General features: G+C 53.8%; 54 protein-coding genes and 1 pseudogene (1 of these 55 cut by a window edge). 26 read left to right on the plus strand and 29 right to left on the minus strand.

Annotated features, from left to right (window positions below; translation table 11 throughout):
* On the minus strand, window positions 1–225 hold the 5' portion of the coding sequence (locus ACR0BT_RS17270) for an ABC transporter substrate-binding protein (RefSeq protein ID WP_170663073.1). Its footprint begins 945 nt before the window's first position; only the first 225 of its 1,170 coding nucleotides appear in the window; its start codon is at window positions 223–225; the stop codon falls past the left edge of the window.
* Window positions 222–806 carry an ANTAR domain-containing protein gene (locus ACR0BT_RS17275; protein ID WP_170663637.1) on the minus strand — a complete coding sequence of 195 codons (585 nt, stop codon included), beginning with the start codon at window positions 804–806 and terminating at the stop codon, window positions 222–224. The genes ACR0BT_RS17270 and ACR0BT_RS17275 overlap by 4 nt, the downstream gene beginning before the upstream one ends.
* Before the next feature lie 539 nt (window positions 807–1,345).
* Between ACR0BT_RS17275 and ACR0BT_RS17280 the strand changes: the two genes are divergently transcribed.
* Entirely contained in the window at window positions 1,346–1,603 is a 258-nt protein-coding gene (locus ACR0BT_RS17280) for a hypothetical protein (protein ID WP_170802138.1), read from the plus strand.
* 112 nt (window positions 1,604–1,715) lie between these two features.
* Here ACR0BT_RS17280 and ACR0BT_RS17285 read toward each other — a convergent pair whose 3' ends face one another.
* On the minus strand, window positions 1,716–2,636 hold the full coding sequence (locus ACR0BT_RS17285) for a LysR family transcriptional regulator (protein WP_480763679.1): 921 nt from the start codon (window positions 2,634–2,636) through the stop codon (window positions 1,716–1,718).
* Window positions 2,637–2,747: 111 nt separating this feature from the next.
* On the opposite strand from ACR0BT_RS17285, the gene ACR0BT_RS17290 reads away from it, so the two are divergent.
* From ACR0BT_RS17290 to ACR0BT_RS17305, 4 genes are all read left to right on the plus strand, one after another.
* Window positions 2,748–3,671, plus strand: coding sequence for an SDR family NAD(P)-dependent oxidoreductase (locus ACR0BT_RS17290; RefSeq protein WP_480763680.1), 924 nt, complete (start codon window positions 2,748–2,750; stop codon window positions 3,669–3,671).
* A gap of 17 nt (window positions 3,672–3,688) precedes the next feature.
* Window positions 3,689–4,063, plus strand: coding sequence for a DUF4345 family protein (locus ACR0BT_RS17295; protein WP_480763681.1), 375 nt, complete (start codon window positions 3,689–3,691; stop codon window positions 4,061–4,063).
* A 272-nt stretch (window positions 4,064–4,335) separates the two neighbouring features.
* Window positions 4,336–4,650 carry an ArsR/SmtB family transcription factor gene (locus tag ACR0BT_RS17300; RefSeq protein ID WP_480763682.1) on the plus strand — a complete coding sequence of 105 codons (315 nt, stop codon included), beginning with the start codon at window positions 4,336–4,338 and terminating at the stop codon, window positions 4,648–4,650.
* Window positions 4,647–5,036 (plus strand): VOC family protein, encoded by a 390-nt coding sequence (locus ACR0BT_RS17305; protein WP_223117027.1) that lies wholly within the window; start codon window positions 4,647–4,649, stop codon window positions 5,034–5,036. Before ACR0BT_RS17300 ends, ACR0BT_RS17305 begins: the two co-directional genes overlap by 4 nt.
* Window positions 5,037–5,139: 103 nt before the next feature.
* Here the strand turns inward: ACR0BT_RS17305 and ACR0BT_RS17310 are convergent, their stop codons facing one another.
* Complete coding sequence (locus tag ACR0BT_RS17310) at window positions 5,140–6,093, minus strand: SDR family oxidoreductase (protein ID WP_480763683.1); 954 nt, start codon at window positions 6,091–6,093, stop codon at window positions 5,140–5,142.
* A 168-nt stretch (window positions 6,094–6,261) separates the two neighbouring features.
* On the opposite strand from ACR0BT_RS17310, the gene ACR0BT_RS17315 reads away from it, so the two are divergent.
* Complete coding sequence (locus ACR0BT_RS17315) at window positions 6,262–7,161, plus strand: AraC family transcriptional regulator (RefSeq protein ID WP_480763684.1); 900 nt, start codon at window positions 6,262–6,264, stop codon at window positions 7,159–7,161.
* Between the two features lie 240 nt (window positions 7,162–7,401).
* Here the strand turns inward: ACR0BT_RS17315 and ACR0BT_RS17320 are convergent, their stop codons facing one another.
* The 4 genes from ACR0BT_RS17320 to ACR0BT_RS17335 all read right to left on the minus strand — a co-directional run bounded on the left by ACR0BT_RS17320 (window position 7,402) and on the right by ACR0BT_RS17335 (window position 10,992).
* The gene (locus tag ACR0BT_RS17320; RefSeq protein ID WP_480763685.1) at window positions 7,402–8,412 is read right to left on the minus strand and encodes a DUF2955 domain-containing protein; all 1,011 of its coding nucleotides are present in this window, start codon (window positions 8,410–8,412) and stop codon (window positions 7,402–7,404) included.
* On the minus strand, window positions 8,402–9,466 hold the full coding sequence (locus ACR0BT_RS17325) for an HlyD family secretion protein (protein ID WP_170597638.1): 1,065 nt from the start codon (window positions 9,464–9,466) through the stop codon (window positions 8,402–8,404). Before ACR0BT_RS17325 ends, ACR0BT_RS17320 begins: the two co-directional genes overlap by 11 nt.
* Entirely contained in the window at window positions 9,463–10,542 is a 1,080-nt protein-coding gene (locus ACR0BT_RS17330) for an AI-2E family transporter (RefSeq protein WP_170511664.1), read from the minus strand. Before ACR0BT_RS17330 ends, ACR0BT_RS17325 begins: the two co-directional genes overlap by 4 nt.
* A 180-nt stretch (window positions 10,543–10,722) precedes the next feature.
* On the minus strand, window positions 10,723–10,992 hold the full coding sequence (locus ACR0BT_RS17335) for a potassium channel family protein (protein WP_480439390.1): 270 nt from the start codon (window positions 10,990–10,992) through the stop codon (window positions 10,723–10,725).
* A gap of 423 nt (window positions 10,993–11,415) precedes the next feature.
* Here ACR0BT_RS17335 and ACR0BT_RS17340 point away from each other — a divergent pair, with 423 nt between their 5' ends.
* Window positions 11,416–14,064, plus strand: a complete 2,649-nt coding sequence (locus ACR0BT_RS17340) for an AsmA family protein (RefSeq protein ID WP_480763686.1) — start codon at window positions 11,416–11,418, stop codon at window positions 14,062–14,064.
* 529 nt (window positions 14,065–14,593) lie between these two features.
* Here the strand turns inward: ACR0BT_RS17340 and ACR0BT_RS17345 are convergent.
* The 3 genes and pseudogenes from ACR0BT_RS17345 to ACR0BT_RS17355 form a co-directional block, all read right to left on the minus strand.
* Window positions 14,594–14,935 (minus strand): annotated as a pseudogene (locus ACR0BT_RS17345) (dienelactone hydrolase family protein).
* Between the two features lie 337 nt (window positions 14,936–15,272).
* Window positions 15,273–15,929, minus strand: a complete 657-nt coding sequence (locus ACR0BT_RS17350; protein WP_480763687.1) for a GntR family transcriptional regulator — start codon at window positions 15,927–15,929, stop codon at window positions 15,273–15,275.
* 51 nt (window positions 15,930–15,980) lie between these two features.
* Window positions 15,981–16,367 carry a YciI family protein gene (locus ACR0BT_RS17355; protein WP_480763688.1) on the minus strand — a complete coding sequence of 129 codons (387 nt, stop codon included), beginning with the start codon at window positions 16,365–16,367 and terminating at the stop codon, window positions 15,981–15,983.
* A gap of 84 nt (window positions 16,368–16,451) precedes the next feature.
* Between ACR0BT_RS17355 and ACR0BT_RS17360 the strand changes: the two genes are divergently transcribed.
* The 10 genes from ACR0BT_RS17360 to ACR0BT_RS17405 all read left to right on the plus strand — a co-directional run bounded on the left by ACR0BT_RS17360 (window position 16,452) and on the right by ACR0BT_RS17405 (window position 24,664).
* Window positions 16,452–17,336, plus strand: coding sequence for a fumarylacetoacetate hydrolase family protein (locus ACR0BT_RS17360; RefSeq protein ID WP_480763689.1), 885 nt, complete (start codon window positions 16,452–16,454; stop codon window positions 17,334–17,336).
* A complete protein-coding gene (locus tag ACR0BT_RS17365; RefSeq protein ID WP_480763690.1) occupies window positions 17,333–17,998 on the plus strand; it encodes a malonic semialdehyde reductase in 666 nt (221 codons plus the stop codon). Before ACR0BT_RS17360 ends, ACR0BT_RS17365 begins: the two co-directional genes overlap by 4 nt.
* 18 nt (window positions 17,999–18,016) lie before the next feature.
* Entirely contained in the window at window positions 18,017–18,472 is a 456-nt protein-coding gene (locus tag ACR0BT_RS17370) for an OsmC family protein (protein WP_170513201.1), read from the plus strand.
* A gap of 35 nt (window positions 18,473–18,507) precedes the next feature.
* On the plus strand, window positions 18,508–19,581 hold the full coding sequence (locus ACR0BT_RS17375; protein WP_170392798.1) for a C4-dicarboxylate TRAP transporter substrate-binding protein: 1,074 nt from the start codon (window positions 18,508–18,510) through the stop codon (window positions 19,579–19,581).
* A 30-nt stretch (window positions 19,582–19,611) separates the two neighbouring features.
* Window positions 19,612–20,163, plus strand: coding sequence for a TRAP transporter small permease subunit (locus ACR0BT_RS17380; RefSeq protein WP_480763691.1), 552 nt, complete (start codon window positions 19,612–19,614; stop codon window positions 20,161–20,163).
* A complete protein-coding gene (locus tag ACR0BT_RS17385) occupies window positions 20,160–21,464 on the plus strand; it encodes a TRAP transporter large permease subunit (protein WP_170392796.1) in 1,305 nt (434 codons plus the stop codon). Before ACR0BT_RS17380 ends, ACR0BT_RS17385 begins: the two co-directional genes overlap by 4 nt.
* Window positions 21,465–21,474: 10 nt before the next feature.
* Window positions 21,475–22,341: a dioxygenase family protein gene (locus ACR0BT_RS17390; RefSeq protein WP_170648633.1), complete on the plus strand. Its 867-nt coding sequence runs from the start codon at window positions 21,475–21,477 to the stop codon at window positions 22,339–22,341.
* A 21-nt stretch (window positions 22,342–22,362) separates the two neighbouring features.
* Window positions 22,363–23,169: an amidohydrolase family protein gene (locus ACR0BT_RS17395; protein WP_170513215.1), complete on the plus strand. Its 807-nt coding sequence runs from the start codon at window positions 22,363–22,365 to the stop codon at window positions 23,167–23,169.
* A 68-nt stretch (window positions 23,170–23,237) separates the two neighbouring features.
* Window positions 23,238–23,543, plus strand: a complete 306-nt coding sequence (locus tag ACR0BT_RS17400) for a hypothetical protein (protein WP_170392793.1) — start codon at window positions 23,238–23,240, stop codon at window positions 23,541–23,543.
* An 8-nt stretch (window positions 23,544–23,551) separates the two neighbouring features.
* Window positions 23,552–24,664 carry a cytochrome-c peroxidase gene (locus ACR0BT_RS17405; RefSeq protein WP_480763692.1) on the plus strand — a complete coding sequence of 371 codons (1,113 nt, stop codon included), beginning with the start codon at window positions 23,552–23,554 and terminating at the stop codon, window positions 24,662–24,664.
* A 70-nt stretch (window positions 24,665–24,734) separates the two neighbouring features.
* Here the strand turns inward: ACR0BT_RS17405 and ureG are convergent, their stop codons facing one another.
* The 9 genes from ureG to ACR0BT_RS17450 all read right to left on the minus strand — a co-directional run bounded on the left by ureG (window position 24,735) and on the right by ACR0BT_RS17450 (window position 30,082).
* Complete coding sequence (ureG, locus tag ACR0BT_RS17410) at window positions 24,735–25,364, minus strand: urease accessory protein UreG (protein ID WP_170392791.1); 630 nt, start codon at window positions 25,362–25,364, stop codon at window positions 24,735–24,737.
* Window positions 25,361–26,014 carry an urease accessory protein UreF gene (locus tag ACR0BT_RS17415; RefSeq protein ID WP_480763693.1) on the minus strand — a complete coding sequence of 218 codons (654 nt, stop codon included), beginning with the start codon at window positions 26,012–26,014 and terminating at the stop codon, window positions 25,361–25,363. Before ACR0BT_RS17415 ends, ureG begins: the two co-directional genes overlap by 4 nt.
* Complete coding sequence (gene ureE / locus ACR0BT_RS17420) at window positions 25,998–26,450, minus strand: urease accessory protein UreE (protein ID WP_170565436.1); 453 nt, start codon at window positions 26,448–26,450, stop codon at window positions 25,998–26,000. The genes ACR0BT_RS17415 and ureE overlap by 17 nt, the downstream gene beginning before the upstream one ends.
* Before the next feature lie 28 nt (window positions 26,451–26,478).
* Window positions 26,479–26,703, minus strand: coding sequence for a DUF1127 domain-containing protein (locus tag ACR0BT_RS17425; RefSeq protein WP_170392788.1), 225 nt, complete (start codon window positions 26,701–26,703; stop codon window positions 26,479–26,481).
* Window positions 26,704–26,824: 121 nt separating this feature from the next.
* A complete protein-coding gene (ureC, locus tag ACR0BT_RS17430) occupies window positions 26,825–28,534 on the minus strand; it encodes an urease subunit alpha (RefSeq protein WP_480763694.1) in 1,710 nt (569 codons plus the stop codon).
* The gene (locus ACR0BT_RS17435; RefSeq protein WP_170636296.1) at window positions 28,534–28,839 is read right to left on the minus strand and encodes an urease subunit beta; all 306 of its coding nucleotides are present in this window, start codon (window positions 28,837–28,839) and stop codon (window positions 28,534–28,536) included. The genes ureC and ACR0BT_RS17435 overlap by 1 nt, the downstream gene beginning before the upstream one ends.
* A complete protein-coding gene (locus tag ACR0BT_RS17440) occupies window positions 28,836–28,997 on the minus strand; it encodes a peptidase M23 (protein ID WP_170392785.1) in 162 nt (53 codons plus the stop codon). Before ACR0BT_RS17440 ends, ACR0BT_RS17435 begins: the two co-directional genes overlap by 4 nt.
* Window positions 28,998–29,010: 13 nt before the next feature.
* The gene (locus tag ACR0BT_RS17445; RefSeq protein WP_170392784.1) at window positions 29,011–29,313 is read right to left on the minus strand and encodes an urease subunit gamma; all 303 of its coding nucleotides are present in this window, start codon (window positions 29,311–29,313) and stop codon (window positions 29,011–29,013) included.
* A 1-nt stretch (window position 29,314) separates the two neighbouring features.
* Entirely contained in the window at window positions 29,315–30,082 is a 768-nt protein-coding gene (locus tag ACR0BT_RS17450) for an urease accessory protein UreD (RefSeq protein ID WP_480567539.1), read from the minus strand.
* 442 nt (window positions 30,083–30,524) lie between these two features.
* Between ACR0BT_RS17450 and urtA the strand changes: the two genes are divergently transcribed.
* The 5 genes from urtA (at window position 30,525) to urtE (ending at window position 36,489) form a co-directional block, all read left to right on the plus strand.
* Window positions 30,525–31,805, plus strand: coding sequence for an urea ABC transporter substrate-binding protein (urtA, locus tag ACR0BT_RS17455; RefSeq protein WP_170392782.1), 1,281 nt, complete (start codon window positions 30,525–30,527; stop codon window positions 31,803–31,805).
* Between the two features lie 62 nt (window positions 31,806–31,867).
* Window positions 31,868–33,820, plus strand: coding sequence for an urea ABC transporter permease subunit UrtB (gene urtB / locus ACR0BT_RS17460; protein ID WP_480763695.1), 1,953 nt, complete (start codon window positions 31,868–31,870; stop codon window positions 33,818–33,820).
* 3 nt (window positions 33,821–33,823) lie between these two features.
* Window positions 33,824–35,053: an urea ABC transporter permease subunit UrtC gene (urtC, locus tag ACR0BT_RS17465; protein ID WP_480763696.1), complete on the plus strand. Its 1,230-nt coding sequence runs from the start codon at window positions 33,824–33,826 to the stop codon at window positions 35,051–35,053.
* The gene (gene urtD, locus ACR0BT_RS17470; RefSeq protein WP_170424910.1) at window positions 35,050–35,790 is read left to right on the plus strand and encodes an urea ABC transporter ATP-binding protein UrtD; all 741 of its coding nucleotides are present in this window, start codon (window positions 35,050–35,052) and stop codon (window positions 35,788–35,790) included. The genes urtC and urtD overlap by 4 nt, the downstream gene beginning before the upstream one ends.
* A gap of 3 nt (window positions 35,791–35,793) precedes the next feature.
* A complete protein-coding gene (gene urtE, locus ACR0BT_RS17475; RefSeq protein ID WP_480763697.1) occupies window positions 35,794–36,489 on the plus strand; it encodes an urea ABC transporter ATP-binding subunit UrtE in 696 nt (231 codons plus the stop codon).
* Window positions 36,490–37,323: 834 nt separating this feature from the next.
* On the opposite strand, the gene ACR0BT_RS17480 is transcribed toward urtE, so the two are convergent.
* Window positions 37,324–38,277: a prephenate dehydrogenase/arogenate dehydrogenase family protein gene (locus tag ACR0BT_RS17480; protein WP_480537050.1), complete on the minus strand. Its 954-nt coding sequence runs from the start codon at window positions 38,275–38,277 to the stop codon at window positions 37,324–37,326.
* Window positions 38,278–38,442: 165 nt separating this feature from the next.
* Window positions 38,443–40,089, minus strand: coding sequence for a hypothetical protein (locus tag ACR0BT_RS17485; protein WP_480763699.1), 1,647 nt, complete (start codon window positions 40,087–40,089; stop codon window positions 38,443–38,445).
* Window positions 40,090–40,539: 450 nt separating this feature from the next.
* On the opposite strand from ACR0BT_RS17485, the gene ACR0BT_RS17490 reads away from it, so the two are divergent.
* Window positions 40,540–41,934 carry an alpha/beta fold hydrolase gene (locus ACR0BT_RS17490; protein ID WP_480763700.1) on the plus strand — a complete coding sequence of 465 codons (1,395 nt, stop codon included), beginning with the start codon at window positions 40,540–40,542 and terminating at the stop codon, window positions 41,932–41,934.
* 483 nt (window positions 41,935–42,417) lie between these two features.
* On the opposite strand, the gene ACR0BT_RS17495 is transcribed toward ACR0BT_RS17490, so the two are convergent.
* From ACR0BT_RS17495 to ACR0BT_RS17505, 3 genes are all read right to left on the minus strand, one after another.
* Complete coding sequence (locus tag ACR0BT_RS17495) at window positions 42,418–43,248, minus strand: HupE/UreJ family protein (RefSeq protein WP_480763701.1); 831 nt, start codon at window positions 43,246–43,248, stop codon at window positions 42,418–42,420.
* A 155-nt stretch (window positions 43,249–43,403) separates the two neighbouring features.
* The gene (locus ACR0BT_RS17500; protein WP_480763702.1) at window positions 43,404–44,234 is read right to left on the minus strand and encodes a peptidyl-prolyl cis-trans isomerase; all 831 of its coding nucleotides are present in this window, start codon (window positions 44,232–44,234) and stop codon (window positions 43,404–43,406) included.
* Between the two features lie 158 nt (window positions 44,235–44,392).
* Entirely contained in the window at window positions 44,393–46,315 is a 1,923-nt protein-coding gene (locus ACR0BT_RS17505; RefSeq protein ID WP_480763703.1) for a DUF3604 domain-containing protein, read from the minus strand.
* Window positions 46,316–47,027: 712 nt separating this feature from the next.
* Here ACR0BT_RS17505 and ACR0BT_RS17510 point away from each other — a divergent pair.
* Complete coding sequence (locus ACR0BT_RS17510; protein ID WP_480763704.1) at window positions 47,028–48,803, plus strand: amidohydrolase; 1,776 nt, start codon at window positions 47,028–47,030, stop codon at window positions 48,801–48,803.
* Window positions 48,804–49,241: 438 nt separating this feature from the next.
* A complete protein-coding gene (locus ACR0BT_RS17515; RefSeq protein WP_480615677.1) occupies window positions 49,242–49,943 on the plus strand; it encodes a hypothetical protein in 702 nt (233 codons plus the stop codon).
* A gap of 171 nt (window positions 49,944–50,114) precedes the next feature.
* Here ACR0BT_RS17515 and ACR0BT_RS17520 read toward each other — a convergent pair whose 3' ends face one another.
* The 4 genes from ACR0BT_RS17520 to ACR0BT_RS17535 are packed head-to-tail and all read right to left on the minus strand — an operon-like array spanning window position 50,115 to window position 56,076.
* Entirely contained in the window at window positions 50,115–51,632 is a 1,518-nt protein-coding gene (locus tag ACR0BT_RS17520) for an ABC transporter permease (protein ID WP_170392769.1), read from the minus strand.
* Window positions 51,633–51,642: 10 nt separating this feature from the next.
* Complete coding sequence (locus ACR0BT_RS17525; protein ID WP_170565386.1) at window positions 51,643–52,692, minus strand: quaternary amine ABC transporter ATP-binding protein; 1,050 nt, start codon at window positions 52,690–52,692, stop codon at window positions 51,643–51,645.
* A gap of 58 nt (window positions 52,693–52,750) precedes the next feature.
* A complete protein-coding gene (locus ACR0BT_RS17530; protein WP_170392767.1) occupies window positions 52,751–53,719 on the minus strand; it encodes an ABC transporter substrate-binding protein in 969 nt (322 codons plus the stop codon).
* A 35-nt stretch (window positions 53,720–53,754) separates the two neighbouring features.
* Window positions 53,755–56,076, minus strand: a complete 2,322-nt coding sequence (locus tag ACR0BT_RS17535) for a DUF1989 domain-containing protein (protein WP_223117008.1) — start codon at window positions 56,074–56,076, stop codon at window positions 53,755–53,757.
* A 107-nt stretch (window positions 56,077–56,183) separates the two neighbouring features.
* Here ACR0BT_RS17535 and ACR0BT_RS17540 point away from each other — a divergent pair, with 107 nt between their 5' ends.
* Complete coding sequence (locus tag ACR0BT_RS17540) at window positions 56,184–57,194, plus strand: LacI family DNA-binding transcriptional regulator (protein ID WP_170625029.1); 1,011 nt, start codon at window positions 56,184–56,186, stop codon at window positions 57,192–57,194.
* Window positions 57,195–57,209: the final 15 nt, after the last annotated feature.

Here is a 57,209-nt window from a genome sequence, read left to right on the forward strand (position 1 = left end):
GATACCACCGAGGCCCAAGGCCATCGCAACGGGGACAGGCGATAGTAGATGCGCCGCGTCCACATGCCCAAAGGCCAGCATATCGCGCAGAGAGGACCACGATGGCGCCGGACGCAGGTCCAGCGAGATGCCTTCAGCATGGTCGAACCCCATCTCGCGCGCGACGATCAACGGGGCCGCGTCGACAAGCGGCATATACGCGACGGGCAGTGTTACGGTTCTCATGACAACAACCCCGAAGCAGTGACCAAGGCTTCGGCCACCTCGGCGACGCGGCGGTTTTGGTTCATCGCGGTTTTTCGGAGTAGCGCATAGGCTTCATCTTCCGAAATGCCCTTGGCTTTCATCAGCAAACCTTTTGCGCGGTCGATCACTTTACGCTCTTCAAGCGCACGGCGGGTTTCTGCAAGTTCAGTCCGCATCTGGCGCAGCACCTGAAACCGAGCGATGGCGGTATCGATAACAGGTTTAATTCGCTCAGCTTGCAATCCATCGACAACATAGGCCGATACACCGGCCTCAACAGCAGCTTTTGCCAATCCGCCTGCGGCGCCTGAGACGAACATAGCCACGGGTCGTTCCAATGGGCCCGAAGCAACGGTAAGTTCTTCCAACATATCTCGAGAGGGGTTGCCGATATCAATCAGGACAATATCTGGGCTATGAGTAGCAATTTTCCTTGCCAGCCCGGAGACATTGCCGATTACAGAAACGTCTACGTCTCCGGCCTCTTTAAGAGCATCTACAATCGCAAAGGCTCGTTCTTGGTTCTGCTCGACTACAACGACAGTTAGATGTTGGTTCATAGGGTCACAAGTGAGGCCAAGGCGCATTGGTAGCAATTCCAGCGCCATTTAATGCTTCATCAGGCTGCCGTTCGCCCAATTTTTCAGCTTGATTTCACACTTAGCGGAATAGCTGCACAGTTTTTCTACATGCCATCAAAGAAATCCGTGATAGCACATCGCATCATTTTTTGGTTTTTCAGTTGCGCTACCAGTTTGCTTGAGGCACCAGATTCCACTTCCATTTGCAGATCAAAACCGAAGGTCCGCTTTGACAACTAAAACAATGTGTTCCCGCACCTGCAGCAAATGACCGCTTTCCGCCGATTCTTCAGAAAAGCAACGTGTTCTGGAGCAGAAGTAACGGCACAGCCAACTCAGCCGCACTTGTTTTTGGGCTAGTGGGATTTGGACAAGCCAAACGCCTCTGGCGATCAAGGGTAAGACGCTGCCTTCCCCCTCGGGCAACCCTATTAGACAAATCCGTGTCTTCGGCTGCGCTTGCGGGCCGCACCACTATTGTCGAATAGCATTGCGTCGCCCCCAAGCGCGTTCGCCACATGGCAGAGCAGCAGGAACAGGCGCCTCCGGCGTCTGATCTGCAAATCAGCCCTGGTTTTCTCGAAAGGAAGTCAGGATCAACTAAATCGGTCTGGGTTCTGGATGAAGGAAGCGACGCGAAAAAATGGCAAGGCTCTGTCGCTGCTGGCAGAACTATGTGTCGCCTTACAACAAGGAAATGTGGAACTTCACTGATCGTGGACTCAATCGACAACCAAAACCTCAACAAAGCGGTCGATCACGTCATTCAATTCTGACCCAAACGTCAAGCATTTCTGACCCAATACGAGTAACCGCCATTCAACGACGCCGCTGTTAGTGTCTCAAAAGAGTACAGTTTACCGTCCATTTTTCCGAATAGAATAACCGCTACTCCCGCTTTGAGGTTCCCGAAACCCAGAACTCGTTTCGCCTAGACCTGACCCGCTCGGACATAAATTCGACGAAGAGCCGGACACGCGTGGTGTTTCTAAGATCACGATGCAGCAATAGCCAAATGTTTCGGTACGGTATTGGCTTTTGGAAGGGCGCACGGATCAGATCGGGATGGCGGTCGCCAAGATTGCACGCAAGATAGGCCATGCCGAGACCGGACGCCGCCAATGTGATCAAAGGCACAAGTTCTGAAACACGATGCTTGAGCCGGGCTTTCGGATAGTAACTGTCTTTGATCCATTTGGCCGTAATGGCCTCTTCTGGCTCATGCCAACCGATGAAATGCAACCCCTCGCCGCCATTGTCGCAGATCCGTTCGGCGTAGTCTCGCGTGCAATAGGCTGCTTGAGACATCTGGACCAACTTTCGCCCGACCACATCGTCCGTCACCTCATCCGCGATACGCAGGGAGATGTCAGCCTCTCGTCGCATCAGGTCACGGATGTCGTTGGTGAAGTTCAAGCTCAGGATGATGTCTGGGTAAAAATCTGCGAAGGCGGCAAAATCATCCATCAACGATGTCATTGCCAATCCATGGGGAAGAGTAACGTAGACTGTGCCCGAGGGTTGCGCATCTCTGCCAACAATGACGCGAGACGCAGCGGTCATTTCAGCTTCTACCCGTTCGGCGTGAGGCATCAGATCTTCGCCAAGCTGAGTCAGGGCGAGGCCGGTTTTTGAGCGATCAAACAACCGGCTGCCGACGCGTTCTTCCATGACTGAAATCCTGCGCGTCAGCGTGGTGTGGTTCACCTGAATACTGTCAGCCGCCCCCCGAAGAGTTCCGGTTCGGGCAACCGCCAGAAAGTACTTCAGATCGTCCCAGTTCAGGGAATGGCTTTCCTTGATCGACATACATCTTGTGTTTCATTTTTGAAGCACTGTGTCCAGAAATACCTATCTACAGATCATTTGTTGACCATCCTATCTTGGGCGCATCAATCGCAAACCCAAGGACCATACCCCATGAACCAAATACAATCTGTATTGATCACAGGCGCAAATGCCGGACTGGGCCGCGAGGCGGCCCGACAGCTTGTACTGCAAAAGGGCATATCCAAAGTTTATCTGGCTTGCCGCAACCCAACGAAGGCGGAAGCCGCAATAGCAGCGTTGGAACGTGAGACCAGGCGCAAAATCTTTGAAATCGTCCTGATGGACGTGACCGATCTGGCTTCGGTTCGCGCCGCTGTAGCCGAACTTTCCACCCCGATCGACGCCGTAATCCTGAATGCAGGCGGTACGGGTGGACGGCATCCGAACAGCCTCACCAGCGATGGCGTGACCAACATCTTCGCCACCAATGTTCTCGGCCACGTGGTGTTGGTAGACGCATTATTGGAGCGTCAGTTGGTAACGTCCACAATTCTGTATGCCGGATCCGAAGCCGCACGCGGCATTCCCAAAATGGGTATGCGCCGCCCGGACTTGTCCGATAGAACAGTCGACGAATTCAAATCAATCGCTGATGGCAGCAAGTTCGGCCCCGAGGGCGATCCGATGCAGACCTACGGCTACGCCAAGCTCACCGCGACCCTGTGGATGGGAGCGATGGCACGTCAGCACCCCCATATTCGCTTTGTCACAATGAGCCCGGGTGGTACCGCAGGTACCGCTGGCTTTGACGACCTGCCGTTTATAAAACGTATTGTCTTCAAACATATTGGCGGCGTTCTGATGCCCATATTCGGGATGATGCACGGCGTTGAGGCTGGGGCAAAACGGTATCTGGACGGTTTGCTGAACCCGGAATTCAAGACTGGCCACTTCTACGCCAGTCAAACCGGCTATCCCACCGGAGCAGTCGTGGATCAAGCTAGCATCGACGGGGCTCTGTCAGACGTCACCACTCAGGATAACGCGAACCAGGCACTACGTCAGTTCGCCTGAAGCAAAGGAGAAATGAAATGGAAACCATACTGAACATCTTGGTCATCCTTGCAACTCTTATGCTGTCTAGTCTCGGCCTCATGTCAATGTTTGCACCCCGGCGCATGATAGCCAACTTTGCTATCGAGCCGGTCGGCACCACTGGACTCAGCACGATCCGTTCGGTGATCGGCGGGCTGTTTCTGGCCTCAGTGGCTTTGCTGGTGATCGGTCTGACCACTGGGCAGACACTGGGATATGTGGCTGTTGCAATCCTGATGGCGGTTGTTGCTGTCGGACGTATTGTGGGAATTCTTGCGGATGGGTTTGACAAGGCAGTTCTGCCACCGTTGGTCGTTGAACTTGTGATTATCGCCGTGTTGCTGTCAGCCTACTACCAGCTCTCTTTCTAATCGCCTTCGAAATAGATGGATGGCGGCCAGAGTGAAGTGGCCGCCGTCCAATCAACCCATCATAATGCGCACCAGCGAGCATTCGAACAGTTTCCGCTTTGTCCCGCATAGCGGCCGGATCATATTACGGGACCGGACCTTCCGGATCTCCAAACCTGTCATTCGTGAGGGGTACAAAGAATGTCAGCGACGAGCCCTAAGAAAAGAATACCGCGAACTGCTCGAATTGATAGTTCGATTTGACATGCAACATTTTTGTTGCATGATGAGGCATGAGCGTTCAGTTTGATCCGCAACTAAGCATTCTTTTCAACGCCCTTGGCGACACCACGCGGTTGTTGATCCTTGAAGAGCTGAGAAAGCGTCACGACCAGACGCTTTTCGAACTTTGTGCTCGTTTGTTGGAAGAGCATTCAGTCACAATTTCCAGACAAGGCATAACTCGACATCTGAATACGCTTGAGCAGGCAGGTCTGATCACCACGACTTGGCGAGGGCGCACAAAAATTCACACCCTGGTGGCCGCGCCGATCGCGGATGCGATCAATCCCTGGGTGGACCTATATTCACAAGGAGACGCACTATGAAAATGTACATGAAGAGCATTGCTGTGGATGATCAGTCTAAGGCGCTGGATTTCTACACCAACAAACTTGGGTTTGTTGTGAAGCACGATATCCCGATTGGCGAACACCGTTGGCTGACATTGGTATCTAAAGAGGATGCCGAAGGAGTGGAGTTAGGCCTTGAGCCGAATGTGCATCCGGCGAGCCGTGCCTATCAGGAAGCACTTATGGCTGATGGCATTCCCGTTTCGGCCTTCAGTGTTGACGACATTGAAGCTGAGGTTGCCAAACTCGAGGCGGCAGGCGTCGAGTTTACGCAACCCCCAATTAAGGCAGGCGGCGCGACAATGGCAGTGTTCGACGACACCTGTGGCAACCTTATTCAGATCGTTGAGTTGCATGTCTGACCGTCAAGAATAGCAAACCCGTCAGTTAGACGACGTGGCTATGCAAGACTTCGATGTCAGCTTTGGTGGCGGAACATTGGCGCACGTCACTCAACCTACCAACTCAAACCTCCCAGCTGAAACCAGTCGCCTTTTTGGATACGTTCCATAGCTTCACCATGACATCCTTATCATATGCGTGTGGGTTCAATGTGCCTCTGCCGACCGGGCCAACCGCTTCCAATCGGCCCGTCGGCCCGTAGAGTGCGCGTTGTTCGGTCAAAGTCTCTTCGATGGCGCACATGACTTCGGGATAGGACCCTTGCTCGGCTGTTTGAACCATAGGAGTCTTGGTCATCAGCCACCAGATGAACCGCATCGTCCGGCTGCCACTTGTGCTGATCAGTGACGTTGCCGAAGAGCCGGGATGGCAAACATAGACTTCGACCTCGGTGCGCCCTGCGGCGGCAAGCCTGTCCTGTAATTCATAAGCGAACATCATTTGCGCCAGCTTGCTTTGCGAGTAGGCGGTATTCGGCCCGTAACCCTCTTCCCAGTTCATGTCGTCGAACTTGATCGTCTTCAGGCCCATGTTGTAGCCAAGACTGGCGACAACAACGATGCGACCTTTCGAGGCTTCGATCCGCTCAAACAGTAGACCACAGAGCAGGAAGTGACCGTAATGGTTGGTACCGAGCTGACTCTCGAACCCATCCTCTGTCAGCTTGCGGGTTGGCACCTGCGCGATGGCAGCATTGCAGATGAGCGCATCAATCCGGGGAACAGAATTCAGAACTTCTTCCGCAGCTTCGCGTACGCTTGTCAGCGAGGCCAGATCCATGCGAATGAAGCTCACTTCCGCCTCGCTGCCGAACTCAGTTTTCAGGTCCTCAACAGCTGCCTGAGACTTCTCAACCGAGCGGTTCAACATCACGACCTTGGCGTTCTTTTTTAGGAGCGTCCGCGCGGCCTGGAACCCGGCACCGGCGTTGGCACCCGTGATGAGGTAGGTCTTGCCGGAGAGGTCGCCGAGGCGCTCAGGCATCCAGCCTTTGGGTCCAAAGGTGGTATCGGGCATCTTTTGTCTCCTAACTGCGTCAGCGCAGGGATCGAGTGAAGAGTGTGTTAACTTGGAAATGCATATAACTCTCACCAAAGCACAGAAACAGGCGAGATCATCGCGAATACTTGCCCGATTACATCAAGGTAGTTGCCAGCATCGATCTGGAGCCATTACATCTCTGTTATGAGCAAGGATCAGATTAAACAAATCATCGCTAACCGAACCGAAACAGACGGCCTGACCGAGACAGGCATCAAGGGCGTGCGGCTATTTCGCGCCACGCAATCAATCCCCTGTGTTCCAGCCGTTTACGAGCCCTGCATCGTGGCCATTGTGAGTGGTGTGAAGGAAGCCGTTCTGGATGGCCGAAGATACGAATATGACAACAGTCAATACCTCTGCTGCCCAATGTCGATGCCGGTCAAGGCAGGGACGCCTTTGGCCTCGCATGACAACCCTCTCTACGGGGTTATGATCTTTCTTGAGCAACGCGCCATGGCCGAGTTGGCAATGGAGATGGAAAATGCCGGGGGCGTTCTGCCTTCGGTCAAAGGAGATCTGCGGGAGCCAGGAATTAGGTTTGCACGATGGGACGGTGGATTCACTGAAGCTCTGCTGCGGCTACTGCAGCTCGGAAACAGCGAGACGGATACAGCAGTTCTTGGCGAGGCGCGATTACGTGAGGTGCTCTATGCGATCCTGAGGGGAGAAGCTGGCACCTTCGCCCGGCAGGCATTCGGTGCTGGCAACGCCATCGCACGTTCAATTGCGCATGTGTCGTCACACTTGGATGCGCCGGTCTCGATTGACGATATGGCAAGCCGAGCGGGCATGAGCCGGGCCGTCTTCCATCGTAAATTCAAGCAAGTCACGACGATGGCACCAATCCAATTCGTTAAGTCGATGCGCCTCAACAACGCCGCCATGAAGATCGCGGGCGGGATGCCTGTGAACGAAGCCGCAATGGACGTTGGTTATGTCAGCCCGTCCCAGTTCAGTCGCGAGTTCAGGCGCATGTATGGGCAATCGCCGAGGCAATGGGGTGAGGCACAGAAACTTCCGGTCAGTGTTGCTCAACGCTGACTTTCGAAGGGAAGGCAGACGTTGGCGCAGCTTCGGCGAAAGCTTCATTCGTCCCGCGAGGAGGCAGCCTTTCGAACTTGTTCCACCGAACGGCCATCACTCAACCAGAGATCACTTCACATAAAACCGCTCAGCGATGTTCGCGGTTTGCCATGGCGCTGCAATTCGAGCGGTGGTTGCAAAAATCGGTCAAACTGGGAACTCTGCTGGTTTCAGCGCCAAGCTTTGTCGCAATTAACTTCATTGACTCGCCTGGCGCTCTTTTTCTGGCCAGAATTCATCCACCACGACATATGCGATAATTACAAAGAAAGCGGCGCTGGCGACTTGCAATACACGAGTGATGCTCTTGACGTCAGCCTCGTCTGAAAACGGCGCAACCGAACCGCCATATACAATCAGAGCTGTTGTAATAGCGGAACCGGCGGCGGCGGCGAGCGGGACTTTTGACTTTCCAAGTGCTCCGAGTGTTAGGCAAAAGAAAAAACACAGCAGAATGGAGGTTAGAATGACCGGAGCTATTACGTTTATTTCATAGCATATGATGGATACTGCAGCCCCAAGTAGATTTGCCGTCAGCATAGCTTTTGCAACTGTTTTGCCTGCAGCAGGCATTGCCGCAAGTTGCTGGCTCAGCAGGGCGACAAAAAACAGGACCAACAAAGCAGAAGCGCCGGAAATAAAGAACGCCATAGCAAAGGGCACTGTGACAAGAGACATCCTGACTATTCGGCGATGTGAGTCGAAGTCCGGCGATGTTGCCGCTTTCTTTTGAGGTGCCGTTTGAGGTGCAGCGGGTATCAACACGAACATCAGCGTCGATACGAAGCCAGCAAACAGCAGGTTCAACGGGATCCAATACACAAGCACCAAAGCCAGATCCTGTGATTGCAGCACCAAATTCGGAATCATCAACGCCCCCATGAGAGCGATGACACCCGGCAATACTCCGGCACCGGAAACTGACCAAATGAAAGACAGGATTATTCCAATGGCCACCAGAATGAGAAACACAAGAGGATAAGGTGAGAAGATTGACGACAAAAGGAATGAAATGAACATCAATCCAATCGAGAAGACAAACAGCTTACCAAATGCTGCCATAGGTAGTGCCGCAGGTGCTTGAAGGAAAAGGGCAGTGAACACCGCCCCAACAACGGCAAGGGGCCACCCAAGAAATAGGCCCAATGCAAAGACACCCGTAACACCCAGCGCAAGCCGGGTGACAGAGCTTTGATCCTCAGTACGCATAGGAGAAGATTGAAACTACGCGGATGTAGGCGCGGCCTACGAGGTTCAGCAACGAGTTGTCGCTTAGATACATGATCACATCGGCCTGCCCGTTCAGTTGAAAGCGAAGATCGTCTTCGGCACTTCCAGCTTCATAGCCGGGTAAAACAATCCTGACCGGAAACCTTTCAGGCTCCCGCAAAAATCCCTTGGTGCTTGGCGGGCTCGCCAATTGCCCCGGCTCATCACCGCCACTCAAAGAAACAGCAGCACTAAAGCTCTCAATGACGCCCGGAACAATCTTACCTGGATGCATATCCAACACCACATCAACCGGAGACCCTATTGAAGCTCTTCCCAGATTGTTCTCGGTAAAATACGCCTCTATCCAGACGTCGGTTGCATCCAGAAACGTCAAAAGATCCTGACCGGATCGCGCATACGTTCCGGGGGCAATCAGCAGATTAGAAATGACACCTGTCGCCGGAGCACGCAGTTCGGTCCATTCAAGGTTCAGTTCCGCATCCGCCAAGGCCGCCAGTGCGCGCTGGATTTTCGGGTTTTCAATCCCATCGTCACCAAGCCTTTGCTTCGCTTTTTCCAAATCAGCTTTTGCGTTCTCAAAGTTTGCCTCAGATTCTGCCAGTTGTCCTCGTGCATCATCGGCCTTTGAGACGGCAATCAACCCTTTCTTTTCGAGCGCAAATACACGTTCCGTCTGAATGCGCATCGTATCCAGATCGCTCTGCGCCCTTGCGAGTTTGGCTTGTGCCGCACTTACCTCTGCCGAAGACGCACCCACCTCTTGGGTCGCCGCTTCAAGATCAGCTTCCGCCTTTGAACGCTCGATTTCGTAGGGTCTGGAATCTATTCGAACCAGAACATCACCTGCCGAAACGACTTGGCCGTTTTCTACCAAAACTTCCGTTACCGTTCCGGTCACCTGAGGCACGATTTGGGTGGCCACAGCTTTTACTCTGGCGTTCCCGGTAAATGGCGTTTTTCGATCAGCGACCAAGTACCAAACAAGAAAAAACAGAATGACAGCGAGGGTTGTCCATATTGTCTTTCTCATTTCAACGCACCTTCAGCAGCGTCATCGGCTTCGGGCGACGCATCAATCCAAACCTTGAACAGCTCATAGAAGACAGCAAAGAGAACCGGCCCCATAAAGACGCCGATCAAACCGTAGGCCATCATACCTCCGAGAACACCGATGAGGATGACCAACATGGGAGTCTCAAGGCCTTTTGAGATGAACACAGGTCTTAGGAAACTGTCCATTATCATGACTGGAACGGCCAGTATGGTGAAGATCAAAGCAGTTCCGCCAGACATGGAGCTCCATGCGTAGATAATTACCGGTATAAGAACCAATCCGGGCCCGATTTGGATAATTGAGAGTATGAGGCAGACAAATGCCAGTGTGGCGGCCGAAGAAATCCCAAACAAAGCCAGCAGTATCCAAACGAAAACAGCCTGAATGGCTGCTACGCCAATCACGCCTTTTGTAACGTTCCGGATCGTTGCGCCTGCCAGTGTCACGAATTCACCGCCGCGTGGTGCAAAGACACGGTTGGCAAAGCGCTGAAGACCCTGGACCAAATTTGGCCCCGGGCTGAACAATGCCCCCATAATTAATACAGACAGAGCTAAGCCAAGAAGCCCGATACCAATGCCCAACACCTTTCCGAAGAGCGATTTGGTGATCTCAAGGATTTGCGCGCCGTATTTTGCAAGCGCGCCGTCAAGATTGCGCTCAAACATTCCCCAGACATCGGAGATTTTATTTCCAACCAACGGCAATTCCTTGAGGCCCTCGGGCGCAGGGGGGATTTTCAATTCACCCTTGTCTGCTTGTTCCGCGAATTCAGACCCTAGTTCTGCAGCACCAGACACCGCAGTTGCGACTGGCCCCAGGGTCAGAACAAGGCCCAACAGAACGATAATTGTTGTGGCAAGCTTCTTACGTCCTCCCAGCTTGGATTGCAGCCAATCAAATGCCGGGTAGAGCGCGACGCAGAGTATCGTTGCCCAGATAACCACACTTGCAAGCGGAGCCACCATGACCAGGGCGCTGTAGAGGAATAATCCGAGAAAGAGCAATCGTATCGCGAGGTCGACAATCTTCGCGTCCTGGGTCTTTTCCATTCCATCCCTCCACTATCTGTTTTCCAAACAATACACTCAAAAAACGTAATATGTATATTTTTTGAGTTTTCGGCGATCATCTATCAGTTTGAAGGTACGAGTGAATCCGAGGCACGGCTTCAGATGCGCGGTCGCACTGATACCTGCGCATGAACTCAAATTGCCTTAATTTGGGATAATCTATTTGTCCGTTTTTTCGTCGTCTTGGGACAAGATTGTATCTGCCACTGTGGTCGCCGCAGTCACGAAAACACCCAAGCCTACAATGATATACACCATTGTGAAGATTTTCCCCGCCGCAGTTTCAGGTGAGAAGTCACCGAACCCTACGGTCGAAATTGTCACTACGGAAAAGTAGATCGAGTCTAGCCAACTCCAACCTTCGACAAAGTGGTAGAAGACTGAGGCCCATAAAATCATTCCGACTGTGAAGGCAAGAAGGCCTTTCACTCTACCGTCCTTGAAAGCGACGCCTATCCCACGTGTTATTCTAGTTAGCGAATTCATTGTGTCCCCGTCGTTTGAAGAATTCACATATAACAGTAATTAGATGGATGTGGGAAATTGAAGCATTTTAACCGCGTCTAGTTTAATTGGGGTGTCCAGGCGCAGTAGTCAAAGCTAATGCAATGTGCTCGTTTATGAAACGTTAAACGCGTTTCAAGCCAGCTATTTTGAAACTGGGGCAGCAGCACATCCATAATTTGGTCCTTTAACCGTTTCTTGGCCGCCCGACCAATTCCGCAAGAGAAGTCGGCTAAATGGTCAAGGTCATTTAGGGTTCAGCAAAATAAGAAGCCACATATTCCATTAACATGATGCTTTAATGGTCTAGTCTGCCCAAGAAAGGAATCAGAACCTTAGGAGAAAAGCGTGCGGTTCATCACAAAAGGTGTAATGGTTTGTTGCGCTGTCGCGTTCGTCGCGGTTGTTGTGGCATGGCTTTTCCTGTCCTCTGCGTTGTTTTCTTCTGTCAGAACCACTTTTGTTGAAAACCTGATCTCGAAGAAACTTGGTCAGGACGTGTTAATAGAAGATGAAGTGCGTCTAGGCCTTGGTCGGCAACTGCAGGTATCCGCAGCGGGATTGGTACTACCCGGCGCGATCAAGACCGAAGCGAATCTGGCGGCAATCGACAAACTTGAGTTCAATAGTTCTGCCCGCGACCTTTGGAACAGCAAATTGTCGCTGAGTGAGCTTTCTATCTCGGGTGTTCACCTCAACTTGATCACGGACAAAGACGGTGTCGGAAACTGGCAGTCCGCTTCCCAAACGGGCGCTAAAGCCGGGGATCCGGCCAAACCTGCAAACCTGTCTGTGGCTGGAATTCTAACGGACCAAAAAATTGACCTGACCGATGTCACCGTTCTTTACCAGAACGATCTAAACGGGCTTGGTCTGGATCTGCAGCTTCCTGAGCTGAGTTTAAAGCGTGATACAGAAACCGACGTTGTGACCGCGGTTGGGGCTGGTTCACTAAATGGAGAGAAGTTTGATCTGAACGCGAGCATTCCCTCGGACGACCCGTTTCAGGTCGCTGTGAACTTCGAACAGATTGCAATTGCCGCCGAAGAAGTCCCTCAAGAGAACGGGCTACAAGTGAATACGACCATAGAGGTTGCCGAACTTGGTCAGCTTCTTGATATCCTGAAACTCAATCGCGTTCTGGAGGGTTCAGGAAGCATTGGTGCAACATTCAAATCAGTCGACGGCGTAGCCCGGATTGATGACCTGGCTGTATTGACTGAATTGGATGGTGGGCAAAGCCTTTCGCTGACGGGACAAATCGGAGAGTTGGGAAACCCAGAAGACGTATCCCTGATAACCCGCATTCGGTTGTACCCTGAAGATGCTGAACCCGCCCCAGCCGCGTCGCGGTATGATCTAAAACTAATAGCAGTTGACATGGTTATCGATAGCGTACCCGGGCAGGTCCCGCAGCGGCAAATGGTCATTGAAACCAACGGGTTCACATTGGATACCTCTGGTGAAGGGCCGCCCCCGATTAAGTTTTCCGAGCTTTCCAGAACTCCTGAAGGCGCCTTGAGTGTTGGAAACATCAATTTGAGAATTGGGAACCCTGCTGATCCATTTATCATTTTGAACGGTTCGGTCGAAGACGCGTTGCAATTACAAGGCATATCGGCTGACGGGTTAATGGATATACCCGCAAGCAGCTTAATCTCACCAGAGCTTCTGGGACCGGATGATCAACTTGGTCGATTTTCTGGTAACTTTCGTTTGAACGGCGACATCAATCAGCTTTCGCTGACAAATTTGGATGGCCAGACAAGCGAAACGGAACTTTGGAACCTTGAGGTGCATGGCTCTGTCAAAAATGTGCTCAAATTCGAGAACCTGGATTTGGCAATTCAAGTAGAAGTCCCCTCCGGAGCGGACCTGTTAGAAGCCCTATCGCTTGAACGGGTGGAAACTGGACAGGCTATCTTTGAAATTGGCCTTGCCAGCGAAGGAACCGATTGGGATGCGAATGCCAAAGTCAAGGTTGCCGACTCTGTCCTGCAAATTATGGCCGATCTTGATGATGCAACGAGTGATCCTGTACTACAGGGTTCCATAGAGAGTGACTTGATAAAGATAGATCAGATCCGAACCATCGTTCAGGCCGCTGCACAATTGAGGAAAATAGGCGGTCCAGAGCCCGACGAGGAAGACGTCATTGAGGAATCCGGCGACACTAGTCCTCTAAGAGACGTAACACTTAAACCTATTGGGCGTTCAATTCTCTTGTCCGGTATGGATATGGATGTCGACGTTGACCTTCGGCACATAGAGGGTGCCAAAGGCATCAGCAGTTTGCAGAGTGAACTGACGCTCAACGAAAATGAACTCAAGGCCGGACCTTTGAATTTTGAATACGGAGGTGCTCATTTCGATGTCAGCGGACAAATGGATCTATCGAACGACGCGCATCTGCTCACGCTGACCGGCACAGCAGGCGGCTGGCAGCTGGATGAAATTCTTCACAACCTGAACTTCAAAAAGGGTGCAAGCGGTACCATCTATGCAGATTTTTCGGTGACCGGCGGAACCGATTCACCTAAGCATTTTGCCAACAGCATGAACGGCAATGCCACGGTCTCAATGCGTGACGGCTCGATCGAGACCCAGCTTTTGGATCTGGCAGGGCTAGGGGTGCTACCTTGGGTATTTACCAAAGAGAAACAAAAGATTGCTCCGATCATATGTTTGCGTGCACCGATTAGTATTTCGAATGGAAATATTTCGACGAAACAAACCACATTGGAGACAGATCATGTCCAAGTCGTCGTCTTTGGCGGTGTTAATGTAGCGGGCAAGGTTTTGGACCTAAACCTGCAGCCCCGCAAGATTGGCGAACCGCTTTCGAAGAGTCCCTGGCCGGTGACCTTGAAGGGCCCACTAGCGAAGCCGAAGATCAAGGTAAAAGACGGTCCCAAGCGACTGAAACGATCGGATGGTGCGGACAAAATGCCGGCAAAAAGAAAACTTTGCGTTCCGGATATTCTACAACTGCAGTAGTGGCGAAGGCAGTCGACAAAAGAACACAAATAAAGTTCAAAAGCTTAGTTAAGCGTGACCGACACATAGTTCTGCCACCAGTGACAAAACTTTGCCATTTTCGCCTCACTTCTTTCATCTGGTATCCAATTCAACTTCATCTTTTGGGATTACTTCGGGCGGAATGCGGAAATTCGCAGCAGGTGAGAGGGATATCCGGCGAACTTAAGTAGCAAGCATTCAGGCTTAGGTGACTGTGCAGGCTATACTCTGACGAGTCGACCACTCAACCAGAGAACGCCTCACATAACTCCCACAGGACGCTCGTGTTTCGACGTTTTTAGTAAACAACCAATGGTTTTGTACCCCGCCAATGAAGGCTTCTTTTAGCGATGATGTCGTTTTTCCCAAGCCTTGTAGCCAAGCGTTCCTTTCGACCTATCTGATCATGGAAGATAGATTACTGGAGCTTAAAATGAATCGGCACCGGTAGACTGAGGGTTACGACGAAGCGATTAAAACACAATGCGCGCTTCGCCGTACACTGTAGTTACTTCAGATAAGTGTTGAACCAATCAATGGTGCGGTACCAGGCTAGGTTTGCCATTTCCTCGTCATAACGAGGCGTGCTGTCGTTATGAAAACCATGGTTGGCATTATCGTAGATGTAGGCTTGTTAAACCTTTTCGTTGGATTGCAGGGCGGCTTCAAAATCTGGCCAACCTGCGTTGCTGCGCTCATCAAGCTCTCCCATCTGAATCTGCAACGGTGCCTGAATTTTGGCCACATCCTCAACTGCTGGCTGGCGACCATAGAATGGCACGCCCGCCGCCAATTTTGGGGAGGCCACGGCAATTGCGCTGACCACACCACTGCCATAGAAGAAACCCACAACTCATCCCGCCCTGGCTCTGAAACTTCACTAAGCCTTTGATAAAAATTGACACTTTGATCACTGGCGTAGATGCGGGCTGTCGCAGAAAGTTGATCCGCATCCAACTCAAGTTGGTCATTCAACTAGACAAAAAAGTCTAGTTTCTCCGTATCATTCAGGGTGTGGTAGCGCCCTAGGATCGTAGACGCGAGCATGAAGTCTGAAACTTCACCTTCGGCGACAATAGCGCTTCACATAGTTCGGCAATGGACCGTTCGTCATCTTGGCCAGCCTCTTGTCGGGACGCTCCAGCAATTGGTTCAATAGATTACCCAGAAACCAATTCCGCTGCATTTCAGGGCTCCATCTGACTACTCAGGTATTCGCCTGTTCGACGATAGTGATCAACCAGGTGCCGAGTTGCGCTGTCTGCGTCGTGGTTTAATGCGGCGTCCAAGATTTGCTGGTGCTCAGCGGCAATGTCCCGCTTCTTGTAGCTCGAACCGCCAGCCGCCAGATAGCGATAGCGAATGTTCAGGTCGTAAAGCTGCGAGCAATACCGTAGCAGCAACGGCAGTTTTGCATTTTCCAACAAGGCCATATGAAACGCTTTGTGGGCGTCTTCGAAGTCAGGCGCACCTTTTTGACTGGCCTTTTTCATATGATGGTGACGCAAGACTAGCCTGTCCTCCCAAGCTCCGTCTGCATTGACGATGGAAGCGCGCAGCGCTGTTTCCTCGAGGTTGCAGCGCAACAGAAGTATTTCTTCGAAGTTACACTTGCTGACTGGTGCTGCCCGAAATCCGCGCTGATCAATCCGCTCGACCAACATGTCCGAAGTCAAAAGGCTAAGCGCTTCGCGAACCGGACTAGCGCCGGTGTCCAAAAGCCCCCGAAGCTGCTCGATCTTGAGTTTTTGTCCCGGGGGTAATTCTCCGGTCAGGATCATTTCGCGCAGCCTTCGATACGCGCCATGCGTGGCTGATGTCTCTTTACCCTCAGTATCAAGCATGGCGTCCATATCCGACCGTTCCTTTGTTCGCGGCAAAACTTTTGATTGCTCTTAACTGAGGGCACTCGTTCCAGTCGATAGGCCAACTGAAAGGCTCAGCGAGCCTTCGTTGATCATCCAGCGCCGAAGTTCAAATTCGCGCGCACCGCTTTGGTGCATCGGATCGTCCTTGGCCAGTTTTCGGGCAGCCTCAAGACTGTCAGCACGATAGATAATCAGGCCCATCCCCTGCATGTGCTCACCAGTCTCATCCGACATTGGCCCTGCAAAAGCCAGCTGTCCCGCGCGTTCAAGCTGTGCTTGATAGGCCAGGTGGTCAGGAAGTGTCGCCTTTACATCTTCGGGTTTTTTGGCAGGTGTGCTGAGTACTACGTAGAGTTCCAAAGCAAGTGCACCACGGCTTTTTGCTTCTGATTTGTAGTTCGCCCAGGCAACCATTTGCGTCCTCCAAAAATATCGATATTATTTGACATATTGCAAAATAGTCGGCAAAAATCAAGTGAACTGACATGGATGGTGAAAATGAAATACCTGGTGGGAGAGACTTTGGATGGCACAGCGGTTTTTGCTGTAAACGGTGAAAACGCAGTGAATCTAACGGCTTTGAACCCTGTCGTCGGTTCGGATTTGATGGGTTTGATAGCCAAGCCTGAACTGGCCGACTCACTTGCCCCCCAAATTGACGCGGCAGACAGTGTGCCCGTGTCTTCCATCACTCCGGCATTGCCCGTTGCCGCTCCCGGAACGATCATTTGCATGGGGTTGAACTACACGGACCACATCAAGGAAGGCGGGTATGATATCCCGGAGTATCCGACGCTGTTTATGCGTGGGAAGAATTCGATCATGGCGGCAGGGCAACCTATGGTGCGGCCTACCTGTTCCGAGAAACTCGACTACGAAGCCGAGCTTATGCTGATCGTTGGAAAACGCGGCCGTCATATCTCGGAAGAGGACGCATTGGATTATGTCTTCGGCTACACCGTGTTTAACGACGGGTCGCTGCGGGATTATCAGCGTAAAACCGTTCAATGGACGCCCGGCAAAAACTTCGATGACACAGGCGCGATCGGCCCTTTCACTGTAACGCCGGAAGACTTGCCGGAGGGAGCATCCGGCCTGAAAATCGAAAGCCGAGTGGGGGACGAAATCCTGCAAAGCTCGAACACCGCCAACATGATCTGGGGGGTTCGTCAGGTCATCGCGACGATTTCGGAATATACTACTCTCGAACCCGGTGATCTGATTGCGTTGGGTACGCCGCCGGGTGTTGGTCACGCCAAAAAGCCCAATCCACGTTGGTTGAAGCCGGGTGAAACCGTCGAGGTCGAGATTGAGGGCATCGGCATATGCGCCAGCCCCGTCATCGACGAAAAGGACGCCGAGACTAAGGTGGCCGCAGCATGAGCGCACCAACCGGGGCAGAGCTGGAGGCACTTCGCGCAAAGGCGCAGCAAGATCATCGCGATCTGCGCGAGCGCATCCCACGTCTTTCAGACGACGCAATTGCCCTGATCCTCCGCGGATCCAGATCTCATTACGCCTGGACCGACAAGGCTGTTTCTAACGAATTGCTTGAAGAGATCTATGACATCACGATCAACGGCGCGACCAGCATGAACACGCTGCCCGCCCGCTTCGTTTTCGTTAAAAGTGCGGAAGGTAAACAGCGCCTAGCCAAGTCGTTAAAGCCGAAGAACGTGCCAAAGATGATGGATGCGCCGGTCACTGCGATCATTGCTTATGACATGGACTTCTGGAAGGAATTACCTTTTCTTTTCCCGCACGAAGATCGACGGTCACTTTTCGAAAATAATCCCGAATATGTAGCCGATACAGCGTTTCGCAATGGAACGCTTCAGGGCGCTTACTTCATGATCGCCGCGCGTGCGGTTGGGTTGGACGTCGGCGCCATGTCTGGCTTTTCAAACAAGATCGTCGACGAGGAATTCTTCGCGGGTACGACGCTCAAGTCGAACTTCCTTTGCAATCTGGGCTACGCAGACGAAACAGGATTGTTTCACAAGCTGCCTCGCTTCTCATTCGAAAAGGTTTGCTCTTATGCATGAGGAGGTGACCCTGTGGCGATGAAAGTGAAACCTGTCGTAACCTACCGTACGACAGCTCAATGCCCGACACACGCGCGGACTGAGATACCAATTCGCGATCTGGACGTGATTATCGACGAGCCCGTGGAACGAGGCGGAACAAATCTTGGCCCGTCTCCGACCGAAACCGCAATGGCTGCTTTGATCGCCTGTACGAATGTCATCGGGCACAAGAACGCACATCGGTTGGGAGTTGACCTCGGCACTGTGACAATCGACGCGAAATGCAGGCTGGATCGGCGCGGTGTCCTGATGGAAGAGGAGATCGATGTTCCGTTTCCCGAAATCGAACTCACTGTGAAGTGCGATACGCCCGCCAGTCAGGAGGATCTGACACGCGTGGGCGAGGAGACAGCCAAGTATTGCGCCATCGCAAAACTGTTTCAAGCGGCAGGCACGGACCTGACCGTCAACTGGGTCAAAACCAACCAATAAAAATCGACAGGACCCGACTTTCTGGGAGGAGAGAAATGAAAAACTGGACTAAACGCAGCCTAATGGGATTTGCTCTGGCAGGCACCATGGCGTTGCCTCTTGCAGCAGAAGAGACCATTTCCGCCGTCGTGATTGATGGCTATCCCGATCGGGCCTTGTGGGTGAAAGAATTCACCAACTTCTTCATTCCAGAAGTGGACAAGCGGCTGGCCGACTCCGGCAACTACAAGATGAACTGGCAAGAGAACTATGGCGGTTCGATCGTAAAGCCGAAGGGCGTGCTGGAAGGGATCCAGCTTGGCCTTGGCGACATCGGCATTGTCACAACTATCTTCCATTCGTCCAAGTTGCCCAGTCAGGGGATATCGGGGTCGACCCCCTTCGTGTCATCGGACTCTCGCGCGGTAGCCAAAGCCGTGGATGAGATCGCGCGCGAATACCCAGCGATGCAAAATGAGTTCGCTGCACAGAACCAAGTCTATCTGGCGACCGGTGTAGTACTCGATACCTATCAGGTTTTTTGTACAGAGCCGGTCTCGGCTGTTTCTGATCTGGAAGGCCGAAAAGTGGCAGGGGCGGGACTGAACCTCCGATATCTCGAAGGTATCAAAGATGCAGCGGGGGTTCGTGGTGGCCTGACCGATTTCTACAATATGCTGCAAACCGGCCTTGTTGATTGTGCGATGCTGTGGCCTGAAGCAGCCAAGACCTTCAAGATCGCCGAAGTAGCTCCTTACATGCTCAAAGCTGACTTGGGTGCCGTGAACTCCAAGACGATCACGGTGAATTCTGACTATTGGGCAAAGTTGCCGGATGAAGTCAAAGGCGTTCTGCAGGCCGTCGCAATTGACTACCGTGATCATGTGGCCGGCATCGCTATGGACCGGGCTGCGGCCTCAAGGGACGCATACACCGAAGCCGGCGGGACGATTGTCGAAGTTTCGGACGAAGACCGAGCGGCCTGGGCCAACGCAATGCCAAATGTAGCACAGGAATGGGCAGCCACACTGAATGAGAACGGTGAACAAGGCGACGCGATACTGGCCGCTTATCTCGGCAAGCTGCAGGACGCCGGTTTTACCGGAGTGCGTGACTGGACGGCCGAGTAACAGTCTGGCGATCCACGAAAGGGGCCTTTCATGCTGAAGACCGCAGTTGCTGGCTTGTCGCGGGTCGCCAATTCGCTTGCTATCGCCGCCAACGCATTGGGTACGCTTGTCGTCCTTGCGTTGGTGGTCATTCTGAATGTCGATGTCATTGCGCGCGGTCTGTTTTCGGCACCTCTGCGTGGCACCTATGAAATGGTGCAGTTTTCGGTCGTGATGATCGTTTTTTTGCAGCTGGCCGACGTAGTCAGAGTGGATCGGCTGACGCGCTCGGACGGGTTTCTGAACCTGCTACACCACCGCCGTCCTGGGCTAACGGCCAACCTCAGGCGCATTATCAATGCCATCTCCGCAATCTTCATGGGTCTGATTGCTTATGTAACCTTTCCCGAGTTCCTGCAAATGTGGGAGACGCAGGACTACTTCGGAGTTCCGGGTCTTTTTACTCTGCCATGGTGGCCGGTCAAACTGGTCATCGCGTGCGGTACTGCGCTTGCCTGCGTGATCTTCCTGCTCAAGGTTGTCACGGCGCAGGACCGCCCGCATCTAATTCGCGCACCTGAACATGACGAGGCCGCAGAATGACGCCGATTGAGATTGGCCTGATCTCGGTCATAGCCATCGTCTTTCTGATTTACGCAGGCGTTTACATTCCCATCGCATTGGGCGTGGTCTCGCTCGTGTCGATCTGGCTGATGCGGGACAATTTCACGCTTGCGCTCAACCTGCTGAAAGTGGCGGTCGGCGACAGCGCGATGGAATACAGCTTCGCAACCATCCCGTTGTTTACTTTCATGGGGCTCATTGTCTCAAAAGCCGGGTTGGGCAGGGACATCTACGAGGTCATGACCATGCGATTTCGCAAGGTCAAAGGCGGTATCGGTATGGCAACCGTTGGAGCCAACGCCGTCTTTGCCGCAGTGACTGGGTCATCAATAGCCTCCGCATCCGTGTTCACCAAGGTCTCGGTCCCGCAAATGATGGCGCAGGCTTACAACCCGCGCTTTGCTGTTGGCGTGGTCGCCGGGTCTTCGGTTTTGGGGATGATCATCCCGCCCTCGGCGATGCTGATCATCTATTCCTTTGTCGCCGAGCAATCTGTGGGGGACATGTTCCTTGCGGGCGTTATTCCGGGGATCATGCTGGCGATCGCTTATGTAGGCGCGATTTGGGTTATGGGCCGTTTCACCCCAGCATTCGTCGGTGGCCGCGTTGTCGAAGACACCGAGTGGATGTCAGGGCGCGAGATAGCCTCCAAAACACTGCCGACACTGTTCATCATTACCATCGTCCTTGGTGGTATCTACACAGGTTGGTTGACTGCTGTAGAAGCTGGGGCCGCCGGAGCTCTCGTTGCGCTAATCATCGCGGTTGCCCGTAAGTCGATGTCTCCACGCGCATTCTGGGACGCGTTGCTGGAAACCGGTCACATCACAGCCGCGATCCTGTTCCTGATCACAGCCGCTTCAATCTACAGCCGCATGCTGGGGCTGGCCGGGCTGCCCAATCAACTGCAGGATCTGCTTGCGGGGAATTCCGCATCTTTCTGGTCGATCATGCTGCTCTATGTTCTGTTGATGCTATTTCTGGGAACATTGCTCGACACCGCGTCGATCATTCTGATTGTGGTACCGCTGTTCCTGCCCATGGCCGAAGCGCTTGATATGTCGCTGATCTGGTTTGGCATTATCACCGTGGTCGGGGCTGAAATCGGTCTTTTGACACCACCTTTGGGTATATCCTGCTTCGTTATCAAATCCACGATTAACGATGACCGCATATCACTTAAGGACGTGTTCATGGGCGCGCTTCCCTTTGCGTTCGTGATGCTGATCGTTCTGTTCATTCTGATCGAGTTCCCGATCCTCAGCCTTGCCCTGATTTAAGGAGGACAAGATGCGCTCTGTCACCAAAGACAATATCACCGACGTCTTCATGGGGTACCTGTCCAAAGATACTGATCCACGGATGCGTGAAATCATGGGCTCCCTGGTCAAACACCTCCACGACTTTGCGCGGGAAACCAACCTGACGCATGACGAGTGGCGGGCCGGGATTGCGTTTCTGGAAGGCTGCGCTGCGGTGGAAACCGAGGATAGGCATGAATTCGTGCTAGCCTCGGACGTGTTGGGCCTGTCGTCATTGGTTGATATGCTGCATTCCAGTGCCGATGCGACCAGTTCGTCCGTTTTAGGTCCATTTCACGTCTCGGGCGCCCCCCCGCTGCCAATCGGTGGCGATATGAAGCGTCACTACGGCGGGCCGGTTCTACTTGCAGAGGGCGTGATCCGCGATACCGAAGGTAACCCTATTGCCGGGGCAGAACTGGATATCTGGCAAACGGCACCCAACGGCCTCTACGCCAGTCAGGATGAAGAACAGGACACCTATTCTTTCCACGGGCTGATGTCAGTTGGCGATGATGGCAGATATGCGTTCACCACAGTTAAGCCAGTTGAATACACCGTGCCGTCTGACGGGCCAGTCGGTGATATTCTGCGCGCTTGTGGTCGCCATCCATGGAGGCCCTCACACTTGCACTTTATCGTCAAAGCCCCCGGGTATCGCTCACTCGTGACGGAGATTTTTCCGGACAATGATCCTTATTTAGATCAGGATACTGTCTTTGGCGTTCGGGACGATCTGGTAATGACATATGTTGAACGACTTGCATCAGAATTTCCCGATGGCATGGAGCTTTCTGGTAAGATTGCCGAACCTTTCTTGCACGTGAATTTCGACGTGACGCTTGCCAGGGTCTGAATGATATTGAGGAGGCTTGAGGTGCTGAAACATATCTCCATTTTAAGTGCAGCGTTATTTTGCAGTACCGCCGTCGCAGAACAGCGACCGATCTTTGACGCACATATTCACTACAGCCACGATGCCGTCAAACTGGTTCCGCCTGAACAGGTGGCCGAAATCCTTCGAGATGCAGGCGTGCGTAAAGCGCTGATTTCCAGCTCGGATGACAATGGCACTCAGCTATTGTTGGCCGTGGCACCGGACATCGTTGTTCCGGCGCTTCGCCCTTATCGTCGTCGCGGTGAGATCAACACCTGGATGCACGATGAAACTGTAATCGAGTATCTGGAAACAAACCTGGCAAAAAACAACTACGAGGCCATCGGCGAGTTTCACGCTTACGGAGATGACATCAAGACGCCGGTCATCCAGCGTATGATTGCACTGGCGAAAGAGCGGAACCTAATCCTGCACCACCATGGTGATCGCGAGGCCGTTGACTTGATCTTCGAAACATGGCCGGAAGCTCGGGTATTGTGGGCCCATTCTGGGTTTGACGATCCAGCCAGTGTGGTCGATGCGCTAGACATCTATCCCGGGCTATGGGCCGATCTGGCATTTCGTTCGGACATGGTTTCGCGAGGCCGTGTCGACCCGGATTGGAGGGCTGCGTTCCAAGCCCATCCCGATAGGTTCATGGTCGGTACGGATACGTTCGCACCTGAACGTTGGTACTACGTAGGCCCTCATGCCGATTTTTCGCGTGAATGGTTGGATTTGCTGCCGGACCAGATCGCAGACAACATTGCCTATGCTAACGCAGAACGTTTGCTGGCATCAGAATGACCCACTGCGCTGCTTGGTTTCTTATATGGTCCAGCGCGGCGGTTGCTTGTGAAGCGACGGGGCAACGCATGAATTCGGAAGTACAAAACGCACCCAAGGTTTATCTGACGGTCGACGAAATTCCGTTGGCCCAACCGTTTTCGGTGTTGGTTTCAGTTTGTAGTGAAACTGCTGTGGGCCAAATGCGTGTGGATGCAATCATGCCCGCTCATCAACATGGTATGAACTATACTCCCAAGGTTACCGCATTGGACGGCGGAGTGTTCCGAATTGATGATATGTTGTTTCACATGCCGGGTTTGTGGGAGCTGCAAATCGATGTCGACGTCAGTGGCCAATCGGTGTTCTACACGTCAGAAATTGCGCTGAAATGAAGCTGTGGATGACAGCTGCGCTAATTTTTCTGACCGGGGCAGTACGTGCAGATGTCTTGTTGACCGAAGACGAAATTGAACAAACGTTGTCCTTTGGGCCGTGGCCACCATCCTTCCAGCCGGATCCAAGCAATAGATTTTCCAAAGACGCCAGAGCAATCAAGCTCGGACAGGCTTTATTCAACGATCCGGTATTGTCAGTCGATGGTGCATTTTCCTGTGCAAGTTGTCATGATCCTGAACAGGCATTTACGACGCCGGAGGCGCGGGCACTCGGTCGTGATTTGTTGAATCGAAACACACCATCACTGCGAAACCTTGCCGGGCTGCGCTGGTATGGTTGGGGCGGCAAAAGCGATAATCTTTGGGCAGCCAGCCTGCATCCGATCATCGAAGAACAAGAGATGGCGCATAGTGCCGAAAGCCTAAAGATAGCTATCTCTGAAAGTACCTACATTGATGATTTTGAAGCCATATTTGGTCACCTCCAGGATCAAAGCCCTGAACTTTTTCTGGTGAATACTGCAAAAGCTCTTTCTTCTTACTTGGAGACCTTAGCCACCGACCGGACGATATTTGACGATTTTCGCGATGCTTTGGAGCGCCGAGATATTGCAGCGGCTAAGGAATACCCCGAAGCAGCTCAGCGAGGTCTTCAGCTCTTTTTAGGGCGCGGAAAATGCGTATTTTGCCACAACGGTCCGAGGTTTTCCAACAACGAGTTCCATGACGCAGGTGTGCCATATTTTCTGAATGAAACCGAGGTTGACCAAGGTCGGTTCGGAGGATTGAACATTTTACTCTCCAGCCCCTACACATTGGACGGCGACTGGAACGACGATCCGGAAAAGAAAGGTGCCTGGGCCGTGCGAAATGTACGCAGGAGCCATTCTGATTTTGGAACCTTTCGGACGCCCAGCCTGCGGGGAGTGGCTGAAACCGCTCCTTACATGCATGACGGCAGCTTAGGTGATCTGAAATCTGTGATACGGCATTACAGCAAAATTGACACTGAAAGGCTGCACGCCGACGGTGAAGCCATTCTTTCGGAATTGAATTTGCCTGAGCAGGAGATTGCAGACTTAGTTGCGTTTTTGGTCACGCTCTCCAAGGATTCTTAATAAAGCACTGGTATAAAGGGCTTGGGAATGGGCTAATTGGCGAGCTATCTTAGCCTCTTCGTCTCTGGGACTAATTCGCTTCCGAAATTCTTAAACCTCCGCCTTTCACCAGCAGATCCACAATTGCGTCGACCCCGCTTCTGTGACGAAGTGACGAAAACAAGAAGGGCCTTCCTTTACGCATCATTTTCGCATCACGTTCCATAACCTGAAGCGAAGCGCCAACATGCGGTGCAAGGTCGGTCTTGTTGATTACAAGGATGTCTGATTTCGTAATCGCCGGCCCGCCTTTCCTGGGTATTTCTTCGCCTGCAGCGACATCAATCACGTAGATGGTCAGATCCGCCAGTTCCGGGCTGAATGTGGCTGATAGATTGTCGCCTCCGCTTTCAATCAAAACAATATCGAGATCCGGATGACGTGTCTGCATCTCGGCGACGGCGGCCAAATTGATCGAGGCGTCTTCGCGAATTGCTGTATGCGGGCAACCGCCAGTTTCGACGCCGATGATCCTGTCCCGCGGCAGGACCTGCATGCGCATCAGCGCTTCGGCATCTTCCTGCGTATATATGTCGTTAGTAATAACTCCCACCGAACAGACATCGCGCAGCGCTTCAGACAAGGCGGCGGTCAAAGTGGTTTTTCCGGCTCCTACTGGGCCTCCAATACCTACGCGAAGCGGGCCGTTCATACTGGTCATGTGCGGAAAATCCTCGAATATTGTGTTTCGTGCTTCATGGCCGCAATGTCCCCCAAGAACGCGGTAGAGCTTAACTCGTCCAAGCTCGCCTTTTTTGCCCTTTCAGCAATCTGGGCGCACAACGGTGTCAGCTGGCGGATCAACCGCTGCGCATCGGTCTGTCCCAGTGGTACAAGGCGCGTCGCACAGGCGACAAGGTTGCTTGCGAATGCTTGCAGAAACATCTTGGTCGTCAGCAGCAAGGGAAGGTTTTGTAGTCTTGCAGCCCGTCCAATCGAGACGGGGTAGGTGAATTGCCCAAGGTCCAATTCCCAGACACCTTTGGTGACGTTTCCGAAGGCGTGTCCGAGCAACTCGGTTTCCATGAGCCTTTCGGATGTCGCACAAAAGGCGCGCGCCGCGATATCGACGTTGGTCAGTTCTTCTTTATCTTGCGCATTGAAGGCCGCCACAACGAACACAGCATCATTCCACCCAGAGCCATGTTCCAGCACATCTGAAATCCAGGCTTCAGTATCCCGAGAATTCGCGACAGTTCCCCCGTCAATCGCAGCTTCAAGCCCGTGAGAGTAGGCAAACCCCCCAACAGGATAGGCAGGGGACAACCATTGTGTCAGCGTCAGGATGTCGGCGTCAGTGGGTGTGGCCATGGGTCCTGCCGTGGCCATAGGCCCCGCCTTCGGGGGTGAATGGTTCATTCACCTCTCGCACTTTTGCTCCGATTTTAAGAAGCATATCACGGATGACGTGATCGACTTGGATCAACAGGCGAGTCTTTTCAATCTGACAAGGCGTGTGCCGATTGCCGATATGCCAGGCGATACGTGTCAGGTCCGGGGCTGTTACCTCCAGCAACACTTCCGGTGCTGCCTGTATTTCCACTTCGCGACCGTCGTCCAAAACCAACGCGCCACCGTGGTTCAGTGAGGTCGTTTGCGCGAGATCGATGAGAATCTGTTCGCCGCTTTCGCAGGTAAGAACCTTACGCCGCAAAAAACGGTCGTCGTAGGTCAACGAGAGACAGTCTGCCGGATCGCCATGCGTGTGATCCGAATACTGGCGCGCAGTGCAGAGCAGGGCGGTCATACCATCACCTCCTCTGCAGCGGGAATAGTCAGAGCCAGATTGAGTCCGAGAACACTCGGTGCACGATCCGTTCGCGCGTCAGACCGCGGTTTTTCAGCTCTTCGTCGCTGAGCGATTGCAGGAATTCGACTTGCCGGACGCGAGATTGAGCTTCGGCTACGCTGATCAGGGCCGAGTAAATTGACGACCCGATGGATACGATTAAACCGGCCAGCGAAAAGCGCGTGTTTGTATGTGTTGCTGAGTGTGCCATTTGGACCCTCGTAAACGTTGGTCCTCCCATGGGTTTTTATATCTGTCATATTGGCCTCACTTAGAAGTGCGTATTTGGTCATTGCTGCCTTGCACGCGCCGCAACGCAGCACATTTTTTGATCAGAATAAAAAATATCGTTGCGCCATCGGCAGCGTTTCGGCGGGTTGGCAAGTCAGCAATTCGCCATCCGCACGCACCTCGTAGGTTTCCGGGTCGACCTCGACATGCGGTGTCGCGTTGTTCAACAGAAGATCCTGCTTGCCAATTTCTCGTGTGTTTTGGACGGCGACGGTTTGCTTTGCCAATCCCAGTGTATCACCGATCCCATCCGCATCGGCCGCCTGCGAGACAAATGTGATCGCCGAGTTTTCCACCGACCGTCCGTAAGCGCCAAACATCGGCCGACTATAAACCGGCTGCGGTGTAGGGATCGACGCGTTGGGATCGCCCATTTGCGCGCAGGCTATGGTGCCGCCCAGCAGAACCATCTCGGGCTTCACCCCGAAAAAGGCCGGGTTCCAAAGGACGAGATCGGCGCGTTTGCCTTCCTCGATGCTCCCGATCTCGTGGCTGAGCCCATGGGCAATAGCAGGGTTGATCGTGTATTTGGCGATATAGCGACGGACGCGAAAGTTGTCGTTCTCACCGGTTTCTTCGGGCAGGCGCCCGCGCTGTTTCTTCATCTTGTCAGCGGTTTGCCACGTGCGGATCAAAACCTCACCGACCCGACCCATGGCCTGACTGTCAGACGCAATGATGCTGAATGCGCCCATGTCGTGCAGTATATCCTCGGCTGCGATTGTCTCACGCCGGATGCGGCTTTCGGCAAAGGCCACGTCCTCGGGGATGGATTTGTCGAGGTGGTGACAGACCATCAGCATATCCAAATGTTCCTCAACCGTGTTCACGGTGAAGGGCCGCGTGGGATTGGTCGAGGACGGCAGAACGTGGTTCTCGCCGCAGATCTTGATGATATCCGGAGCATGGCCTCCGCCTGCGCCTTCGGTGTGGAAAGCGTGAATAGTGCGACCCTTCATGGCCGCCACGGTATTTTCAACAAAGCCTGATTCATTGAGCGTGTCGGTGTGAATCATCACCTGCACGTCCATCGCATCGGCCACCGACAGGCAGCAATCAATGGCGGCTGGGGTGGTTCCCCAGTCCTCGTGCAGTTTCAGGGCACAGGCTCCGGCTTTGACCTGTTCTTCGAGCGCGGCAGGCAGCGAAGCGTTGCCCTTACCCGCAAAGGCCAGATTCATCGGGAAAGCATCCGCCGCTTGCAACATCCGCCCGATATGCCATGGACCGGGGGTGCAAGTGGTGGCCAATGTCCCATGCGCAGGACCGGTGCCACCGCCCAGCATGGTGGTCAGGCCGGAATGCAGCGCGTCTTCGATCTGTTGCGGGCAGATGAAGTGGATATGACTGTCGAACCCACCTGCTGTCAGGATACGACCCTCACCAGCAATGGCCTCGGTTCCGGGTCCTATGATGATGTCGACACCGGGTTGTGTATCGGGGTTTCCCGCCTTGCCGATCTTGGCGATCCGCCCGTCTTTCAGGCCAACGTCGGCCTTGTAGATGCCCGAGTGATCAACGATCAGAGCATTGGTGATGACCGTATCCACAGCGCCTTCGGCGCGCGTGGTCTGAGATTGCCCCATCCCGTCGCGGATTACCTTTCCGCCACCAAACTTGACCTCTTCGCCATAGCTGGTCAGATCATGTTCGACCTCGATCACAAGATCGGTGTCGGCCAACCGCAGCTTGTCCCCTGCGGTCGGGCCGAACATCGCGGCGTAGTCTTCGCGCTTGATTTTTGCTGGCATCAGAGTGCCCCCATGACCTTTTGATTGAAGCCGTAGACCCTGCGCGCACCACTGATCGGGATCAGCGAAACTTCGCGGGCCTGCCCCGGTTCGAACCGCACAGCGGTGCCTGGCGCAATGTCCAGGCGCAGGCCACGCGCGGCAGTTCGGTCAAAGTCGAGCGCCGGGTTGGTTTCGGCGAAATGGTAGTGTGAGCCGACCTGAACCGGGCGGTCGCCGGTATTGGCGACCATCAAAGTGATCGCATTAGTATCGGGGTTCAGGGTAATTTCACCATCAGCCGGGAACAGCTCCCCGGGGATCATTTGTTCAGCTTTGTGATCAGCGCGACAGCAGCCAGCGCAACAACCGCCAGCCCAACGCCCATCGCCGCATAATCGGTGCCGTGCGCGTGGATATGCGTTCCGTTGTGGGCGGCTGCCGGGCCAGCGAAGATCAGGGCGGGGAAAAGCATGCGTGTCATATTGGTTTCCTTTTCAGCGAATGGGGTTGTGGACGGTCACCAGCTTGGTGCCATCTGGAAAGGTGGCTTCGACCTGAACTTCGTGGATCATTTCGGGCACACCTTCCATGCATTGCTCTCGGGTGATCACCTCGGCCCCGGCTTGCATCATGTCAGCAACTGAACGCCCATCGCGTGCACCTTCGACCACGGCATCGGTGATCAGGGCGATCGCCTCGGGGTGGTTCAGTTTGACGCCGCGGTCCAGCCGTTTGCGGGCGACTTCGGCGGCCATGGCGACCAACAGTTTGTCTTTTTCGCGAGGGGTCAGGTTCATGTCAAAGCATCCAGCATCGAGGTAGCGTGTCTTTGTTCAACCGACGCAAGATCGGCATCAATGTGCGACGGAGGGCAAAGCTGTTTTCGGCAAGAACACGAGCAACCAACAGGTTATTGCGGATCATAGTCGCACCTGCTGTGTCGGGCAGCATCTGACGAATAGCATTCAGATGACCTTCGGCTGACTCCGATACAAAGACGATCAACGCCATCGCACCCGCGCCGTTTGCAATATGCGGTTTGGACAGATGTTTGTGCCAATCACCCGAGAACTGGATCGCGTCAAGGAACACCTTTTTTCCTTGGTACCGTATCTCGATCCGATCGTTTAGACGGATATCGGTCAGCGTCTCGCCCATCGCAATGCGGCCGAAGACCAGCGGCTCTACCATCAGCATCTCGGCATCTGGCGCCATCCCGATTTTCAGGCGTCGCTCCAGAGCGCTGCCATTGAACAGAATAGTCTCTTGCGGCAACCAGTTCAGCCGGGCTTCAGTCTCAACAGTCAGATGATTGGTAATCTGGCCACATTCTTGCGGCTTGGCCTTGTAGGCGCGCTCGCAGGCTTGTGTTGTCAAAGTCAGCGCCGTTCCTTTTGCTGCCTTACCGGAAAGTCGAAATGAGTCGCCTCCGGTTACGCCGCCTGCCGTGTTAAGAAGAACCGCGTCAAGATCAGGTGTGTTGGTTCTGGGGAACAGACATTTATAAGACCCGGACTGGCGAAACTTGTTCAGCACCGTCCTGTCACCCAATTGCTTGGTACTCAAACTGACGGCGCCTGCAGCGCGCGGTGGAATAGCACTGTGCGTGGGCAATATGGCTGCAACGTGGGTAATAGGGCACCTTTGGAGCTTTGATTAGTGCCACTTGTTTCTCTGTTGAAGGGGCGGAACACTAATCTACAGAGTCGAAATCTGCTTAATTCGACATCGCGCGGCTAAATTTTAGACAGCGACCTCGGTCTTGGATGAAAAAATAGGCGGATCGCGCCGATTTTCCAAATTGGGTTAAAGGTAAGTTGCCAAGCTTGCTGCGATGCAGAAACCGTATGGGTGCCACCGCGGAGATGACCCGGGGTGTGTGACGGCTGCGCGAATTGGACCTCGAACACAACCGCCACACGGAACGCAACAACAGTTGCGGGGATCAGGTAGAAGAAGAGTGTGCCTTTGTGCAAGCCCTCTCTCCCGGCCCCGCCAGGAGGATCACATGAAATCGCTCAAATCCACACTCGCCGGATCGGCAGTATTTGCTGTCATGGCCACCGCCGCCTTGTCGACCGAAGACACGATCAAGGTTGGAGTGCTGCATTCGCTTTCCGGTACGATGGCGATCTCGGAAACGACGTTGAAAGACACCATGCTGATGCTGATTGACCAGCAAAACGCCAAGGGCGGTCTGTTGGGTAAACAGCTTGAAGCTGTCGTGGTCGACCCGGCCTCTGACTGGCCTCTGTTTGCCGAAAAAGCGCGTGAGCTGCTAACCGTCCACGAGGTGGATGTAATCTTTGGCAATTGGACTTCGGTGAGCCGCAAGTCGGTTCTGCCAGTGATCGAGGAACTAAACGGTCTTCTGTTCTATCCGGTCCAGTATGAGGGCGAAGAAAGCTCTAAAAACGTCTTTTATACCGGTGCCGCTCCGAACCAACAGGCCATCCCCGCCACGGACTATTTCCTGGAGGAACTCGGGGTCGAGAAATTCGCTCTGCTCGGCACAGACTATGTCTACCCCAGGACCACCAACAATATCTTGGAAAGCTATCTGAAGCAAAAAGGTATCGCGGAAGCAGATATCTTCGTTAATTACACGCCTTTCGGCCATTCCGACTGGTCCAAGATCGTGGCGGACGTGGTCGCGCTGGGCGCGGATGGTAAAAAAGTCGGTGTGATCTCGACCATCAATGGTGACGCCAATATTGGTTTTTACAAGGAATTGGCAGCGGCTGGTGTTTCGGCAGATGACATTCCGGTCGTGGCCTTCTCGGTCGGTGAGGAAGAACTGTCCGGTTTGGACACCACCAACCTCGTCGGTCACCTTGCCGCTTGGAACTACTTCCAGTCAGCGGATACCGAAGCCAACGCTGAATTTGTGGACACCTGGAAAGCCACCATGGGTGACGAACGTGTGACCAATGACCCGATGGAGGCGCATTACATCGGCTTCAACATGTGGGTAAACGCCGCGACCGAGGCCGGTTCGACCGAGGTCGATGCCGTGCGCGCTGCGATGTATGGGCAGGAATTCCCGAACCTGACCGGAGGCACCGCTGTGATGCTGCCGAACCATCACCTCGCGAAACCGGTTCTGATCGGGGAAATTCAGGAAGACGGTCAGTTCGATATCATCAGCGAAACCGACGTCGTGCCGGGTGATGCCTGGACCGACTTCCTGCCGGAGTCGGCTGTGCTCGTCTCGGATTGGAAAGAGCTGGGTTGCGGTATGTACAACACCGAGACCAAGACCTGCGTTCAGACCCTGTCGAACTACTAACAGACCACGCAAGGCGGGTTTGTTTGCCCGCCTTGCCACAAAATACACTCGGGTTTCACCACATGGTACGACTTTTCCTTGCGGGCCTCGCAATCCTGTGCGCCTGCCTGACTGCCAACGCTCAAGAGGTCGGTCTACAACCGATCCTGCAAGAGCATCAGGAGATCATCGCCAAAAGCTCGCGCAAGACGATCAAACCGGCGATTGATGCGATTGCGTCAAGCGGCTTGCCCCAAGCGCAAGTGATGCTTGAGACATGGGCAGCCAAGAACATGTGGATGCGCAAGTCGGACGGTCTGTTCTTTTCTGGCCAGAAAGGAGAGGGGCGGTCGTATGAATTGACCGACTTCGATACCGGAGAAGTCGTCGGTACATTTGAGAAATCCGAGCTTAGGCAGCTGAAGCCCAACAGCGGTATCCGCGCGATGATCGGGACCGCTCTGGTCCGGTTCCAACTGACCGATCCGGATCGCGCAAAACGTCTGGCCGCATTGCAATCCATCCAACGTGATCCCGAAAGTACACTCTTGGAGCCACTTCGCGCTTCGATAGGGGATGAACCCGAAGCAGAGTTGAAGGCGCAAAAGCAGCGGTTGGAACGGTTGCTGACGATTGGTTTTGACGAAGATACCGCAGCGCGCGTGGCGGCGATCAAAGAAATGTCCGGCGATCTGGGCGTAGACGTTCGTGCGGCTCTGAACCCGTTGGTCGTCACTGCCCGCCAAGCCGCTACCGAATTGCCCCAGGACCTGAACGTCGCCGTTATTCTTGTAGCGGGGTCAGACGCCTTAACGTTTGACGAAGCATATGACTTGCTCGTTGCAGGAAACCTGGCCGCACCGCGTGTTTCGGCGGAAGATATCAGATCGGCACTGGCGGCCAATATAGAAGGTGGTCGTGTAGGTGGTACTCCCGTCGCACAGTTGAATTCAGATGCAATGCGCGCGCGTGCGTATAACTCTCTGGCAGAGGCGGGGACTGTGCCAGCCTTGGTCACGAAGGCGGATGTCAACGCCGCAGTTAACACGCATGTATTCTTCGAAACCTACAGTGAGCCATCTGCCGAGGTCACTGAAGCAGCAGAGAAAGCCCTGCAACAGATCGAACTGAAGGTCGGCCTGAGCCAAACACTCGACCTGACGCTGGACGCGATCTCACTGGCGTCGATCTATTTCCTCGCCGCCATCGGTCTGGCCATCACCTTCGGCGTGATGGGCGTGATCAACATGGCCCATGGCGAGTTCATCATGATGGGTGCTTATACCGGCTACGTGGTGCAGCAGATTATCCCTGATCATACGCTTTCGATCATGGTTGCTATTCCAATTGCTTTTGCTGTCACCTTCGCGATGGGCGTCGCTATGGAGCGGTTGGTGATCCGCTGGCTTTACGCTCGCCCATTGGAGACGTTGCTGGCAACGTTCGGCATCTCAATTGCCCTACAGCAGCTGGCCAAGAATATCTTTGGCACGCAGGCGCGCCCGCTGACTGCTCCCGATTGGTTGGATGGTTCGTGGATGCTGAATGACGTGGTTTCAATCAGCTACATCCGCATTGCGATCTTCGTTCTGGCGCTGATTTTTCTGGGGCTTTTCCTCTACATCATCAAACGGACGAGGCTAGGGCTTGAGATGCGTGCAGTAACGCAGAACTCGCGCATGGCGGCGTCAATGGGGATTAATCCCGGGCGAGTGAATATGCTGACCTTTGGGCTTGGCTCCGGCATTGCCGGCATCGCCGGGGTCGCGATTGGCCTATTCGCCAAGGTCACGTCCGATCTGGGCAGCGACTATATCGTGCAAAGTTTCATGACAGTGGTTGTGGGTGGTGTTGGTAACATCTGGGGCGCGCTTGCAGGTGCGGGCATGATCGGCTTCCTGCAGAAGGGGATCGAGTGGATGAACCCGTCGAACACCCTCGCGGCCCAAACCTACATGATCATCTTCATCATCATTTTCATCCAGTTTCGGCCGCGGGGCATTATCGCCCTCAAGGGTCGCGCGGCGGGGGATTGAGCCATGGAACGCAGCTTTATCGCCAGGAACCCATCCGTGCTGGTCTTTCTTGCCATCCTGTCCCTGTTCACCCTGAGCGTAACCATCCTGTCCGAGGGATTCGGGATCGGTGTAATCTCGACCAGTTTCGTCAAAACGCTGGGCAAAACCCTGTGCCTTTGCCTGATCGCAGTGGCGATGGATCTGGTCTGGGGCTTCACCGGCATCCTGTCACTGGGTCACTTCGCCTTCTTCGGGCTGGGGGGCTACATGATCGGCATGTGGCTGATGTACGAACGCACCCGCCTGATCGTGGTCGACTCGCTGGCACAGGCCGAAATTCCACCGACGTCGTCCGAAGTGGTGGACGCGATTGGTACACAAGTCTTTGGCGTTGTCGGATCGTCGGAGTTTCCGTTGATCTGGGCGTTCTCCCACAGCCTGACCCTGCAACTGATCCTGGTTGTGCTGGTCCCGGGTCTGTTGGCGCTGGTCTTCGGATGGTTGGCTTTCCGGAGCCGTGTCACCGGAGTGTACCTATCGATCCTGACACAGGCGATGACGTTGGCACTGGCCCTGTATCTGTTTCAGAACGACAGCGGGCTGCGTGGGAACAACGGCTTGTCCGGCCTGCAGAACCTGCCAGGTGTCACCGCCTCGCAGGACGTGGTGTCGATCTGGTTCCTCTGGGCCTCGGCGCTGGCCTTGGGTCTGGGCTATATGCTGGCGGCGTGGATCGTGTCAGGCAAGTTCGGATCGGTCATCCGTGGCATTCGCGATAACGAGGCACGGGTGCGCTTCCTTGGCTATTCAGTCGAGGTATTCAAGCTGGCCGTCTTCACCCTGACTGCTTGTATCGCGGCCATTGCCGGCGCGCTTTACTACCCGCAAGCAGGCATCATCAACCCCGAGGAAATGGCCCCTATCGCCTCGATCTATTTGGCTGTCTGGGTCGCCATCGGTGGACGAGGCCGATTGTACGGCGCGGTAATTGGTGCAGCTTTTGTCAGTCTTCTGAGCACGTGGTTCACGGGCGGACAGGCCCCGGATATTCCGCTTGGATTTTACACGATCAAATGGGTCGACTGGTGGCAGGTGCTATTGGGCATAACTTTTGTGTTGGTTACGCTGTTCGCCCCGCAGGGCATCGGAGGATTGTTCGACTTGTGGACCAACGGCCGCCACCCGGACAGGCATGGGGCAAATCTGGGACCAGATGACGGCGCCCTGCGCGAGAAGGAGGCCATCGAATGAGCACTTTGCTTGAGGTTAGCGGCGTTTCGGTCACTTTCGATGGCTTCCGAGCTATCAACAACTTGTCGTTTCAGATCGGCGAGGCCGAGCTTCGCGCCGTGATCGGCCCGAACGGGGCAGGCAAGACCACATTCATGGACATCATTACAGGTAAAACCCGGCCCGATGAAGGACGTGTCATCTGGGGAGAGAAATCCGTATCTTTGTTGGGGCTGTCCGAAGCAAAGATCGCGCAGGCTGGGATCGGAAGGAAGTTCCAGAAACCTACGGTTTTCGAAGACCAGACCGTGCAAGAAAACCTGTTGATGGCGCTTCAGAACAAACGTGGCTGGCTTCACGTGCTTTTCTATCGAACCTCCACTGACGATTTGCAAAAAGTTGAAGATCTGGCTGTCGAAATCGGTCTGAATCAGAGTTTAAGCCGCAAAGCTGGTGAACTGAGCCACGGTCAAAAGCAGTGGCTGGAAATTGGCATGCTGCTGGCTCAGGAGCCACGACTTTTGCTGGTGGACGAGCCTGCCGCTGGCATGACACCGCAGGAGCGCGAACACACCACCGACTTGCTAGTACAAGCCGCCAGAACCCGTGCCGTTGTCGTGGTGGAACACGATATGGAATTTGTACGACGCCTGAATTGCAAAGTCACGGTTCTACACGAAGGGTCCGCCTTGGCTGAAGGCAGTCTTGATCACGTGACATCTAACCAGGACGTCATCGACGTATATCTAGGGCGCTAAACAATGCTGAAGCTAACAGAACTGACTTTGCATTATGGGCATTCGCAAATCCTCAACGGGATTTCCATGGAAGCCAGACAAGGTGAAGTGACTTGCGTCATGGGGACCAATGGTGTCGGGAAAACCAGCCTTATGAAAGCAATATCAGGTACGCATCCGCGATCGGGCGGCAGTCTGGAACTGGACGGGGAAATTCTGGGCGTCCTGCCTGCTCATCAAATGGCGTGGAAAGGTGTGGCCTATGTCCCACAAGGTCGTGAGATATTTCCTTTGCTCACAGTTCGCGAAAATCTTGAAACGGGGTATGCCTGTCTGCCTGCCAGCGAACATTTCATTCCAGGTGATATATTTGATATGTTCCCGGTCCTCAAACAGATGCAAAACCGTCGCGGAGGTGACCTTTCTGGCGGTCAGCAGCAACAGCTGGCGATTGCACGGGCATTGATAACACGACCACGCCTGCTTCTGTTGGACGAGCCGACCGAAGGTATTCAGCCCAACATCATCCAACAGATAGGCGAAGTCATCCGACACCTCAGAACCACGAGCGGAATGGCAATCATTCTAGTGGAGCAATACTTTGACTTTGCCTATGAACTTGCCGACAGATTTATCGCGTTGCGACGAGGAGAAGTCATAATCAACGGCACCAGGGAAGACGTGACACGCGATGAGTTGCTGCAGGCTGTAGCAGTCTAGTGCTGATACTTGAAATTGGTTTCGGAATTGAAGGATGAAATCCAAAATTTGGCACAATCTAAGCTCGGGACATGGTTTGATCATCTGAACAGGTTCAATTGAAACTGTATTTTCTTCTGAAACCCGATCGTGCGATGTCTTCCGGCTTGAAGAGCAAATATTTTTTGATCAGATGACGGGCTTCATTTCGTCCTATGGCTCGACGTGGACGCTCCTCCAACTTGCACCGCAATTAACGTAGTGACGGCTTTCTAGACGCACCTTTGTTGTGGAAGGCTTTTGAGCAGCAAACGGCAAAACCTGTACGCCGAAGAATTACCGAATGACTAATAGTCAATGACTTAAGTGTCATTGGAGGGTAAAACTATGTATCGCACAACTTTCCTGTTGAATGTCACACAAACCTGATCCAACCGTCATAGTCAGACCAGAAAAGCAGGGTACTTTCGACATCGGAAGGCGCTGCCAACGTTGGGCATCAGTTGAATTTGACCTTTGCGTCCTAAGCTTTCCGCAATAACGGGGGCGCTGCAGCCGGAGGGCGGCCCGGTTACGCGAATCTACTCCGTCCGAGGCAGGAGCAAAGCAGTGCATCTTGATGAACTGTAAGAAGCCGCATCGCGTTACAACAATCTAACCTTTGTCCTGCGCGAAACATCCAAAGTGGACCGCCTCGACGCATCGGCCTTTTTCGGTTTCGCGAGAGACATGGTAGAAAAACCGTTTTGCATTGCGGACCCGTCACCCTTCGGGATGCATTTTGGAAAGGCCTTAAAGAAAAAGGCCAGTTCGCCCGACGCTTTCACTACGCGTTGTTCGAGATCCGACAGGTATTCAACGTCCGTTTTTGTTGTTGGCGGTGTAATCAAATGCTGCCTCCAGCTCTACACTCAGACTTGCGGCCAAATCAAAAAACCGTCGTCGGACGGTCTCGGCGTAGGGATTGGCCTTCTCAATCGCTTCGAATACCTCTGGCGCATCGTGCTGAACCATGGAAATCGCCTCAGACAGCAAGTCAAAACTCTTCGTGGTCATGCGCGTTGGCAGCGGTCCCATTCGCAGAAGCACTTTGGCGATGAGGTGCGTGAGCCCTTGGACTACTGCCGCTTCTTGGTCGTGATCTTCTGGAGTTGTCATGATGACAGTCAGACCCAGTGTCTTGCGCAAAAACGCAGCAAGTCTGGCATGTTGCCTTCCCTGAATGGGGCAGACGGCAATTTTCAAACCCTTAATACCTGTCGCAGCACTCTGAGGACCAAACAACGGGTGGGTCGCGATTATGTCTACATCGTTCGGTAGCCGCCGCCGCATGATTTCCGAGGGAACTACCTTTACTGAGCCTACATCAACAATCAGCGCGCTGGGCTTACAAGCAGCCGCGATCTCGCTGACAACTTGCTCAAATGAGGACACTGGTGCAGCAATGAGGACCACGTCAGCCTGCGATACTGAGTATAATGATGACAGACGTACTCCGAGTTGCTTTGCGGCCTTGGCAACGTCTGGGGACGGATCGTAAGCAGATATTTCGAAGTGCTGGCTAAGATGAAGGGCTGCAAGCTGTCCGAACGCACCAAACCCCACGATACCTAGTGAAGTGTTTTGATTTCTTCTGTTGTTGTTCATCTTTCGACCTTTAAATTTGCCGCCCGGCACAAGGTCGATTGTTTGTTGACCGCTGTCAGGGGCAGCGGAAACTAATGATGAAGCACCCGCAGCTATCGAAGCTGAGGATAATAGTCCTGGAGTGCAAAGAACGATTTCATCATGACAACAGCGATAAGACACCCGAGAGAGCAGAGTCAACGATATTGCTGCATAGCGGCAATCGGCTAGGGTGCTGCGTTTTAGAGTTTTGGATTCTATGCGGCCGTTCGGCCAACTCGATTTGAAGCCCGCATTGCGGGTAAAGTAGATGTTGCTTTTGACTCAGACTGTCCTTCTGGCAGCCGATTACTCGGCTGCCAAAGCCTTGTGCCGGCAATAACATGATGCTTTGATTGGCACTTCGGCTCGGGCAGCGGCCTTGTCCAGTTGTAGTTTTATTTGGGGCGCTTCAACCGTTTCACCGCGCCGAGTTAGGCATTCGTACAAGCCGTGCAAGCTCCAGACATTGCCTGGGTGCTGGCAGGCCCGGCTAAGCGTTGCATCCAGACCAAGGTCGGCGCGATAGACGCTTTCCGCTTCCACCATATGGCCTTGCTCCAATAATAAAGCGCCGAGCGCATGCCGAGTGGGCTGCATCCAACCCCAGGGTTCGTCATAGGGCAGCGCATCATCAATCTCGACCGATCTGCGAAGATGCTCGAAAGCGCTCTCGTGCTCTCCCTTGTGATAGGCTAGCTCACCTAGCATCATTTGCTCAGCAACCTTCAAGATGTCGAGGCACGTGTTGTTGAACAGCATTCTGGTTTCAGGCACCTGATCCAAAGCTTCATAAAACTTTACCTTTTCACCATCGGCTTCAGTGATCTTGTGCTGGTTCGCCAAGGCAACGGTTCGCGCGTACCGCATCATGGCGGTAGTGACGCAGAAAAGCTCTTCATCCACTGGCAGGTCCTGATCGAGTATCTCTTGCCAGCGTCCGAACCGGATCAGAACATGTTGCTTCATAGGGATGAAACCTTCGAACCAGTCGGCCATGGGGCGAAGGGTCTCCGCAGGTAATGTCGCAATCAATTCTTCCGCCGCTTCGATCGCTGCACTCGGTTGTCCGAGGAACATCGCTCCGTAGATCTTGAAGTGGTAGTTGTGGCAGCGATAAACGGAGTAGAAGTTGTCGGGGCCTTCGTGCTTCAGAAACTTCCTGTCGGCAACGATGGCCGCTTGATTGCGAAGCACCACGTTCATGTAGTCACCGCACAAAACGTCGACATGAGTAGGCATATGCAGTAGGTGCCCGGCGTCCGGAACCAGTGTGCTGAGCGCGTCGCCATGGCGCAGCGCCCTTTCGGGGTGCGGGGACATTTCCATCAGATGGATATACATGTGCAGAAGCCCAGCATGTTCCCATGCGCCAGGAAGAGAGGAGAACGCTGTGTCGAGCACGCCAATTGCCTCAAGCGTGTCTGCGCCTTCGGCTGGCTTCCCGGTCGGTAAATCCCAAAGCTGCCAAGGCGTCCGGTTCATGATAGCCTCGGCAAGGACGGCGCACACGTCCAGATCATTGCTGAATTCGGCATGGACTTTGCGCATTGCGGTAGCAAAGGCATCATTCCAGGGTCTGAAATCCTCTACGTCTGGCGAACTCGGATAGCGGGATGGGATCGCCTCGATCAAGGCACGTTCAATTGGTGTCAATCGATCTAAAAGCGCGGTAGCGGCTTCGATTGATGCACTTGCCAATGCGATGCAGTCGGGCTTCTCGTCGTCCTCAAAAGTTTCCCAAGGCTTGTTGTAGTTAGGTCCGATGCAATACGCGATGCCCCAATGCGCCATCGCACAATCGGGGTCTGCGGCAAGAGCCTTTTGAAAGCAAACTATCGCCTCTTCGTGATTATAGGCATATGTCCACGCCAAGCCCCGATCAAACCATCTCTGAGCGTTATCTGACGACGTTGAAATCTTACGAGTGTAGTCGCCGAGGTCGTAGTACTCCATCGGGATTTCCCCCCACTAAATTCGCTAAGTTTATCATGGAACGCCTTGAGTCGATAGCGACGCCGCAATTTGGCGAGAAATGGAGTACCTGCTCATTCTTTTAGCTGATTTGCGCTCACTGCTGTCATGTGGGCGCTTCTGTCTGATGACGCCTGTCTTCGCTATGCGGTTCTTGGCTGTCTCCGGTTCGAGATTTCAGTCTTTCAGGTCCGGTTCTTCCGTCTGCGTAAGCTCATCAAGATCGAGGCAAGGACAGAGACTCCGACAAAACGGCCTTTCGCAAAAAGACGTATCTGCAGGCACTTTACGTGACTGTATCTCCGATTTTCCGACTTTTAGAGACCTTGCGAACGGTAATCTCGAAGCAAAAAACACGCCTTCTGACAAGTTATCGATTCTAACATCTTATGGGCGTGGTAGAGTTTTCGAGCAATCTTGCGGGAAATAACCATGAGCCAACGTCGCCTTGCTGCAATCCTGTCTCTCGACGTCGTCGGCTTCAGTCGGATGATGCAGGGTGGCTCAAAGGCACTGCTCAAAACACTGAACACGCTGTACCGCGATTTGGTGACACCAATCGTTGGACAGCACCATGGCCGGGTGGTCAAACTTCTTGGCGATGGGGCACTAATAGAATTTCCGTCAGCGAGTCACGCACTCGAAGGGGCAATCGCGATTCAATCCCACCTTAGAGAGCCAGACCATCCATATTTGGTTCCAGAACGCATTCAGCTTAGAGCAGGCTTGCATGTAGGCGATGTCACTGTGGACGGTGAAGATATCTTCGGAGACGGCGTAAACATTGCGGCACGTCTCCAAGCGGCAGCTGAACCCGGTGGCATTCTGGTCTCAAAAGTACTCTGCGATCTTGCCGGGTCGGATTATGCCAACCGATTGCACAGAGAGGGACTGCGGACACTCAAAGGTATTGCACAGCCGATTGAGGTATTGTCGATTAATTTCACTGATGAAGGTGTATCAAAGTCACGAGTTGATTTCGCCAAAACACAAGAAATCCGCTACTGTCAAACTGATGACGGCATTAGTCTGGCTTGGAGCGTAGTGGGTGACGGATCCCCGGTTGTTAAAGCACCAAGTTGGATTGGACATCTAGAACTGGACTGGCGCAATCCTGCGGTGGCTCCAATTTGCACTTCGGTTGCGCAACATCACCGACTAATTCGATTTGATGCACGGCTCAACGGTCTTTCTGACTGGGATGCAGAAACTTGCACGTTCGATAGGTTCGTCGATGACTTGGAAACCGTTTACGACGCGGCTGGTCTAAAGCGCGCGCCAATCCTTGCGATTTCACAGGGGTCTGCTGTAGCCGCCGCCTTTGCAGCCCGTCGACCAGGCAGGGTCTCGGCAATTGTTATGATCGGTGGTTTCCCAGTAGGACGAGCAAAACGTAAGTCTCCGAAGGATGTGGAGCGGGCTCTGGCTATGAAACACATGATAACTGCAGGGTGGGACGACGAGTATCCGTCTCTACGCGATTTGATGGCGCAGATCATTGTGCCAGGCGCGAGCCAAGAAGCCCGGCGGCAATATGCAAAAGACATGAGCCAAATGATCTCGCCCGAAAACATGGGACGGTATCGCGATGTGATCGACCAAATTGATATCCGGCAAACATTGTCAAAGGTTGAGGTGCCGTGCCTGGTTTGTCATGCGACGGGAGACAGGATGCAACCGGTCGATCAGGGGCGACTGTTCGCTAAGGGATTACCCAACGCGAAGTTCATCGCCTACGAAAGCTCTAACCATGCCATGCCGGACAACGACCCAGAGTGGCCGCGTTTCGAGAGAGACGCATTGGCTTTCTTAGCAGAACACAAGTGAAAGGTTATGTCAGATTAACTAGGCTTCACCGTGGCACGGGATGGCGTTTGGGAATGACCAGACCAAACTCCGTCAAGTACTTCAAAAGCATTCCCGAGGTCATTCGCCCAATCGTGATCCTGGTAGGCATCGACCGCTATCCGGCGATTGAAGTAGTGGTTTGCTTGGTCCGCAGGGGAACTGACCACTCAACCAAAGATCGCTTCATATTAAACCCGTTAAACATCGCTTGTCGTTTGTTTTATCTCATTTATGGCGAGCGGGTTTGAAGGTGCTGGCTGAAGTATGCGTACCCGATCCGCAGTTTGTACAGGGAGCAACTATGGCCGCTTAGGTAAACAAACGTTGGGCATGCGATGAAGTGGGCTTTTGTTCGCAGCCTATTCTGCGCGGTTGCACCTGCATCCGGTCAATTTGCACGCTTCGCAATCGACTAGTGCCTTGAGCCGATCTACCACCTCAACGACATCGAGGTTTAGCGCTTTAGAACCCACTTATGCGTTCTATGAGCCAGTACATCGATACTGACCCGATGCCATAAGCGGCAATCACAGTCGCCCTTTGGCTAACTGGACGTGCCATCAATCGCCAGATCGCGACAAGAAGTGCCAAAGCTCCGACAAAGCTCAACTGCCCAGCTTCGACGCCTAGGTTGAAGGCAAACAAGGCTGCGGGAATATCGTTAGAGGGAAGTCCTATCTCGGCCAAAGCGCCTGCAAAACCAAGGCCGTGCAAAAGCCCAAACCCGAAACAAACGATCCAGGGCTTTTGTTTTGAAAGTCGAAAACGCCCGTCGCCGCCCTTAACAATTTCCATCGCCAAAAAAACGATAGAAAGCGCAATGACGGCCTCGACCGGCGGGCCGGGGACATTCAGAAATCCCAGCGTTGCCAGTGCCAGTGTTATTGAATGTGCCAAGGTGAATGCCGTGATTGCTCCCGCCAGTCTCCACGGATCAGGGACCAAAATAAATAGGGCGAAGACGAAGAGCAGATGATCCCAGCCTTCTAGTATGTGTTCATAACCCAACTGAAAATAGGCTATGAAAACAGACCATGTTGTCTGTTCAAAAGGTATATTTTGGATGGCAGCATCCGGGGTGAAACGAAGCGTGGCAGGCTCGGCGTGCAGAGGATGCACACGGACCAAAACGTCGTTCTTTTGTGCCGCCAGTCCGTCGATCTCGATGGATTGGCCCGCGATCTCAGCTAGGCATTCGACAACCCAGGAAGAAACCCACGCTCGCCCATCGGAGATTGGGTCAGGGCCGTGTGAGGGTGTACAGCCATCCGGTAACACCGCATCAATCGCCATTGGTTGACCATAAACATCTGGTTTTCGCCAATGAACACTCCAAGTGTCCGTAGTGATTTGTCGAATTTCCAAGTATCCCGGATCAAGCGCATGCGCGTTGGCGTACCCCGTGGGCCACGTGAACAGCAGAGCAAACATCAAGCTGAAGATGAAGTTCATTTGACCTGACCTGTGAGATCGGGTGCTGTGATCTCATAATTGTCGGCAAGAGCCTCGTATTGCGCCTGCGCCAAATCTTCGCTCATGGCGCGACGCCAATCACGAAGCACCACACTGTGGATCTCTTGCAAGCGAGGTATCCGGCTTGGTTCAATGGCAAGCACTTTCACCAGATGGATGCCGTAACCTGATTGGACCGGCCCCATCCACTGGCCTTTTTCGAGATAGGCGAGACCATTGGAAAATCCGGTTCCAAAGACCGAGTCGATTACCCGTGTCGCGGTTAGGGGCATTGATGCAGGCAGCAGTGTCGCGCTTTCCAAGCCGGAAGTCTCTTGCTCCGCACGCAAGGCGGCCAGTGCCCTTTCAATCTCGGTCTCACTTGGTTCTTCACCAAGAAAAACTTGAGTGAACGCGACCTTATTGGGTGTCGCGTAGCGGTCCGTGTTTTGTTGGAGGAAAGCCTCTAGATCTTCGTCTTCTGGAATAACTGAAGCGGCGATGGCTTCGGTCAGAAAATCCATCTTTTGGCTCAGCCGCGATCTAATCACGCTATCTCCGCGTTCCAAGCCAAGCTTTCTTGCTTCCCTAACTAAAACTTCTTCGCGAATTGAAGCGTCGACCAACGCTTGTAGCTCAGAACCGCTTGGCTGGCGTTTCCACCTCGCTTCGAACTGTGAAGCTAACAGCGCGGCATCACTTTCGCTTATCGCTATCGTCTCCGGATCTGCAGCGGCGTCGTTATCTGGTGATATTATGTGGAACCAAATGAATATGGCAGCTCCGATCAAGAAGAAATGGAACAGAGGTTCTTTCACTATTCGCATGAAGGCTCCTGCGTGAAACGCGATACGGCATTATGTTTTATGCTGGCATCAGGCAGTTGAGTAACACAAGGAATTGCAACTCAAGGCGCGCCGCTTATCATAAGAGCGTCCCGAGTTAGTGATTGCGACCTGGGTCCCCAAATCTGCACGAAGTAAGGTCACTCTGCCGGCGTGTACCAAATCGGCGAGGAATACGCGCGCTCCTGATGCGTAAGTACCGCATCTTCTGGCAGCTCCGCACCAAACCTCAGTTTGTCGTACAACACCCAGCGTGGGGTTGGGATTTCGAGCGCACGTACGTAATAGAATGCCCGCGCATTTGGATCGAAATCAGGATCAGACCAAACAGTTACCAGTTCGGCGGTTCCAATTGTATTGGTCCAGCTGGCGGTTTCCAGATCCACGGTATTCCCAACCGCAGGGATCTTGCCGTTTTGATCGGCAACACGGTTGTCCGACCATGCCACGTCATAGACGTTTTCCTGCAAAGCACCTTCGGAATCGAGCCATCCCTTTATCACCTGCACGCGATCCAGGTTGGCCCCGACCGGGTCGCGCAGAGCAGCGATCAGGAATGTGGGCGGACCTTCACCCTCGCGAGGTCGCAGATCCGAACCCATTGGAACACCTTTTGTGTAGCCCACATCCGCAAGGAAGCGAGTTTCAACATCAGCGTCATCGAAATCCCATCCGCCAAAGAACCGCAGACCAATCCGCGGTCCAGTGCTCGCGTAGGTTTCGCGCCGCTTGAACGCATCGAAGATCGCTGCGCGAGTATTGTCGGTCGCCCAAACGGCCGTGTACCCGGAAGCTACAAGGAGGTCGCCAGGAATTTCGCCAAGATCGTTGGCGATGAAAGGATGCTTTATTCTCGTGGCCGAAGGTTCAACGCTGACGGATTTTCCGAAGAAGTTGTCTTCCTCAGCAGTTGCCAGAGACGTATGGCTGTCCGTCGCGCCGCCCATGCCGAACTTATATGGGTTCACGCCGAACTTCTCTTCCAACAATAAACCGCGCTTCAAAGCTTCTCGGGCGTACTCGCCGGCCAGCATGTCATCGGTTTTCAGCTCGGTTATGTCGAGATTGCCAACGTCCCAGTTTTCGTAATCCGCGAATTCGTCGTCGGGGCTCAGATAGGGGTGCGCTTCGCCGTCGCCCTTGATCTGAGTGACTTCGTAATGGGGCTCCCATTTTGCGCGGGCAGCCACATATTCCTCGTCGACCTTGCCACCGTGATAGGTGTCTTCGGTCGGGAACATCCATCCGTTCGACAGGTTGCCATTATGGGCGAAAGCTACCGCGCGACCGCCCGTTTTTTCTTGATAGTCATCTAGCCATGAATACAGCGTTCTTGGGTCGGTATCACCAAAGGGCGGTTGCGTGACCGGCGGCACCATCTGAAGCGCCCTGATGGGCCCATCGCGTAGCATAACATTCCGGTGCAGGTTGAAGCCCTTGGGTACAGAAGTCCACTCGAACCCTATGAACGCCGTGAAATTGCCGGGGTCGTTATGTTCTTCCGCAGCCAGAACGATTTGCTCCCATGTAAAAGCAAAAGCGTCAGCACCCGGGCTGTAGGAGTCCAGAAGGACTTCTGGCAGGGTCATTTGCGAGAAATTGGTAATGATATCGAACGCCGCTTTGCCGGCCTCTTCGCCGCCTGCCTTGTAACCTTCGTACCATTCCAAACCTTTCGGATCGGCAAGAACGCCTGGCTTGCCAGCCTGAAGGTCCGGGGCGAATCCCATTAGGTCAGTGTGATCCGTGAGAACCATCCAATCCAGAGGCCGGGCCAGTCTTACTGGTTGACCCGTTGAAGAAGTAACCTGTTCACCTTTTGCAAAGCGCCATGCTTCAGCAGGCAACAGAGTGTTCCCAAAAGCACCTGCGTCCAGCGAAAGCCCGGTGTGAAGATGCGTGTCTCCCCACAGCGGTCGCTCGGGGAAAGTGCGTTCGGCATACGGGGAATACGGTTGATCTGAGAACAAGCCTGCCGCGGCTTCTTCACTTGGAACAGCATCTGCAAGGACAGTCGATGATGCCAGCCCTAGTGAGATAGAACAAACAAAAGCTCGAAGCATGTGGAACTCCTAAATCAAGATAGCGCGGTGGTGCCGATGACCTACAACTCAAGAATTTATATTCCTATTTATCTATATAACATCAATTTTCCGTTTGTGGGGATATTCCGCTCTTGGCATTGTCACGATGGTATACTTAGGAGTTTGGATGAAGAAGCTGGTCTAACAATAACTCCATAAGCCATCGCCTAGATTGTTGTGCTCAACATCGAGAACGGAAGCTTTAGAGAAATTGCGACTCAGCACCGCTAGGATTGGCAAATGCTCGGCCGCCCTCCATTGCAGCAGCCATCTAACTTTAAGATGAAGGCCTGAGATGGATCTTGGGATGATTTAAGATCAGCAACTCGCCGCAGCCCAAACCAGGCCTTCAAACCTGCGCCTTGCAATTCTAGCTTTGCAGACTTTGCCGCTATTAGCGATTAACTGTTTTAATGTCCGCTCTCAGATCAAAGAAGAAAGCGAAAAAAAGCGGTCAGGCTAAGGAAAGCTGACCTTCGACGACCCGGAGCTGAAGGCCCCGCTTGCGGACAAAGCAAGGGTAAATTTCAAAACTGAAACGCGGTAATTTAAGTTGCTAATAGTATCAAGATATTCAACGCTGTGCATCAGATGGGCGCGCGTGCATTGCTCGGAAGCTTGCTTGAGGGTCCCGTTCAGCCAATCCCTGCGTTGGCGAGGATCAATGTTTGCACAATGATTGGATAGCCCCATGGCCTTCTCATTTCGCTTCCAGTTAGCGCCCGTTGCATTAATCGCCCTTGCGACGACGGCAGTACACGCTCAAACCGCCGACACCATATACACCAATGCGCAGGTCTATACGGTCGACCCTGAACAAGAATGGGCCCAGGCGTTTGCGATTGAGGATGGACGTTTCATTGCTGTCGGTTCAGCAGAAGAAGTCGTTGCGCTGGCTGGGAGCGAGACTGAAACGATCGACCTTGCGGGTGCGATGGTATTGCCGGGCCTTTATGACATCCATGTTCATTTCCGCAATTGGTACGTTGCTGCGGCATTGTCTGACGAGGTGATCCTACTCCCGGGCGATGCCGACCCGGAAGCGGCAACGGAGTTGATTCGCGAATTTGTAGCTGCGCGCCCAGATCTCGAATACCTTTTTGGATCTGGATTGGCCAACGAGCTGTTTGATGGAGAACCGAACACTACTTGGCTTGATGAGGCAGTCTCTGATATTCCGGCCTATATTATCACTGCAACCGGGCACGAGGCAGTGCTGAATACACCGGCGATGATCGATAGCGGTATTGATGTCGATACACCGGACCCACGGAACGGGATCATTGTGCGGGATCCAGAAACAGGAGAAGCAACAGGCTACATGAAAGAGGCCGCGATGGGTCTTTACGCGATGCCATTTCTACGCGGGCTGGATATCGAAACCCACGTTGATGGCGCAAGGGACGTGCTACACTTGCTTGCCTCAATGGGTGTGACATCTGCCAGAAACATGCATAGCGAATTGATAAATGTGCAGGCGCTACATCGGCTTGCAACGACCGAGGGGCTTCCGATCAGGGTTAGTGTGGCGTGGACCTACGATTCTCCGACGCGGGCATATCAATCCGTGGAAGACCAACGTGCTGCAATCGACACGTTTCAAGACTTGATCGCGCCACGGCTGGACCCAACCTTTATTAAGGTCAATATCGATGGCATTCCGACTGAAACCGGAGCGATGCTGGAACCTTTCCTGACGAACGCCTCGAAAGCGGAACAGTCCCAATCTGACGCGGTTTCAAAGTATGATCCTCTTGCTTCTGGTCAGGGCGACTATGGGCTAATCTTTTTCACCGAAGAGGAACTTGTGGCCGACATTATCCGGTTTGAAGAACAAGGTATGAAAGGCATGGTTTTCCACACCGTGGGTGATCGCGGTGCTCGGCTTGTTCTGGACGCAATGGAAATCGCACGAAACCAACTGGGCGAGCTGAAAGGCCGCTACCAGCTCGCCCATTCGTTTTTCATATCGGAAGAAGACATGCCAAGACTGGTAGAACTCGATCTGACACCGGAATTCTCGCCAGTACTATGGTTTTCGAACCCTCACAACGACGTCGTCAACCGCGTGGTTGGCCCGGAACGCGCGCAGAGGGTTTTCCCAATGCGTTCTGTGGCTGATGCCGGAGGACGGGTCGTTATCGCTTCTGATGGTCCGTTGTTCATGCAGACCCCATTGGCATCGATAGAGGCGGCCGTGACCCGTATCGATCCTGTGGCTGACACGAGTCCACCCGATCCTGCAGTGGGCCAAGCGATCACGCTGAAGCAGGCAATTGATGCCCGCACAATCAACTCTGCATACTTGGATTTTGCGGAAGAAGAGCTTGGCTCAATCGAAACCGGCAAGCTTGCCGATTTCATCGTGCTTGACCGCAATTTATTTGAAATCCCGATAGCGGAAGTCAGTGAGGCGCAGATATTAAAGACGTTCGTCGAGGGCGAGATGGTTTTTGAGGCCAAATAACGTTTTGATCTGACTTTATTTAACTCACTGGCACCAAGGCTTCCGAAAGAGACGCATGGTCCAGGCTCTCTTGGGGGTTAAAAGGCCATGCGCTTGTGAACGCACCGGGATCAATTCGGCAAGGCCGAGCGCCTGTACAAGTGTTTGTTTCAAGGCACGCCTGCAACCATGTGATTCTCGCTTTCCGTGTTTCTTTTTCATTGGCAAACCTTGCGTCATTGGGCGCGATGGGCTCGAGGCACGTGTTTGGCAAACTTGAATAATTGGCTGTTAAGCAGACAAAAGCTGCCGTTGATCGTTCAGTACGATCGGTACTCAAAAAACTAGTCGGTGGGCATTCTGAGAAAGCCGCTATCGCACCTTCTTCACTTTCTGGGTTGTGCTTTTGATCTCAACGAGTGTCTCATCAGCTTGTAATGTGTTCGTTGGATCTTAACCGTGTTCGAAGCGCCGACATACCTCGCGATAACATCGATTGCAGTCATCGGTACTGTTCACGTCTTCTGCGTGTCTTTTTTCCGCAGATTCCCGGCCCAGGCAAGCTGGCTATCTGATTTTTCATCAGGGATCGGACTTGGCTATGCTTTCCTTTTCTTGCTGCCAAAAATCGGTGAATTGTCAGCCGGTTTAGCTGCAACCGGGAAATGGGAACACTCGCTGTATGGTTACTCTCTGCTAGGATTTCTCGCTTACTACTTGTTGGAAGCCGGTCGCGAGATAGGGGTCGACAACAGGTTGTCTCTTGGCTTGGATACAGTGGCACTCGGAACCTATAACTGTTTGCTTGCCATTACAGTCATGCAAGCAACCGCAACTTCGCCTGAACTGTACGTTATAGGAACGTTGGCCTATTCGCTGCATTTATTTGGAGTGAATATTTATCTCTATAAAACCCACCCCGGGCATATGTCTGGATGGCTACGTGCATACTTTGTCGCTTCACTTACGGTCGGCATATTGATCGGTCTCAACGCGGACAAAAGTAGCATGCTCTATTCAATCGCGACCGGGTTAACGGGGGGCGTGATTATAGCTCTATCTCTTCGGGTTAAACTGCCCGATCGTTCTTCAATGAATACAAAGGCTCTTTTGATTGGTGTGGTGTTCGCTGCGGTCGCAGTCGTTGTAACCCGGTACTGATCCGAGGACACTATTGGACTTTTCTTTAGATTAATGCACCGGATGTTTCTCAGCCTTTTTTGAGAGGTATGGGCAAAGCATCGGATTGCTCTTCAGGCAGCGCCCGCCACCTACTGGCTTTGAAAACACACCTAGAACTTCAGACGGATGATCGTGCGTTTGCCACAATTGCTATTTTCTTCCGGCCACAATCCGATCCAAGATTAACGCGCAGAACAAGATTGCCAAACCGGCCAGAATTCCTTGTCCCGCCGCTGCGTATTGCAGTGCCTCTAGCACGTCCTCGCCCAAACCCTTGGCGCCGATCAGCGAGGCGACAACAACCATTGCCAGAGACATCAGGATAGTCTGGTTCACACCTGCCATGATGGTTTTGTGCGCCAAGGGCAGGTCTACCCGCCATAGCAAGTAACGAGGCGTTGCTCCAAAGGCCAAAGCGGCTTCCCGCACAGTTTCAGGGACTTGCTGCAGGCCAAGTACCGTAAAGCGGATTACCGGAGGGCTACCGAAAATCATGGTTGCAACTACGCCTGCAGGCTTTCCAGATCCAATAAAAGCCACCACCGGGATCAGGTAGACGAAGGAGGGCATTGACTGCATGAAATCTAAAATGGGCCGCACGATGGCAAAAGCACGTGGGCGACGGGCGCAATAGATACCCAATGGAATGCCCAGCGTGATCGAAATCAGCGCCGCGGCGCCCAACAGGGCGATTGTAGTCATCGCCTTTTCCCAAAAATCCAGCAGGCCTAGATAGGCCAGCGCGGCTCCGGTGAAGATCGCCACACGGGGACCAGCCGACAGGTAAGCCAGCATGATGATCACCAAAGCTACGACCGGCCAGGGGGTATCGACCAGCACAACCTCGATCCAGTCCAGCAGGGTGCGCATCCCATAGGTCAGCCCATCAAAGAAGCCGCGCCCGGCAGTCTTGGTCCACTCGAACACCGCTTGCACGCCATCGCCTACGTTCAGACGCCAGTCCCGGTTGGTTGGGAAGGTCTTGAGCACAGCCACCGCGTCCGGTTGTGCAAATTTGATCATAGACAGGATCACCACCACAGCGGTCAACGCCGTCGCCACAATCAGCCGAGAGATAGACCAGCCGTGGGCTACACTTGGGTCTGAACGCCAGCGCGCGAATTGACCTTCAAGCGTCCAGTTGGCCAGCGAAGCAGCTAAAAACTTGACTGCCAGCAGAAGGGCGATCCCAATGATCAGATACGTGACACCGGTAGAGTCCGCTGTGCGTGCGGCCTCCTGCGCGCCAGCCAGAGCTCCTTCAAGTGATTCCGCCGCGCGTTTCAACGACTCCAACGTGGTCGACCCGGATTGCTCCGCCGCTGCAATCTGCTGTCGGCGCAGCTCCAGTGTCTGCTCGATCTGTATCGCCCGCTCGCGGAACTCGCGCCCAAGATCACCAAACAAACCCAGACCGATCTGGATGTAGGCCAGCGTTTCCAGAACCAAAAACCCGAGAAACCACGACCACAGCCCGCGTGCACCAAACCAGATCGGCCCGAGGATTGCTGCAGCTGTGTTTAATGTAAAGCGATAGCCTGGGGCCTGCATCATATAGGCGAAGGTCTTCTGGTAATAGGCGTTCCCCTGACCGACAAAATCTCCTATTAGCCCATTCAGACGGTCGGCGGTTTCCGGTTGGATCTGTTGCGTATCAACATGTTTCATATCGTTGCCCTTACGCCTGACTGTCCTGAATTGCGCGGATCAAACCCGCACGGTTAATAACACCTACCGTCTGGCCATCCTGCGTCACGGCTACGACTCCATGTCCGTCCACGCAGAGGTTCATCAGGTCGGACAGATCCATATCTGGGTGAGCCTCTTTGGCATCCTCCGGGAGTTCGCCGTGATGCGCCTCGAACTCATCGACCGGTTTCATGACCGCATGGGCGAAGATCATATTGAGTTTCGAAATCCCCGCCACAAAGTCGGCCACATAGTCGTCAGCGGGGTTGAGTATGATCTCTTCCGGTGTGCCGATCTGCACGATGCGCCCGTCCTTCATGATCGCGATGCGGTGGCCGATGCGGATTGCTTCATCCAGGTCGTGGGTGATAAACATCGTGGTTTTGTTCAGCTTGTGACTGAGGTCCATGAACTGATCCTGCAACTGCTTGCGGATTAGCGGGTCTAGGGCCGAGAACGGCTCATCCATCAAAAGGATTTCAGGATCTGCAGCGATCGCACGGGCCAGTCCCACGCGTTGTTGCATACCGCCTGACAGTTCATGTGCGTATTTGTCTTCCCAACCGTTCAGTTCAACCAGTTCCAGCACACGGTCTGCTTCTTCCCAGCGGCGTGCTTTTCCGGTTCCGCGAATTTCCAGCGGCATTGCTACATTGTCGCGGACTGTGCGGTGAGGCATCAGGCCAAAGTTCTGGAACACCATCGCAACGCGCCGGTTACGCAGATCGCGCAGACCTTCATCGTTCAGGCCCATCACATCCTCGCCATCCAGATAGATATGGCCGTCAGTGGGCTCCAGCAGACGGTTCACATGACGCACAAGGGTCGATTTACCCGAACCCGACAGGCCCATGACGCAGAACAGTTCACCTCGTTCGATCTCAAAGCTGGCATCAGCCACGCCGACAACGCAGTTGAAGCGTTCCAGCACCTCAGCCTTGCTCAGGCCCTCGCTGTGGATAGCGTTCAAAGCCTCCTGCGAGCGTGTACCGAAAACTTTCCACACGCCTTTTGCGTCGATTGCTATTTCCGCTGTCATATTGGCCCCATTGGAATTGTGTTGGTTCGCGCCCCCGATAGTCAGGGGCGCATGGGCTTTAGTTGGTCGTCAGTCCCAGCCAACCGTCGACGATATCGCCGTTGGCGGCGATCCATTCGGCTACGACTTCATCCGTGTCACGGCCCTTGACTACGACTTCATAAGTCAGACCGCTTAGCTCTCCCGCATCCATGTCGATATTGGCAAGGAAAGAGGCCGCTGCCGGGTTGCGCTGTTCCAGCGATTTCGAATGCGCCACTGTCACGGTTTTGACCGGTTCACCCGTGCTGACATGGGATTTGTTATACCAATCGGCATCCTGATCGGGCTGAACCATCTTGTAGGTGGCCGCGTCGTGCTCGGGCTCTTCCAGAATGGTCACATCATATAAGGCGTGCACATAGTGTGGCGCGTAGCAGTAGAAGGCCGCGCCTTTCTTCTGGTCGATCTGATCTTTCAGACGGGAATAGAACACGGTTTCGTCTTCGGTGGTCGGCGTCAGAAATGTCTCGATCCCATAATCCCGCACCCGCACCTTGAACGTGTTGGTCGAGGCCCAGCCCGAGGCACCAACCCAGACCTCACCCATGCCGTCGCCATCGGAGTCAAACAGCTCTTGCGCGACGGGTGTCGCCAGGTCGTAGATCGAACGGATGTTGTGATCTTCGACCATGTAGTTTGGCACGCAAATCCCGGCGCGGCCTTCGTAACTGCCTGAGGATAAACCTACGGTGCCTTTCTGATCGACATATTCATCCGTGAAGGACGACTGGTTCGGCAGCCAAACATCCGGGTGTACGTCGATGTCACCACGACCGCCATCCATGGCGGCAAAGATCACCGCGTTTGCTCCGGGGGCATAGCCAGCTTCTCCACCCAAGCGGGTCTCAATGATCTGGCCGATCACACGGCTCATTATTTTGGCACCGGGCCAGCTGGGCTCGCCCACCATAACCTTTTCTTGTGCCATCGCCGTTGTTGCGCCGAAAGCAAAGGTCAAGGTTGCAATAAGTTTCAGTTTTTTCATGTACTTTCTCCCGTTGCGTTGAGTTGCATGCGCCTTCAGGCGCGCGCCCGCTTACGTTGCGGGTCTATGAATGGAATATCCGAGACGGTGGCTCGCAGGCGTTTCATCCGCCCGTCGAGTTGACCGATCTCAAGTTGAGTGCCGTTTTCCGCGTGTTCGATGGATAACCGTGCCATTGCGATTGCGTGTTCCAGCGTCGGTGATCGGGTGGCAGACGTTACCACACCTACTTGCCGTTCACCTGTATAGACGGGTGCACCATGCGCTGGCACATCATCGCATCCGATTAAAAGTCCTTTGAGCGCCCGACGTGGCTCGCGCAGGTTGCGTTCCAGTGCGGCTTTTCCAGTGAATTCGGTTTTTGTCAGATCGACGGCGAAGCCAAGACCAGCCTCAAAGGCATCGACACCCGGCGCAAACTCGGCATTGGCCGCGGCCAGCCCCGCCTCTATCCGGATGACGTCCAGGGCGGCCGAGCCCATTGGCGTGATCCCAAACTCTTCCCCAGCCGCCATCACCGCATCCCAGATCGCAACGGCGTCGGATTTGGAACAGAAGACCTCATACCCCAACTCACCGGTATACCCCGAGCGTGACAGCATAAACGGCGCACCCTCGCGGTCACGTAGCCGCGCGACGGTGACGCCGAACCATTTCAGATGATCCAAGCCTGGCACATGCGGTTGCGTAAAGGCGATCTTGCGTAGCAGTTCGCGCGACTTTGGCCCTTGAATGGCCAGGTTGGGCATTGCTCCACGCAATGCATGGATCCGCACTTGCAGGCCACGCGCATCGGCCAGTTCTTGCAACGCGCGCCCGCTTTCTTCGGTGCCGCAACACCAACGGAAGATTTCGGACGCAATTCGGAACAGGGTGCCATCGTCGATCACCGAGCCGCTCTCGTCACACATCAATGTATAAGACCCGCGCCAGACCGGTAGCTTCGCCACATTGCGCGTGGTGGCCAATTGCATCAGAGCCTCGGCATCCGGGCCGACAATATCAAATTTGCGAAGTCCGCTCATGTCCTGAACAGTCACCGCCTCGCGACACGCCCAGTATTCACCCAACGTGCCGTGGGCAGGGTAACTGACGGGCGCCCATAGGTCGCGCGCAGGTGCGAAATGCTGGGTTAACGGGGCCAGACGGTCGTGAAAGGCCGACTCCTGACTGATCGACATGGGCGCGTCTTCCTTTTCACGATAGGCAACCGCACGGCGGATGGGCGTTTCGGGGCGGTAGATGCGTACATGCACATCGGTCGGGTTCCAGCCATTGATGGGATCAATGTCGTCCGGGCAGGCGGTCGAGACGCAAACCAGATCCTCAAGCGCGCGCATGGCGACATAGTCACCGGGACGCGAGTGGGATTCCTCGGTTAGAATGTGATGGTTTGTCGGGTCGATCCATGTATTCCAGAAGAAGTTGATTGCAGGCCACGCAGCCCGCTGTGAAACACCGTGAGGGGCCAAGGCATTTGACATATTATCCGAACAGTTCAGATGGCCGGGGAACCCTCGCTCCTCATACCCGCGAGCGGTACAGGCTAGCCCGAATGTGTCATGCCGACCGCAGGTATCCTGAACCACATTCAACAGCGGGCGCATCTCACGATCAAAGAACTTGTCCAGCAAGCCGGGGCCGGGATAGGCACGGCGCACCATCGACCGAGTGGCAGTTGAATCGATCATCCATTCCTGGCCACGATCCAGCCCATCAGTTCGCAGCGCCATGAAGTCAGAACACTGCTGGCCTTCAATGTCGATGATTTGAACAAATTCTCCAGCCTTCAGTTCATAGGCCAGAGCGCTGCCGCGTTGCACGGTGAATTCGTCCCGTGTATCACCCAGCAAAGGTGGCAAAGGCGGCCCTTTGACCATTGCTGGTTTGTGCAAGACTGTGATGTTCCCGGTCGCACTGCCTTCAATCAACCCTGTAACCCCGGTTGTACTTATCACCCAGACAGTAACCGTGTGGTCTGCGCGGAGAATCAGCGGCTCGGGTATATGGTCCAGCCTGTGACAGGGAACCTGCCGACTGCCGCCATGCGCCGTAACCCAAGTCAGGAGCTGTGTACTATCAAAATCGTCCCATTTGACGTGCCCGGTTGCTGTCAAACTCAGCGCCGCCAGTCCCGACTTTCCATCATTGGTGAACGCCACAACATCCAGTGCTTGCTTTGGACCAACCCCTTCTATCGAAAGCAAATCACCGTGCTTTACGACCAGTCGAACAGCCTCACGTGGGGTAAGGATGTGCATGCGGGTGTCAGAAGCGTTCTGAAACCCAGGAAACAGGCGGCCAGGGCTGTCAAACCCCGAGTTGGTAAACGCGTGTAAGACGGATGACCCCTGCATATCGCTGCTGAATTCCCAAAATGTAACTAGTTACAGAGGTTGATGAAACTAGTTACATATGTCAACTCTTTACTCAGAAATCCGCGAAATGGACACCAAATCCTACGATGCAAAAAGCCCCAGAGCCTAAAAAACGCGCAAATCTCAGAGATGTAGCAAAGGCTGCGGGCGTGTCTGTCGCGACGGTGTCGCGCGTGTTGAACGAACCGAGTGTGGTTAAGAAAGATACTCTGGAAAAAGTTCAAGCCACCATCGCTGACCTCAAATTTGTCCCAAGTGCGGCCGCGCGCGCGATCAACTCCGGACGCACTAGATTTGTCGGCGCATTGGTCCCAACTCTGGACAACGCAATCTTTGCCCGCTTTCTTGCGGCGCTAGAGCGCAAGCTGTCGGACCACCAATTGTCACTGATCGTAGCAACCACCGAGGCAAATCTGGATATCGAAGCCAAGAAAGCCAAAAGCCTGCTGGATATCGGAGCTGAGGGGCTGATTATCACCGGAGCCACACACAATGCCGCGCTGCTCGATCTGATCGAGCGCACTATGTTGCCAACAATCATTACGTCTTTCTTTGACCCCGAAAACCCGTTGCCGACCATCGGGTATGATAACGCAGCCGCGGCGCAACTTGCATTGCAGCACCTTGCAGATCTCGGACATCGGGACATTGCTGTCGTACATGGCCCGGTTCACGACAATGATCGCACACGAGCTCGCCTTGCAGGCATTACAACCTTTCCCTTCGCTGGAAATCTTTCAACCTTCGAAACCGAGATCAGCCATCAGGGCGGAGTAAACGTTGCAAAACACCTCGGCGGTCTAAACACCAAGCCAGATGCAATTTTATGCCTATCTGACGTCGTTGCGCTTGGGGTTTTGCTTGGTCTTCAAGCGCAAAACATCAGCGTCCCGGATCAGATTTCTATGATGGGCGTTGACGACCTTCCAATTTCGTCCGTGACCGTTCCGCCTCTGACAAGCGTGCATCTACCTGTTTCTAAGATGGGTGAACGAGCAGCAGACGCGCTAGCCGATTGGATCGCTTCTGATCAGGCACCTAAATCCGAAGAGCTCGCCACACGACTCGTTGTTCGGAGCTCTACAAAACGAATTTAGACGACCTGGACATCA

The organism is Ruegeria sp. CJ6, assembly GCF_056536665.1.

Coding starts and splice junctions, on each gene's coding strand:
- ACR0BT_RS17325 (WP_170597638.1), bottom strand. CDS start 9,466: ATGAGAAAGACAATATGGACAACCCTCGCTGTCATTCTGTTTTTTCTT.
- ACR0BT_RS17370 (WP_170513201.1), top strand. CDS start 18,017: ATGAAAGTGAAACCTGTCGTAACCTACCGTACGACAGCTCAATGCCCG.
- ACR0BT_RS17520 (WP_170392769.1), bottom strand. CDS start 51,632: ATGAAACATGTTGATACGCAACAGATCCAACCGGAAACCGCCGACCGT.
- ACR0BT_RS17390 (WP_170648633.1), top strand. CDS start 21,475: ATGCGCTCTGTCACCAAAGACAATATCACCGACGTCTTCATGGGGTAC.
- urtA (WP_170392782.1), top strand. CDS start 30,525: ATGAAATCGCTCAAATCCACACTCGCCGGATCGGCAGTATTTGCTGTC.
- ACR0BT_RS17525 (WP_170565386.1), bottom strand. CDS start 52,692: ATGACAGCGGAAATAGCAATCGACGCAAAAGGCGTGTGGAAAGTTTTC.
- ACR0BT_RS17305 (WP_223117027.1), top strand. CDS start 4,647: ATGAAAATGTACATGAAGAGCATTGCTGTGGATGATCAGTCTAAGGCG.
- urtB (WP_480763695.1), top strand. CDS start 31,868: ATGGTACGACTTTTCCTTGCGGGCCTCGCAATCCTGTGCGCCTGCCTG.
- ACR0BT_RS17505 (WP_480763703.1), bottom strand. CDS start 46,315: ATGCTTCGAGCTTTTGTTTGTTCTATCTCACTAGGGCTGGCATCATCG.
- ACR0BT_RS17380 (WP_480763691.1), top strand. CDS start 19,612: ATGCTGAAGACCGCAGTTGCTGGCTTGTCGCGGGTCGCCAATTCGCTT.
- ACR0BT_RS17330 (WP_170511664.1), bottom strand. CDS start 10,542: ATGGAAAAGACCCAGGACGCGAAGATTGTCGACCTCGCGATACGATTG.
- ACR0BT_RS17495 (WP_480763701.1), bottom strand. CDS start 43,248: ATGGCGATTGATGCGGTGTTACCGGATGGCTGTACACCCTCACACGGC.
- ACR0BT_RS17350 (WP_480763687.1), bottom strand. CDS start 15,929: ATGCTTGATACTGAGGGTAAAGAGACATCAGCCACGCATGGCGCGTAT.
- ACR0BT_RS17440 (WP_170392785.1), bottom strand. CDS start 28,997: ATGACACGCATGCTTTTCCCCGCCCTGATCTTCGCTGGCCCGGCAGCC.
- ACR0BT_RS17280 (WP_170802138.1), top strand. CDS start 1,346: ATGGCAGAGCAGCAGGAACAGGCGCCTCCGGCGTCTGATCTGCAAATC.
- ACR0BT_RS17315 (WP_480763684.1), top strand. CDS start 6,262: ATGAGCAAGGATCAGATTAAACAAATCATCGCTAACCGAACCGAAACA.
- ACR0BT_RS17500 (WP_480763702.1), bottom strand. CDS start 44,234: ATGCGAATAGTGAAAGAACCTCTGTTCCATTTCTTCTTGATCGGAGCT.
- ACR0BT_RS17320 (WP_480763685.1), bottom strand. CDS start 8,412: ATGCGTACTGAGGATCAAAGCTCTGTCACCCGGCTTGCGCTGGGTGTT.
- ACR0BT_RS17530 (WP_170392767.1), bottom strand. CDS start 53,719: ATGAAAAAACTGAAACTTATTGCAACCTTGACCTTTGCTTTCGGCGCA.
- urtE (WP_480763697.1), top strand. CDS start 35,794: ATGCTGAAGCTAACAGAACTGACTTTGCATTATGGGCATTCGCAAATC.
- ureC (WP_480763694.1), bottom strand. CDS start 28,534: ATGCCAGCAAAAATCAAGCGCGAAGACTACGCCGCGATGTTCGGCCCG.
- ACR0BT_RS17490 (WP_480763700.1), top strand. CDS start 40,540: ATGAGCCAACGTCGCCTTGCTGCAATCCTGTCTCTCGACGTCGTCGGC.
- ACR0BT_RS17405 (WP_480763692.1), top strand. CDS start 23,552: ATGACAGCTGCGCTAATTTTTCTGACCGGGGCAGTACGTGCAGATGTC.
- ACR0BT_RS17355 (WP_480763688.1), bottom strand. CDS start 16,367: ATGGTTGCCTGGGCGAACTACAAATCAGAAGCAAAAAGCCGTGGTGCA.
- urtD (WP_170424910.1), top strand. CDS start 35,050: ATGAGCACTTTGCTTGAGGTTAGCGGCGTTTCGGTCACTTTCGATGGC.
- ureG (WP_170392791.1), bottom strand. CDS start 25,364: ATGACCAGTATGAACGGCCCGCTTCGCGTAGGTATTGGAGGCCCAGTA.
- ACR0BT_RS17365 (WP_480763690.1), top strand. CDS start 17,333: ATGAGCGCACCAACCGGGGCAGAGCTGGAGGCACTTCGCGCAAAGGCG.
- ACR0BT_RS17375 (WP_170392798.1), top strand. CDS start 18,508: ATGAAAAACTGGACTAAACGCAGCCTAATGGGATTTGCTCTGGCAGGC.
- ACR0BT_RS17425 (WP_170392788.1), bottom strand. CDS start 26,703: ATGGCACACTCAGCAACACATACAAACACGCGCTTTTCGCTGGCCGGT.
- ACR0BT_RS17445 (WP_170392784.1), bottom strand. CDS start 29,313: ATGAACCTGACCCCTCGCGAAAAAGACAAACTGTTGGTCGCCATGGCC.
- ACR0BT_RS17510 (WP_480763704.1), top strand. CDS start 47,028: ATGGCCTTCTCATTTCGCTTCCAGTTAGCGCCCGTTGCATTAATCGCC.
- ACR0BT_RS17285 (WP_480763679.1), bottom strand. CDS start 2,636: ATGTCGATCAAGGAAAGCCATTCCCTGAACTGGGACGATCTGAAGTAC.
- ACR0BT_RS17275 (WP_170663637.1), bottom strand. CDS start 806: ATGAACCAACATCTAACTGTCGTTGTAGTCGAGCAGAACCAAGAACGA.
- urtC (WP_480763696.1), top strand. CDS start 33,824: ATGGAACGCAGCTTTATCGCCAGGAACCCATCCGTGCTGGTCTTTCTT.
- ACR0BT_RS17385 (WP_170392796.1), top strand. CDS start 20,160: ATGACGCCGATTGAGATTGGCCTGATCTCGGTCATAGCCATCGTCTTT.
- ACR0BT_RS17400 (WP_170392793.1), top strand. CDS start 23,238: ATGAATTCGGAAGTACAAAACGCACCCAAGGTTTATCTGACGGTCGAC.
- ACR0BT_RS17360 (WP_480763689.1), top strand. CDS start 16,452: ATGAAATACCTGGTGGGAGAGACTTTGGATGGCACAGCGGTTTTTGCT.
- ACR0BT_RS17540 (WP_170625029.1), top strand. CDS start 56,184: ATGCAAAAAGCCCCAGAGCCTAAAAAACGCGCAAATCTCAGAGATGTA.
- ACR0BT_RS17310 (WP_480763683.1), bottom strand. CDS start 6,093: ATGCCCGATACCACCTTTGGACCCAAAGGCTGGATGCCTGAGCGCCTC.
- ureE (WP_170565436.1), bottom strand. CDS start 26,450: ATGACCGCCCTGCTCTGCACTGCGCGCCAGTATTCGGATCACACGCAT.
- ACR0BT_RS17295 (WP_480763681.1), top strand. CDS start 3,689: ATGGAAACCATACTGAACATCTTGGTCATCCTTGCAACTCTTATGCTG.
- ACR0BT_RS17290 (WP_480763680.1), top strand. CDS start 2,748: ATGAACCAAATACAATCTGTATTGATCACAGGCGCAAATGCCGGACTG.
- ACR0BT_RS17535 (WP_223117008.1), bottom strand. CDS start 56,076: ATGCAGGGGTCATCCGTCTTACACGCGTTTACCAACTCGGGGTTTGAC.
- ACR0BT_RS17485 (WP_480763699.1), bottom strand. CDS start 40,089: ATGGAGTACTACGACCTCGGCGACTACACTCGTAAGATTTCAACGTCG.
- ACR0BT_RS17415 (WP_480763693.1), bottom strand. CDS start 26,014: ATGGCCACACCCACTGACGCCGACATCCTGACGCTGACACAATGGTTG.
- ACR0BT_RS17300 (WP_480763682.1), top strand. CDS start 4,336: ATGAGCGTTCAGTTTGATCCGCAACTAAGCATTCTTTTCAACGCCCTT.
- ACR0BT_RS17435 (WP_170636296.1), bottom strand. CDS start 28,839: ATGATCCCCGGGGAGCTGTTCCCGGCTGATGGTGAAATTACCCTGAAC.